At 66.0% G+C, this 56213-nt stretch carries 52 protein-coding genes and 1 tRNA gene (1 of these 53 cut by a window edge); 26 read left to right on the forward strand and 27 right to left on the reverse strand.

Features of this window, described 5'->3' with window-relative positions:
* Nucleotides 1-525: 525 nt before the first annotated feature.
* Nucleotides 526-1035, reverse strand: coding sequence for a DUF6789 family protein (locus QX128_RS14655; RefSeq protein WP_315804899.1), 510 nt, complete (start codon nucleotides 1033-1035; stop codon nucleotides 526-528).
* 112 nt (nucleotides 1036-1147) lie between these two features.
* On the opposite strand from QX128_RS14655, the gene QX128_RS14660 reads away from it, so the two are divergent.
* The 3 genes from QX128_RS14660 (at nucleotide 1148) to QX128_RS14670 (ending at nucleotide 4212) form a co-directional block, all read left to right on the forward strand.
* Nucleotides 1148-1654, forward strand: coding sequence for a Spy/CpxP family protein refolding chaperone (locus QX128_RS14660; protein ID WP_315804900.1), 507 nt, complete (start codon nucleotides 1148-1150; stop codon nucleotides 1652-1654).
* Between the two features lie 109 nt (nucleotides 1655-1763).
* A complete protein-coding gene (locus QX128_RS14665) occupies nucleotides 1764-3752 on the forward strand; it encodes a DEAD/DEAH box helicase (RefSeq protein WP_316237772.1) in 1989 nt (662 codons plus the stop codon).
* A gap of 58 nt (nucleotides 3753-3810) precedes the next feature.
* The gene (locus QX128_RS14670; protein ID WP_316237773.1) at nucleotides 3811-4212 is read left to right on the forward strand and encodes a DUF2177 family protein; all 402 of its coding nucleotides are present in this window, start codon (nucleotides 3811-3813) and stop codon (nucleotides 4210-4212) included.
* Nucleotides 4213-4320: 108 nt separating this feature from the next.
* Here the strand turns inward: QX128_RS14670 and QX128_RS14675 are convergent, their stop codons facing one another.
* Nucleotides 4321-4980, reverse strand: a complete 660-nt coding sequence (locus QX128_RS14675; RefSeq protein WP_315804903.1) for a peroxiredoxin — start codon at nucleotides 4978-4980, stop codon at nucleotides 4321-4323.
* A 365-nt stretch (nucleotides 4981-5345) separates the two neighbouring features.
* On the opposite strand from QX128_RS14675, the gene QX128_RS14680 reads away from it, so the two are divergent.
* Nucleotides 5346-5915, forward strand: coding sequence for a hypothetical protein (locus QX128_RS14680; protein ID WP_315804904.1), 570 nt, complete (start codon nucleotides 5346-5348; stop codon nucleotides 5913-5915).
* Between the two features lie 172 nt (nucleotides 5916-6087).
* Nucleotides 6088-7212 carry a S1C family serine protease gene (locus tag QX128_RS14685; protein WP_316237774.1) on the forward strand — a complete coding sequence of 375 codons (1125 nt, stop codon included), beginning with the start codon at nucleotides 6088-6090 and terminating at the stop codon, nucleotides 7210-7212.
* 188 nt (nucleotides 7213-7400) lie between these two features.
* Here the strand turns inward: QX128_RS14685 and QX128_RS14690 are convergent, their stop codons facing one another.
* A complete protein-coding gene (locus QX128_RS14690) occupies nucleotides 7401-9257 on the reverse strand; it encodes an alkaline phosphatase family protein (protein WP_316237775.1) in 1857 nt (618 codons plus the stop codon).
* 204 nt (nucleotides 9258-9461) lie between these two features.
* On the opposite strand from QX128_RS14690, the gene QX128_RS14695 reads away from it, so the two are divergent.
* Nucleotides 9462-9956: a ferritin-like domain-containing protein gene (locus QX128_RS14695; protein WP_315776574.1), complete on the forward strand. Its 495-nt coding sequence runs from the start codon at nucleotides 9462-9464 to the stop codon at nucleotides 9954-9956.
* A 13-nt stretch (nucleotides 9957-9969) separates the two neighbouring features.
* Here the strand turns inward: QX128_RS14695 and QX128_RS14700 are convergent, their stop codons facing one another.
* The 7 genes from QX128_RS14700 to QX128_RS14730 form a co-directional block, all read right to left on the reverse strand.
* Nucleotides 9970-11223, reverse strand: a complete 1254-nt coding sequence (locus QX128_RS14700) for an arsenic transporter (RefSeq protein ID WP_316237776.1) — start codon at nucleotides 11221-11223, stop codon at nucleotides 9970-9972.
* A 22-nt stretch (nucleotides 11224-11245) separates the two neighbouring features.
* Nucleotides 11246-12520 (reverse strand): MFS transporter, encoded by a 1275-nt coding sequence (locus QX128_RS14705; protein ID WP_316237777.1) that lies wholly within the window; start codon nucleotides 12518-12520, stop codon nucleotides 11246-11248.
* A 40-nt stretch (nucleotides 12521-12560) separates the two neighbouring features.
* Complete coding sequence (locus tag QX128_RS14710; RefSeq protein ID WP_316237778.1) at nucleotides 12561-13214, reverse strand: hypothetical protein; 654 nt, start codon at nucleotides 13212-13214, stop codon at nucleotides 12561-12563.
* A 45-nt stretch (nucleotides 13215-13259) separates the two neighbouring features.
* Nucleotides 13260-13961, reverse strand: a complete 702-nt coding sequence (locus tag QX128_RS14715; RefSeq protein WP_316182202.1) for a hypothetical protein — start codon at nucleotides 13959-13961, stop codon at nucleotides 13260-13262.
* A 111-nt stretch (nucleotides 13962-14072) separates the two neighbouring features.
* Nucleotides 14073-15431, reverse strand: coding sequence for a sigma-54 dependent transcriptional regulator (locus QX128_RS14720; protein ID WP_316237779.1), 1359 nt, complete (start codon nucleotides 15429-15431; stop codon nucleotides 14073-14075).
* Nucleotides 15416-16861: a HAMP domain-containing sensor histidine kinase gene (locus QX128_RS14725; RefSeq protein ID WP_316237780.1), complete on the reverse strand. Its 1446-nt coding sequence runs from the start codon at nucleotides 16859-16861 to the stop codon at nucleotides 15416-15418. The genes QX128_RS14720 and QX128_RS14725 overlap by 16 nt, the downstream gene beginning before the upstream one ends.
* Before the next feature lie 115 nt (nucleotides 16862-16976).
* Entirely contained in the window at nucleotides 16977-19442 is a 2466-nt protein-coding gene (locus QX128_RS14730) for a PAS domain S-box protein (RefSeq protein ID WP_315804913.1), read from the reverse strand.
* Nucleotides 19443-19668: 226 nt separating this feature from the next.
* Between QX128_RS14730 and QX128_RS14735 the strand changes: the two genes are divergently transcribed.
* The 5 genes from QX128_RS14735 to QX128_RS14755 all read left to right on the forward strand — a co-directional run bounded on the left by QX128_RS14735 (nucleotide 19669) and on the right by QX128_RS14755 (nucleotide 24543).
* On the forward strand, nucleotides 19669-20796 hold the full coding sequence (locus QX128_RS14735; RefSeq protein ID WP_316237781.1) for a putative zinc-binding peptidase: 1128 nt from the start codon (nucleotides 19669-19671) through the stop codon (nucleotides 20794-20796).
* Between the two features lie 68 nt (nucleotides 20797-20864).
* Complete coding sequence (locus tag QX128_RS14740; RefSeq protein WP_316237782.1) at nucleotides 20865-21092, forward strand: hypothetical protein; 228 nt, start codon at nucleotides 20865-20867, stop codon at nucleotides 21090-21092.
* Between the two features lie 157 nt (nucleotides 21093-21249).
* Nucleotides 21250-23265 (forward strand): acetyl/propionyl/methylcrotonyl-CoA carboxylase subunit alpha, encoded by a 2016-nt coding sequence (locus tag QX128_RS14745; RefSeq protein ID WP_316237783.1) that lies wholly within the window; start codon nucleotides 21250-21252, stop codon nucleotides 23263-23265.
* Between the two features lie 112 nt (nucleotides 23266-23377).
* Nucleotides 23378-24244: an isocitrate lyase/PEP mutase family protein gene (locus tag QX128_RS14750; protein WP_316237784.1), complete on the forward strand. Its 867-nt coding sequence runs from the start codon at nucleotides 23378-23380 to the stop codon at nucleotides 24242-24244.
* Nucleotides 24241-24543 carry an acylphosphatase gene (locus QX128_RS14755; RefSeq protein ID WP_316237785.1) on the forward strand — a complete coding sequence of 101 codons (303 nt, stop codon included), beginning with the start codon at nucleotides 24241-24243 and terminating at the stop codon, nucleotides 24541-24543. The genes QX128_RS14750 and QX128_RS14755 overlap by 4 nt, the downstream gene beginning before the upstream one ends.
* 24 nt (nucleotides 24544-24567) lie before the next feature.
* Here QX128_RS14755 and QX128_RS14760 read toward each other — a convergent pair whose 3' ends face one another.
* Nucleotides 24568-25377, reverse strand: a complete 810-nt coding sequence (locus QX128_RS14760; protein ID WP_316237786.1) for a class I SAM-dependent methyltransferase — start codon at nucleotides 25375-25377, stop codon at nucleotides 24568-24570.
* A 149-nt stretch (nucleotides 25378-25526) separates the two neighbouring features.
* On the opposite strand from QX128_RS14760, the gene QX128_RS14765 reads away from it, so the two are divergent.
* Genes QX128_RS14765 through QX128_RS14775 form a run of 3 tightly spaced genes read left to right on the forward strand, consistent with a single transcriptional unit; the run spans nucleotide 25527 to nucleotide 28206 of the window.
* Entirely contained in the window at nucleotides 25527-26096 is a 570-nt protein-coding gene (locus tag QX128_RS14765) for a GbsR/MarR family transcriptional regulator (RefSeq protein ID WP_315804920.1), read from the forward strand.
* 17 nt (nucleotides 26097-26113) lie between these two features.
* Nucleotides 26114-26773 carry a DUF4166 domain-containing protein gene (locus tag QX128_RS14770; RefSeq protein ID WP_316216094.1) on the forward strand — a complete coding sequence of 220 codons (660 nt, stop codon included), beginning with the start codon at nucleotides 26114-26116 and terminating at the stop codon, nucleotides 26771-26773.
* A complete protein-coding gene (locus QX128_RS14775; RefSeq protein ID WP_316237787.1) occupies nucleotides 26770-28206 on the forward strand; it encodes a TIGR01777 family oxidoreductase in 1437 nt (478 codons plus the stop codon). The genes QX128_RS14770 and QX128_RS14775 overlap by 4 nt, the downstream gene beginning before the upstream one ends.
* A 13-nt stretch (nucleotides 28207-28219) precedes the next feature.
* On the opposite strand, the gene QX128_RS14780 is transcribed toward QX128_RS14775, so the two are convergent.
* Nucleotides 28220-29266 (reverse strand): AraC family transcriptional regulator, encoded by a 1047-nt coding sequence (locus tag QX128_RS14780; RefSeq protein WP_316237788.1) that lies wholly within the window; start codon nucleotides 29264-29266, stop codon nucleotides 28220-28222.
* A 59-nt stretch (nucleotides 29267-29325) separates the two neighbouring features.
* Entirely contained in the window at nucleotides 29326-30183 is an 858-nt protein-coding gene (locus QX128_RS14785) for a LysR family transcriptional regulator (protein ID WP_316237789.1), read from the reverse strand.
* A 108-nt stretch (nucleotides 30184-30291) separates the two neighbouring features.
* Here QX128_RS14785 and QX128_RS14790 point away from each other — a divergent pair, with 108 nt between their 5' ends.
* Nucleotides 30292-30720 (forward strand): 4-oxalocrotonate tautomerase family protein, encoded by a 429-nt coding sequence (locus QX128_RS14790; RefSeq protein WP_316237790.1) that lies wholly within the window; start codon nucleotides 30292-30294, stop codon nucleotides 30718-30720.
* A gap of 2 nt (nucleotides 30721-30722) precedes the next feature.
* Here the strand turns inward: QX128_RS14790 and lipB are convergent, their stop codons facing one another.
* Nucleotides 30723-31445, reverse strand: a complete 723-nt coding sequence (lipB, locus tag QX128_RS14795; RefSeq protein ID WP_316237792.1) for a lipoyl(octanoyl) transferase LipB — start codon at nucleotides 31443-31445, stop codon at nucleotides 30723-30725.
* A gap of 20 nt (nucleotides 31446-31465) precedes the next feature.
* Between lipB and QX128_RS14800 the strand changes: the two genes are divergently transcribed.
* Nucleotides 31466-31759, forward strand: coding sequence for a FliM/FliN family flagellar motor switch protein (locus QX128_RS14800; protein ID WP_409997983.1), 294 nt, complete (start codon nucleotides 31466-31468; stop codon nucleotides 31757-31759).
* A gap of 136 nt (nucleotides 31760-31895) precedes the next feature.
* Nucleotides 31896-31980: transfer RNA gene (locus QX128_RS14805), tRNA-Leu, on the forward strand.
* A 786-nt stretch (nucleotides 31981-32766) separates the two neighbouring features.
* Here QX128_RS14805 and QX128_RS14810 read toward each other — a convergent pair.
* Genes QX128_RS14810 through QX128_RS14820 form a run of 3 tightly spaced genes read right to left on the reverse strand, consistent with a single transcriptional unit; the run spans nucleotide 32767 to nucleotide 34900 of the window.
* Complete coding sequence (locus tag QX128_RS14810; RefSeq protein ID WP_316237793.1) at nucleotides 32767-33264, reverse strand: nuclear transport factor 2 family protein; 498 nt, start codon at nucleotides 33262-33264, stop codon at nucleotides 32767-32769.
* Nucleotides 33261-34115 carry an SDR family NAD(P)-dependent oxidoreductase gene (locus tag QX128_RS14815; RefSeq protein ID WP_316237794.1) on the reverse strand — a complete coding sequence of 285 codons (855 nt, stop codon included), beginning with the start codon at nucleotides 34113-34115 and terminating at the stop codon, nucleotides 33261-33263. The genes QX128_RS14810 and QX128_RS14815 overlap by 4 nt, the downstream gene beginning before the upstream one ends.
* Nucleotides 34112-34900 carry an SDR family NAD(P)-dependent oxidoreductase gene (locus tag QX128_RS14820; RefSeq protein WP_316237795.1) on the reverse strand — a complete coding sequence of 263 codons (789 nt, stop codon included), beginning with the start codon at nucleotides 34898-34900 and terminating at the stop codon, nucleotides 34112-34114. Before QX128_RS14820 ends, QX128_RS14815 begins: the two co-directional genes overlap by 4 nt.
* A 348-nt stretch (nucleotides 34901-35248) precedes the next feature.
* On the opposite strand from QX128_RS14820, the gene QX128_RS14825 reads away from it, so the two are divergent.
* The 6 genes from QX128_RS14825 (at nucleotide 35249) to QX128_RS14850 (ending at nucleotide 41620) form a co-directional block, all read left to right on the forward strand.
* Nucleotides 35249-35545 (forward strand): putative quinol monooxygenase, encoded by a 297-nt coding sequence (locus QX128_RS14825; RefSeq protein WP_316237796.1) that lies wholly within the window; start codon nucleotides 35249-35251, stop codon nucleotides 35543-35545.
* A 169-nt stretch (nucleotides 35546-35714) separates the two neighbouring features.
* The gene (locus QX128_RS14830) at nucleotides 35715-36419 is read left to right on the forward strand and encodes a Crp/Fnr family transcriptional regulator (RefSeq protein WP_316216098.1); all 705 of its coding nucleotides are present in this window, start codon (nucleotides 35715-35717) and stop codon (nucleotides 36417-36419) included.
* A 451-nt stretch (nucleotides 36420-36870) separates the two neighbouring features.
* Entirely contained in the window at nucleotides 36871-38562 is a 1692-nt protein-coding gene (locus QX128_RS14835) for a PQQ-dependent methanol/ethanol family dehydrogenase (protein WP_316237797.1), read from the forward strand.
* A 226-nt stretch (nucleotides 38563-38788) separates the two neighbouring features.
* Nucleotides 38789-39916: a c-type cytochrome gene (locus QX128_RS14840; protein ID WP_316237798.1), complete on the forward strand. Its 1128-nt coding sequence runs from the start codon at nucleotides 38789-38791 to the stop codon at nucleotides 39914-39916.
* A gap of 69 nt (nucleotides 39917-39985) precedes the next feature.
* Nucleotides 39986-40675 carry a response regulator transcription factor gene (locus tag QX128_RS14845; protein ID WP_315804942.1) on the forward strand — a complete coding sequence of 230 codons (690 nt, stop codon included), beginning with the start codon at nucleotides 39986-39988 and terminating at the stop codon, nucleotides 40673-40675.
* 210 nt (nucleotides 40676-40885) lie between these two features.
* A complete protein-coding gene (locus QX128_RS14850) occupies nucleotides 40886-41620 on the forward strand; it encodes a response regulator transcription factor (RefSeq protein ID WP_315804943.1) in 735 nt (244 codons plus the stop codon).
* Here QX128_RS14850 and QX128_RS14855 read toward each other — a convergent pair.
* Both QX128_RS14855 and QX128_RS14860 read right to left on the reverse strand, forming a co-directional pair.
* Complete coding sequence (locus QX128_RS14855) at nucleotides 41574-42926, reverse strand: ATP-binding protein (protein WP_316237799.1); 1353 nt, start codon at nucleotides 42924-42926, stop codon at nucleotides 41574-41576. The two genes, QX128_RS14850 and QX128_RS14855, sit on opposite strands and share 47 nt — an antisense overlap.
* Nucleotides 42923-44095, reverse strand: a complete 1173-nt coding sequence (locus QX128_RS14860) for an FIST N-terminal domain-containing protein (protein WP_316237800.1) — start codon at nucleotides 44093-44095, stop codon at nucleotides 42923-42925. The genes QX128_RS14855 and QX128_RS14860 overlap by 4 nt, the downstream gene beginning before the upstream one ends.
* A gap of 93 nt (nucleotides 44096-44188) precedes the next feature.
* On the opposite strand from QX128_RS14860, the gene QX128_RS14865 reads away from it, so the two are divergent.
* Complete coding sequence (locus QX128_RS14865; protein WP_316237801.1) at nucleotides 44189-44680, forward strand: c-type cytochrome; 492 nt, start codon at nucleotides 44189-44191, stop codon at nucleotides 44678-44680.
* A gap of 182 nt (nucleotides 44681-44862) precedes the next feature.
* On the opposite strand, the gene QX128_RS14870 is transcribed toward QX128_RS14865, so the two are convergent.
* The 8 genes from QX128_RS14870 to QX128_RS14905 form a co-directional block, all read right to left on the reverse strand.
* The gene (locus QX128_RS14870) at nucleotides 44863-46239 is read right to left on the reverse strand and encodes a HAMP domain-containing sensor histidine kinase (RefSeq protein ID WP_316237802.1); all 1377 of its coding nucleotides are present in this window, start codon (nucleotides 46237-46239) and stop codon (nucleotides 44863-44865) included.
* 4 nt (nucleotides 46240-46243) lie between these two features.
* The gene (locus tag QX128_RS14875) at nucleotides 46244-46897 is read right to left on the reverse strand and encodes a response regulator transcription factor (RefSeq protein WP_315804948.1); all 654 of its coding nucleotides are present in this window, start codon (nucleotides 46895-46897) and stop codon (nucleotides 46244-46246) included.
* Nucleotides 46898-46961: 64 nt separating this feature from the next.
* Nucleotides 46962-48281 carry a c-type cytochrome biogenesis protein CcmI gene (gene ccmI / locus QX128_RS14880; protein ID WP_316237803.1) on the reverse strand — a complete coding sequence of 440 codons (1320 nt, stop codon included), beginning with the start codon at nucleotides 48279-48281 and terminating at the stop codon, nucleotides 46962-46964.
* Nucleotides 48278-48790 (reverse strand): cytochrome c-type biogenesis protein, encoded by a 513-nt coding sequence (locus QX128_RS14885; protein ID WP_315804950.1) that lies wholly within the window; start codon nucleotides 48788-48790, stop codon nucleotides 48278-48280. Before QX128_RS14885 ends, ccmI begins: the two co-directional genes overlap by 4 nt.
* Complete coding sequence (locus QX128_RS14890) at nucleotides 48787-49323, reverse strand: DsbE family thiol:disulfide interchange protein (protein WP_315804951.1); 537 nt, start codon at nucleotides 49321-49323, stop codon at nucleotides 48787-48789. The genes QX128_RS14885 and QX128_RS14890 overlap by 4 nt, the downstream gene beginning before the upstream one ends.
* 8 nt (nucleotides 49324-49331) lie before the next feature.
* The gene (locus QX128_RS14895; protein WP_316237804.1) at nucleotides 49332-51320 is read right to left on the reverse strand and encodes a heme lyase CcmF/NrfE family subunit; all 1989 of its coding nucleotides are present in this window, start codon (nucleotides 51318-51320) and stop codon (nucleotides 49332-49334) included.
* A 306-nt stretch (nucleotides 51321-51626) separates the two neighbouring features.
* Nucleotides 51627-53129, reverse strand: a complete 1503-nt coding sequence (locus tag QX128_RS14900; RefSeq protein WP_316237805.1) for an ankyrin repeat domain-containing protein — start codon at nucleotides 53127-53129, stop codon at nucleotides 51627-51629.
* Nucleotides 53116-54417 (reverse strand): NAD(P)-binding domain-containing protein, encoded by a 1302-nt coding sequence (locus QX128_RS14905; RefSeq protein WP_316237806.1) that lies wholly within the window; start codon nucleotides 54415-54417, stop codon nucleotides 53116-53118. Before QX128_RS14905 ends, QX128_RS14900 begins: the two co-directional genes overlap by 14 nt.
* A 357-nt stretch (nucleotides 54418-54774) precedes the next feature.
* On the opposite strand from QX128_RS14905, the gene QX128_RS14910 reads away from it, so the two are divergent.
* Entirely contained in the window at nucleotides 54775-55653 is an 879-nt protein-coding gene (locus tag QX128_RS14910; RefSeq protein ID WP_316237807.1) for a pyridine nucleotide-disulfide oxidoreductase, read from the forward strand.
* A gap of 12 nt (nucleotides 55654-55665) precedes the next feature.
* On the forward strand, nucleotides 55666-56213 hold the 5' end (the start) of the coding sequence (locus QX128_RS14915; protein WP_316237808.1) for a cytochrome c3 family protein. Its footprint extends 811 nt past the window's final position; 548 of the gene's 1359 nt are visible here — the first part of the coding sequence; the start codon lies at nucleotides 55666-55668; the stop codon falls past the right edge of the window.

The following is a 56213-nucleotide window of genomic DNA, read 5'->3' on the forward strand; positions in this document are numbered from 1 at the left end:
TGTCTTGAACGAGCTTGGCAGACGCGCGTTCGCATTCCCGCGGCATGATCAGCCCGAGTTCTGCGGCCTGTTTACCCTCTGCAAAACGAGAGGGCGCAGGGAATGCCGGGTGAAGGCCTCACCCATGGCCCGCCTGCGAAAAAAATGCAGGCGGCAGGTACCACAGGCAAAGCCGAACACTCCGGCATTCCCTGCGCGGTGGTCTTCACGCTTATACGCAGTCTCCCTGGTGCGCCGGCTTGTTGGCCACCATTGTCCGCGCGATGCGCAAGCATCGTCACGAGCGTGATACCAGCTTCGGGGTATCGGGACGCTGCGACTTCACGTCCGCAATCATGCCGGTCGTCTGCGCGAAATGCGCGTCCGGCATGAATCGCGGCCACCGCATCCCGCACCGACGTTCGTGACGACGCGTACGTCCCTCTGCATGGGCAGGACGACGCGGATCATACATGAGTTACGAGAAAACGAAAGAAAAAAATTCGGTCTTTTCGAAATGACGCCAGGGGTCCCTCCCGGCGGCGCTCAGACGTGACCGCCGTCTCCGCGGCCGACCTCGATCTTCTGATCCGGTCCCTGCAGAGCCGCATACACGGCGCCCAGCACAACGCTATACGCCTCGACCATCGCCAGCGAGAACAGCGCCGGGCCGGCGCCCAGCCCGAGCGACGTTGCGAACGGTCCAAGGCCGATGGCGGGAAACAACACGATTCCGAGCAGCAGCCAGCCGGCGAGCCCGAGCAGGAAGCCTTTGGCGACACCGCTGCCGCCGGGCAGGCGGTGGAAGAAGCGCCCGAACAGCAGGCCGATCAGGAAGGCTCCGTTGAGCTGCGAGAGCAGCCACAGCGGCGCCCCGTCCTGCATCGCTCGGGCGAACAGGGGCTGGAGCGTATCGAGCAGCGCCGAGGCGGGATCGAACTGCGGCAACAGGTGAAGCCCGCTCTTGAGCTCCATCAGGCCTATATGAGCCAACGTCCCGCAGCCCGATGCGACCGCCGACGTCCATATCCAGCGATAGCTGCGTATCGTTGTCATCTCCTCAATTTGGCCGTCGCCCATCATTGGTCCGTTGATCTTGCTCAAAAGGCAAGTTCGCCGTGCGCTTAGTTTGCGCGAACTCATTGGTGCCACGTCGAGGAGTTCTGCCATGCGATTAGATCCACGCGCGCTGGTGTTCGCAGCCGCAATCGTGACCGTCACCGCCGCCCCGGGCCTTGCCCAGCCGGGCGCAGGCGGACCAGGTTGGGGGCCGGGCATGATGATGGGGCCGGGGATGATGGGCGGCCGGGGGTTCGGCTTCCTCTGCAATCCCCGCATGGCCGGATTTGCCGAATGGCGGATGTCGCAGATCGAGGCGGCCATCAAGCCGAACGACACGCAGCGGGCGCGGCTCGATGATCTCAAGGCGGCATCGGCCAAAGCTGCGGAGCTGATCACGAAGGACTGCCCGGCGACGCCGCCGGCCAAGGCGACCGACCGCCTCGCGCTGGCGGAGCAGCGCCTCGACACGATGCAGCAGGCGATCAAGATCGTCCGGCCAGCGTTCCAGGCGCTCTACGACTCGCTCGACGACAAGCAGAAGGCGGCGATGGACAGCAGCGGGCCCCGCAACTGGGGCTGGCGTCACTGGCACTGGCCGTGGAGCGACGAGTAGCGGCGTAGCGGGGGGCCGGGGAGCGCCGCGTTGATTGGGTGCGGGCGGGCATGGCGATTTCGCTCCGCATGGCGTAAAGCCATCGGAATCAAACGAGGTTTTCCGTCAATTGCCCTTTCCCGCGACCCATCCGCCGCTCGCCCGCGCCCTGGCCGAGCGCAACTATGAGACTCCCACGCCCGTCCAGCTCGCGGTGCTCGCGGACGACGCCGTCGATCGCGACCTCCTGGTGTCGGCCCAAACGGGGTCTGGCAAGACCGTCGCCTATGGGCTGGCGATGGCGGCGAATCTGTTGGGTGACGCCGAACGGTTCGCGCCGGCGGCGGCGCCGCTGGCGCTGATCGTGGCGCCGACGCGCGAGCTGGCGCTGCAGGTCCAGCGCGAGCTCGGCTGGCTCTATCAGCACGCCGGTGCGCGCGTCGTCTCCTGCGTCGGCGGCATGGATCCACGCCGCGAGCAGCGCGAGCTCGAGGCGGGCGCCCATATCGTGGTCGGCACGCCCGGGCGGCTGTGCGACCATCTGCGGCGCGGGCGTCTCGACATCTCGGAATTGAAGGCCGTGGTGCTCGACGAGGCCGACGAGATGCTCAATCTCGGCTTTCGCGAGGACATGGAGTTCATTCTCGAGACCACGCCGGAGACGCGCCGGACCTTGCTGTTCTCGGCGACCTTTCCGCGCGGCATCGTGGCGCTGGCGAAGCAGTATCAGGACGACGCGTTCCGGATCGAGGTCGAGGGCGATGAAGGCGGGCATGCCGACATCGAGTACCGCGCCATCCGCATCGCCGCCGACGATGTCGAGCATGCGGTCGTCAACGTGCTGCGCTTCTACGAGTCGCCGAGCGCAATCGTGTTCTGCAACACGCGCGAGGCGGTGCGGCATCTGCAGGCGGCGCTGCTGGAGCGCGGCTTTTCCGTCGTCGCGCTGTCGGGTGAGCTGACGCAGAACGAGCGCACGATGGCGCTGCAGTCGCTTCGCGACGGCCGCTCGCGGGTGTGCGTGGCGACCGACGTCGCGGCGCGCGGCATCGATCTCGCCAATCTCGATCTCGTCATCCATGCCGAGCTGCCGAACGATCCCGAGGTGATGCAGCATCGCTCGGGTCGCACCGGCCGCGCCGGCCGCAAGGGCGTCAGCGTGCTGCTGGTGCCGCCGGCGCGGCGGCGGCGGGCGGAAACGCTGCTGAACCTCGCCGGCATCGAGGCCGCGTGGGGCGCAGCGCCGCAAGCTGATGAGATCCGCAAGCTCGATCAGGAGCGCATGCTGCACGACCAGGTGTTCACCGAGGAGACGACGGCGGAGGATCTGGCGCTCGCGCAGGCGCTGCTGGCGGAGCGGTCGGCCGAGGACATCGCCGCTGCATTGGCGCGGCTCTATCGCGCGCGGCTGCCGTCGCCGGAGGACATTCTGGATCCGGGCCAGGACCGCGGCCGCCCGCGCCAGGATCGTGGTCGCGACACCGCCCGGCCGGCGCGCGGCGAGGAGCGGCCACCGTCGCCCCGAACGAAGACCGGGAAGCCGTCGGCGCGCCACGGCATGGGCGAGCCGAGCGTCTGGTTCCGGGCGGCGATCGGGCGCAGGAAGAATGCGGAAGCGCGCTGGCTGCTGCCGATGATCTGCCGTCGCGGCGGCATCGACAAGAACGACATCGGCACCATCAAGATCTCGGATACCACGACGGAGTTCGAGATCGCCGCGCGGGTCGCGGACGCCTTCGCCGCCAACATCCGCCGTCCCGACAAGGAGGATACGATCCGCATCGAGCCGCTGGCGGCTGCGCCGTCGGGGCAGGGGGCCGTCGACAAACCGCGTCCGGAGAAGCGGGCGGCGCGGCGCGAGGCCGAGCCACGGCGCCAGGCAGAGGAAAGCGCCTACCATCCGCTGCATCGCGATCAGCCTCGCCGGGACAAGGAAACTCCGCCGCGGAGCAGGGCGCATCACGACGCTCCGCCGTCGAAGTCCGGCCATGCCCAGGCGTTCACGAAGAAAAAGAAGCACGGCGACAAGTCCAGCCGTGGCGGACCGGCGTTTCCGTCTCATAGCCCACGGTCGAAGGCGCCTGGTGGAAAGAAGCCCAAGACCAAGCGTCGCGGCTGACGGCACCGGCCGATCCCGCGCCGACGGCAGTGCGTGAAACGTGAAGGAGGAGCCGTCCTTGAGCCGCTACGCCGTCCTGTATTTTGCAACCCTGGCCGTGCTGCTCGGCTTCGACATCCCGTTCCTGAGCATCGTCGCCAAGGGCTTCTTCCAGTCGCAGGTCGGCGAGATGCTCGGCGAGATTCGTCCCGTGCCGGCGGTGCTGTTCTATCTGCTCTATGTCGTGGGCGTGCTGATCTTCGTCAGCGGCCCGCTTGATGCGACCTGGCGCTCGACCTTGCTCTATGGCGCGCTGTTCGGGCTGTTCTGCTACGCGACCTTCGAGCTGACGTCGCTGGCGATGCTCAAGCAGTGGACCTGGACGGTGGTGGCGGTCGATATCAGCTGGGGCGTGTTCGTCACGGCGGTGTCGGCGACAGCGGGGCTGCTGATCGCGGACTGGGTCACGCCGCGGGGATGAAGGGGCATCGGCCCGAAGCGCTCGGACTGCAATTCCAGTCGACAAAGATCCCGGGGCCGCCTCTGCGAGGCGTCCCGGGATGACGTCGTCAAACGTCGGTTGCCGACCTCACTTCGGCTGCGGCACCACGCGCAGATAGGGCTTCGGCGCCTTCCAGCCGTTCGGATAGATCGTCTTGGCCTCGTCGTCGGACACCGAGCCGGCGATGATGACGTCCTCGCCCTGCTTCCAGTCGGCGGGGGTGGCGACGCGGTGCTTCGACGTGAGCTGCAGCGAGTCGATGACGCGGAGAATTTCCTGGAAGTTGCGCCCGGTGGTCATCGGGTAGACCAGGATCAGCTTGATCTTCTTGTCGGGCCCGATGATGAAGACGTTGCGGACGGTCTGGTTGTCGGCCGCGCTGCGCTTGGACGGGTCCCCGGAGATCGCCGCCGGCAGCATGTCGTAGAGCTTGGAGACGTTGTAGTCGGTGTCGCCGATCATCGGATAGTTCGGCGCCGCGCCCTGCGTCTCGCGGATGTCCTCCGACCATTTGGCGTGGTTGTCGACCGGGTCGACCGACAGGCCCATCAGCTTGACGCCGCGCTTGTCGAACTCCGGCTTCAGCCGCGCCAGCGCGCCAAGCTCGGTGGTGCACACCGGGGTGAAATCCTTCGGATGCGAGAACAGGAGCGCCCAGCTGTCGCCGATCCAGTCGTGGAATTTGATCTTGCCTTCGGTGGTGTCTGCCTCGAAGTCGGGGGCAGTGGAGCCGATCTGGAGAGCCATGGCAGTCCTCAATTCATTGCAGGTGGTAGGAATAAATCTTCCAAACACTATAGGAAATACCGCCGCGAAAGGGAACCGGCTGACGGAAAAGAGAAGATAATTGCCCCAAAGCTCACGAGGCCAACAACTTCTTTTGAGTTCCCGGGCTGCGGCGAAACATCCGTCAGACGACCGCTTGCCCAGATTTCGCCATCTGCTGGTCGCAACACGCCGCCCCCGGACGCCCCACGGCTTTGAACCGTGATCGAGGTCACTGCGGCAAATCGGCAACCGATACAAAAACCCACAGCACCGTTTCGAACCGTTAACCACTCGTTCAGACGGGCGCCGACAAGGTGGGTCAACACAGCAACTGAGAAGAGAACATGGCTACCTCTGCACCAAAAACCATCGGCATCGATGGTCTCGAACCGTCCTCCTGTGAGACCGCTGCTCTCGCGCTCGGCATCGTGCGCGACGGCGTGATCACCGGCGAGGGGCCGACCACCGCGGGACGCGTGCATTTCTCCCGCGTGCTCGATGCCGATGACGCGGCCTGGTGCGCGCGCATTCTGAGCGCCGCCGCGATCAACGACGCGCCGGTCAGCCGCGCCGAGGCCGAGGCGCTGTTCGCGATCGATGCCGCCGCGACCGAGCGCAAGGACGACGGCCGTTTCGAGGATCTGCTCGCCAAGGCGGTGGCGCATCACACCGCGGCCGCCTCCGGCCTGCCGGTGCCGCCGCGCAGCGTGGCGCTGTCGCCGGAGACCGCGATCGAGAGCTGGGCTCCGATCAATGCGCGGGGCATCCGCACCGATGCGCTGGAATGGGTCGCCAAGCAGATGCGCGGCAAGCGCCAGGGCAACCGCGCGCTGATGGCGATGGTCGCGACCCTGGTCGGCGTCACCGTGCTGCCGCTGGCGCAACTGCCGTCGATGATCGACATCGGGATGTAGGCGCGTCGCGTTCATCCAGCCGCATGAGTTCGACGAGCGCGATGATCTCATCGCGCTCTTTTCGTTTTGACCGGTCTTTTTGACCGGCGGCGATCGCATCACGGCTCTTGATGGCGCCGCCCGGCCGGTGAATCAATCGGCGGTGATGCGACCGAACACGGAGAATGTCGAGATGAGCCGATGGAGCTTCGCCGCGCGTCTGATCGCGGTGGCGGCGACGGCGCTGCTGCTCATGATGGCCTGGCAGACCTTTCCGCTGATCCAGGCCGAGCTGCTCGGGATGCGCGCCAAGCCCCGCGAGATCACGCCGCGCGGCGATCTCGCCGCCGACGAGAAGAGCACGATCGCGCTGTTCGAGAGCCGCAGCGGCTCGGTCGTCTTCATCACGACCGTTCAACAATCGGTCAACCCGTGGACCGGCAATTCGCAGCAGGAGCGCTCCGGCACCGGCTCGGGCTTCGTGTGGGACGACCTCGGCCACGTCGTCACCAACTATCACGTCATCGAAGGAGCGACCGAGGCGCTGGTCAGCCTGACCGACGGACGCTCGTTCCGCGCCGCGCTGGTCGGCGCCAGTCCGGAGAACGATCTGGCGGTGCTCGTGATCGGCGTCGGCGTCGACCGGCCGAAGCCGCTGCCGCTCGGCACCAGCGCCGACCTCAAGGTCGGGCAGAAGGTGTTCGCGATCGGCAATCCGTTCGGTCTCAGCAGCACGCTCACCACCGGCATCGTCTCGGCGCTCAACCGCAACCTGCAGGTCACGCAGGACCGCACCCTGAGCGGACTGATCCAGACCGATGCCGCGATCAATCCGGGCAATTCCGGCGGCCCGCTGCTCGACAGCGCGGGACGGCTGATCGGCGTCAACACCGCGATCTACAGCCCCTCGGGCGCCTCTGCCGGTATCGGCTTCGCCGTGCCCGTCGACAGGGTCAACCGGGTCGTGCCGCGCCTGATCGCGAGCGGCCGCTACGTCACCCCGAGCCTTGGCATCCGCACCGATCCAAAGGCCAACGAGGCGCTGTCGGCGCGGCTCGGCCTGTCAGGCGTGTTCGTGCTCGATGTCGAGCAGGATTCGGCGGCCGAGAAAGCCGGACTGATCCCGGCGCGGCTGACCCGCGACGGCGGCTTCGCGCTCGGCGATGTCGTGCTGGCGGTCGACGGGCAGGCGGTGGAGTCGCCCGAGGATATGACGCGGGCGCTGGAGAACAAGAACCCGGGCGATCGGGTGGTGCTGCGCGTGCTCCGCGGTGGCAAGACCGTTGAGGTTCGGGTGACGCTGGACGTCGCGCGGTGAGTAAGTGGACCACACTCCGTCGGCGAGGAGATAGCCGTAGCCCGCATGAGCGAAGCGACATGCGGGAAAAGTGTCCCCGGGTGTCGCTGCGCTCACCCGGGCTACGGCATCGCGTTTGATCGAAACAGGAGTGTCCCGCTTTCGCGGGGCACTCCGGTGATCGCATGGAAGTACTGGCGATCGACTGACTACTTCGCCGCGGCCTTCTGCTTCGGCGCCTCGTCGTCCAGGCCGACCGTGCGGCCGGGGAAGCCGGCGGCGTCGAAATAGCGCTGCTGGCCGACGCGCTGCAGCTTCAGCACGGTGCGCAGGCCGCCGGCGGCCGGATCGGACTTGACGACGTCCGACACAGCCTTGGGCGTCGCGCCGTTCGGCATCGCTTCGGTCATGACGCGGCCGATCAGTCTGCCCTTCGGAGCGACCTTGAGGTCGAGCAGCCTGGCGGCGGTGGTGCCGACATCGGCGTTGCTGACGGGCAGCGGATCGACGAAGCCCGCCTTGAAGTCCGGACCGATGGCCGCCATGAAGTTGTAGGTATCGCCCCGGCCGAACGAGCCGTGCATGCCCTGGCCTTGGCGCAGCACGGTGTCGGCGACCTCGACCTGGCAGTTGGACGGCTGGTCGCAACCCGGCGCGACATAGGTGCGGAAGTTGACCACGATCGCCGGATGCGGCGTCACCGCCTTGCCCTGCAGGTTGATCTGCGATAGCGGCAAGGTGCCCGGAATCTCGCCGAGCTTGTCGTCGACGAAGATGCCGGAGACGTAGTCCTGCGCCAGCAGCGCCTTGACGGTGCGGCGGGCGAGCTTCCTGTCGTTGTTGGGCAAATAGATCAAGTCGGAGCCGCCGTTGGTGGCGACGACGAGATCGGGCTTGGCCGGGTCCTTGCCGAGCACGCCATTGCCGGCCTTGGGGTGCTTGCCTTCGGGCACCGCCGCGTTCTTGTCGTTCGGGTCGAACAGCGGCAGGTCGAGCGCCTTGGCGAGGTCGAGCGCCAGAAAGCCCATCGGCAGGAACTCCTTCGGCGTGTCGTCATAGCTGACCTTGGCGGAGGGACTCGTTTTGCTCTCCTTGGAGATGGTCGAGAAGCCGTGGTCAGCCTGGACCATGATGTTGGTCGAGTCGGCCAGGCCGAGATCGTCGAGCGCCTTGCGCAGCGCTGCCAGATTGTCGTCGGCGTTCTTGATGCCGGCCATCGAGGTCGGGCCATTGATGCCCGGCGTGATGGTGTTCAAGCTGTCGCCGTGATTGTGCTGGCTGCCGTCCGGGTCGCGCGACCAGAACACCAGCACGAACGGCTTGTTGCGGGCCTTGAACATCGGCAGCACCGCCTTGGTGGCGACGTCGACCATATAGGCCTGCTGGGCGACGTTGGCTGTGGTCGTGCCCGGCGTCTTGGCGTCGCCCGCCTTGCCGTTGTCGCCGCGTGACGGCGTCGCCAGCGCCAGGCCGGCCTTGGTCAGGGCGTCCTTGATCTCGTCGGTGATCGGCACGCCGTTCTTGTTGCCGGTGGAGTCATCGATCACGATCGAGGAGCTCGCGCCCGGCTTGCAGGGGCAGCCGGTGTGGTCGAACAGATAGGTCGGGCCGAGCTTGCCGATCGCGGCGGTCGAATAGCCGGCCTTGCGGGCGAGCTTCAGGATCGTGTCCTCGTTGAGGTAGTCACCGTTGAAATGCTCGTCGATGTCGCCGAGCACGGCGTCGTTCTCGATGAAGGGTACGACGGTGTCGCCCGCTGGTGCGGAGGTGTAGCCGGTGAAGATCGTATTCGAGAACGTGCCGGTGTCGCCGAGATAATGGCCGGTCGCCATGGCCGAGCCATTGGCCATGGTGAAGGTCGGAAACAGCGAGTGCGAATTCTTGAAGTTGACGCCCTTGTCGCGAACGGCGGCCATGGCCGGCGCCGTCTCCGGCGTCACCTTCAGCGCGCGCAGGCCGTCGGGAATGAACAGGATCAGGTTATGGGGCTTGGCGTTCTGCGCAAAAGCGGCACTGGACGACAGCAGGGTCAGTCCGGCGCACAGCAGCACGAGCGGGCGGCGCATTGAAAACTCCTGAAAAGCAATCGGCGGAATCGCGGCGTCTCGCCGCAGGGAAGAGCTTTAGTTTTGCCGGGTGACAGTTTTGTTACAAGGGGCTCGCGCCCGATCGGCACCGCTCCGGACAGGATTTTCGTGAAGCGGTAGTCCGCGGCAGGAACCAGGGTGTGGCTTTCCGGTTGTCGGCTCACACAATTCAGGGAGCACACCATGCCTGCCGACAAAGACCTCAACGAGCTCTTCCTCGATACCCTCAAGGACATCTACTACGCCGAGAAGCAGATCCTGAAGACGCTGCCGAAAATGGCCAAGGCGGCGCAGTCGGAGAAGCTGGCGGCGGCGTTCGAGAAGCACCAGGAGGAGACCGAAGGCCAGATCGAGCGGCTCGAGCAGATTTTCGAGCTGATCGGCAAGCCCGCCCGCGGCAAGAAGTGCGATGCGATCGAGGGCATCATCGACGAGGGCAAGGAGATCATGGACGAGTACAAGGGGACGCAGGCGCTCGACGCCGGCCTTCTTGCTGCAGCGCAGGCGGTCGAGCACTACGAGATGTCGCGCTATGGCACGCTGAAGGCCTGGGCGCTCAAGCTCAACCTGCCGAAGGCCGCCAAGCTGCTCGACCAGACGCTGAACGAAGAGCGGAAGACCGACGAGACGCTGACCAAGATCGCTGAGACCGCGGTCAACTACGAGGCGGCCGCCTAAGCCTCGGTCGTCTTTACCACATGGCCGCCGCCAGCGCTGCGATCAGCGCGGGCGGCGTTACCACGAGTCCGATCTTCAGGAATTGCCAGGCCGTCACCTCGATCTTCTCACGCCGCAATGCGGTCAGCCACAGGATGGTGGCAAGCGAGCCCGTGACCGAGATGTTCGGGCCGAGATCGACCCCGATCAGGATGGCCCGGATGACCTCATGCGGCAGGTGATCGCTGGTGGCGACGGAGCCTGCGACCAGGCCGACCGGGAGATTGTTGGCGATGTTGTCGGCGACCGCGGTGATCAGGCCCGCGGCCCACGCCGTGCCGTGCGGCGACGACGTCACGCCCTGGTGCAGCCAGGCGCTGAGCTGGCCGATCGCGCCGGCGCGGCTCAGACCTTCCACCATCACGAACAGGCCGCCGACCAGCGGCAGCACGCCCCATGAGATGCCGCGAATTACGGGCCATGGCGATTGCCGGCCGATGAGCAGGATCGCGGCCGCGGTGACCACGCCGCAGACGAACGTCGGCAGGCCGAGTTGAACGTCGAGCGCCGAGGCGGTCAGCAGCACGGCTGCGATGGCGCCGATCCCGAACGCGGCGAGCCGGCCTTCGCGGCTGAGATGCGGCTTCTCGACATCGGTGCGCAGCGTCTCCTCGCGCAACGCGCGGCGCTGGGTCAGCCACAGCGCGACGTAGGTCAGCGCGATCGCGGCCATCGAGGGCAGGGTGAACTGGCGCAGCCATTCGGTCAGATGCGGCATGCGTTCGCCAAACACGACGAGATTGGCCGGGTTGGAGATCGGCAGCACGAAGCTCGCGGCATTGGCGATGAAGGCGCAGACGTACAGATAAGGCAGAGGCGAGGCGCCGGCGGCGCGGGTGGCGGCATAGACCGCCGGCGTCAGCACGATCGCCGTGGCATCGTTGGAGAGCAGCACCGTGACCAGGGTGCCGACCGCATAGACCAGCAGGAACAGCAGTTGCGGCGAGCCGCGCGCATGCTCCACCGCATAGGCCGCGAGATAGTCGAACAGGCCCTCGCGGCGCGCCAGCTCGGCGATCAGCATCATGCCGATCAGGAACAGATAGACGTCGACGCCCTTGCGGATGCCGGTGAGCGCATCGGCTGGTGGCAGCAGGCCGAGCGCGACCAGCAGGATCGCGCCGGCGGCGGCCCACACGGCCTCGGGCAGCCGAAAGGGGCGGATGATGACGCCGGCGATGGCGGGAATGATGATGGCGTAGGCGAGCCAGGTATCGTGCAGGGACATGATCGGGGATCGATAGAGCAAATCATTCGGCGGGGATAGCGGGCGAGGGCGCCGCGTTCGGGTGGGCGGCCTCTGCTCCACCGGTCTCGGGGAGCAGCAGCCAGCACACGATCACGGCGAGGGCGGCAGCCGCGCCGAGCGCCAGGAATGCGGCGCTGTAGCCGCCATGGACCACGACCAGGCCGGCGAGCGCGGTCGACAGCGCTCCGCCAATGCTCTGCGCCGTGATGACCGCGCCCTGGGCGACGTTGAAGCGGCCGGTGCCGCGCATCAGGTCGGCGACGATGACCGGCATGATCGCGCCGAAGATGCCGGCGCCGACGCCGTCCAGCAACTGCACGCCGACCAGCCAGGCCTTGTCGTCGGACAGCGTGTAGAGCACCGCGCGCAGCGGCAGGATGAGCAACGCCGCCAGGAAGAAGCGCTTGTGGCCCCAGCGGTCGGCGCGGGCGCCGACCAGCAGCGCCATCGGCACCATCACGAGCTGGGCGGCGGCAATGCAGGCCGACATCAGGCTGGTGCCGAGATTCTTGTCCTGCAGCGCCAGCTTCTGGCCGACGAGCGGCAGCATGGCGGCGTTGGCGAGGTGAAACAGCGCGACACAGACCGCGAAGATCAGCAGCGGACGGCAGGTCAGGAGAATGTCCAGGCCCGACGGCTGCTCGCCTTGGCCCGCTCGGTTGCCCTCCGCCTGATGCGCCAGCCCGCGCGCGACGTCATGGTCGATGGCGCGCTCGGGGATGGCGAGCACGCTGATGAGGCTGCCGGCCGACGTGACCGCCATCAGGTAGAACACCGCCGATGGTCCGAGCGCATAGGCGGCGGCCCCGGCGATCACCGCGCCGACGGCATTGCCGGCATGGTTGAAGGTCTCGTTGCGGCCGACGCGCGCCGTGAAGGCCTTGGCGCCGACGATCCCGAGCGACACAGCCGCAATCGCCGGGGCGAAGATCACGCCGGCGGCATTGGCGATGCTCTGCGAGATCGCGACCGGCCAGAAGCTCGTCATCAGCGGCAGCAGCAGGGACGCCGCCGTGACGATGATCGCGGCAACGATCATGACCAGCGGTTTCGCCCTGGTCGCGTCGACCAGCGCGCCGGCCGGCGTCTGCGCGGCGATGCCGGCGATCGTCGCCAGCGACATCACCACGCCGATCGAGGCCTCGTCCCATTTCTGCTCGGTCAGGAGATAGATCGCAAGATAGGGCCCGAGGCCATCGCGCACGTCGGCCAGGAAGAAATTGGCGGCGTCGAGCGCGCGGCGCGCCCGGCGCGTGGTAGTCTCATCCTGTGACATGCTCTCAGGCCTCGGTCCCTCGTTGCGTCAGTGCAGGCGATCACGCGTGCGCGTGATCGTGCTTGGGCCCATGCTTGTGCTTCGGTCCGTGCTTCGGTCCGTTCTTGGGACCATGCTCAGGGCCCTTCTTGGGGCCATGCTTGAGCGGCTTGAGGCTCTTCAGGTCCGGGCCCGCCTCGCGGGCGTGGATGACCCGGCCAAAGCGCGTGTCGATGCCGTCGCCACGAACCGCCAGCGTCGCTTTCGGCGCGAGCAGCTCGGCAATCTCCTTGGCTTCCTTCGGCCCGATGCGCACGACGGTGCCGTCGGTCAGCAGCGCGCCGCGCAGCTCGCCCTTGGGGCCGAACAGCGACAGCCGCACCTTGCCTTCGACGTCCATCCGGTGATGGTCGTGCTTGGGGTGCTCGCGCTCCTCGTCCGGGCCGTGGTCGATGATCTGCCGGCCATCTTCAGCCGACACGGCGACCGCCGCGAGCAGTTGCGCCCCGCGCGGCTTGACGCCCCGCGCGCCGACCGTATCGCCCGCCTTGATGTAGCGCGTCAGCTCCGCCTCCATATGCGGCGGCGTATGGACGAGGATGTCCTTGTCGCCCGCCCGCATGACGAAGCCGTCGACCTCGCCGTGCGGATTGAGCACGAAGCGTTCGAGCACCCCGTTCACGAGCGGCAGGCTTTCGGGGTCGATCCAATGCATGTTCGTCTCCTGTGTTGCGTTCGTTTTTGATCGAAAGGAAAGAGATCAGCCGCGCGGCGGAGGCGGCGGCGGGCCGAGCCGGTCGGGGCCGCCCCTCGGGCCGCGTGGCGGGCGCGGACCGTCGATCTCCGTCATCTGATCCGGCGAGGTGCCGATGGCCTTGACGTCGACGAGCTTGCCGAGGGCGGTCTCGAGCAGGTCGCCGCGCACCGAGATCGTCTGTCCGGGATGCAGCCAGTCGGCCAGCCGTTCGGCTTCGGGCGGCGGCAGGCGGAGCGACGTGCCGTCATCGAGCACCGCGCCGTTGACCTCGCCGCGCTTGCCGTGCAGCACCGTGGCGATCCGTCCGCTGACCGTCTGGTCGGCGCCGTGCCGGCCGGGGCGGTCGGGCGGACCGTCGTCCACGACGGTCTTGCCGGTCGCGATGTTGGTGATCGAGGCCGCGTCGACCAGCGGCAGCGCGCGGGCGCGCAGGCCGCGGATCGAGACGCCATCGCCCGGCCGGATCGTGAACACGACCTGAGCCGTCAGATGCGGCGGCAGCTTCACCTCGGTGCCGTCGTTGAGAATCAGTCCGTCGACATCGCCGCGCGGCGTCAGCGTGTATTGCTTGACGATCCCGCGTGTCTCCGGAAGCTGCGATGCATCCCACGTCGCATCCGGCGGGGACAGTGGTGCCTGGGCGCTGGCCGCAGTCATGCCGCAGCCCGCTGCGGCGAGCATCAGCGCGGCCATGATCGGCGTCATCTTTCGCGTCATCCTGGAACTCCTTTGGCAGGGGTGACGCAAGATGGTTCGCAACGGCCGTGCCAAGTGCCGGACGACGACAAATCAATGGGTTGCATGAAGGCTAGGGCGCTAGGCGTCGTCTTTCCCGACGGCGCGCGTCGGATTTCCTGACGCCTGCTCGTCACCCAGACCGTAGCGCTGCATCTTGGTGTAGAGCAGTTGCCGGTTGATCTTGAGCTGTCGCGCCGCTTCGGTGCGGTTGCCGCCGCACGCCGCCAGCGCGCGGCGGATCAGGCGCTCTTCCAGCCGCGCCACCGCCGCCGGCAGGTCCGTCGAAGTCTCCGTCTCCTCGTCATGCGGCGCGTCGGTGATGTCGAGATCGTCGGCATCGATCAGGGTGCCTTGCGTCAGCACGCAGGCGCGTTCGATCACGTTGCGCAACTCGCGGACATTGCCGGGCCAGGGCGCATGAGCGAGCTTGTCGATGGCCGCGTCGGTCAGTTGCGGGCGCGGCCGTCCCTCCGACGCCAGCGCCAGGAAATGGCTGGCCAGCGGCACGATGTCCTGGGCGCGCTCGCGCAGCGGCGGCAGCTCGATCGGGATCACGTTGAGGCGGTAGTACAGATCCTCGCGGAAGGCGCCGCTCGCGACCAGCCTGGCGAGATCGCGATGCGTGGCCGCGACGACGCGGGCCGACACCTTCACCGGCTTGCCGCCGACCGGCGTTATGACGCGCTCCTGCAGGGCGCGGAGGATCTTGGCCTGCATCGGCAGCGGAATGTCGCCGATCTCGTCGAGGAAGAGGGTACCCGACCCGGCATCGCGGAAGGCGCCGGCGCGGTCGGAGCTGGCGCCGGTGAACGATCCCTTGAGGTGGCCGAACAATTCGCTCTCGAGCAGATCCCGCGGGATTGCGGCGCAGTTCACGGCGATGAAGGGAGACGCGCCACGCCGGCTGTGGACATGAAGCGCGCGCGCGACCAGCTCCTTGCCGGTGCCGGTCTCGCCGCGGATCAGCACCGTGGCGTCGGCATCGGCGGCGCGGCCGATCGTCTTCTGCACCCGGCGCATCGCCTCGCTGGTGCCGATCAGTCCGCTGTCGTCGGCGCTGGCCGTGTCCTGCTGCTGAGACCGGCGCGGCGGCAGCCGCGCGATCAGCTCGCGCAGCGCCTCGCGGCCGATCGGCTTCACCAGGTGATCGAATGCGCCGAGTCGCATCGCCTCGATCGTGTTCTCAGGGCTGGCATAGGCCGTCAGCACGATCACCGGAGGCGCATCGCCGTCGGCGCGGATGCGGCGCAGGGTCTCGATGCCGTCGAGCCCCGGCATGCGCAGGTCGAGCAGCACGGCGTCGGTCGCGGGAGACACCATGCCGATCGCTTCGCGGCCGGAGGCGGCCGTGGTCGCCTCGTGGCCGAGATCGGTCAGCGTCTCCGCGAGCCCGTCGCGTAGCGCCGCATCGTCGTCGACGATCAGGATGGTTGCCATGGCAGGGAGATCTCGAAGCTGGTGCCGGTGCTGACAGGGGCGAGCTGCGCATCGCCATGATGGGCGCGCGCGATCTCGCGCACGATGGCAAGTCCAAGCCCGGTGCCGTCGGCGCGGGTGCTGACGAAGGGCTCGAACAGGCGATCCCTGATGCCGGGGGCGATGCCCGGGCCGCTGTCGGTGACACGAAACAGCAGGCGTCCGTCGGCGATCTCGGCTGCGACGACGATCTCGCCGCCCTCGGGCGTGTTCTGGATCGCATTGAGGATCAGATTGTCGAGGGCGCGCTGAAGCTGCGCGGGATCGAAGCAGCACCGCGCGGAGGAGGGCGCGACGGCGCGGAGCGACTGGCCGTGGCGCGCGGCAACATCGCGGTGCGCTTCGATCGTGGCCTGCAGGAAGTCGTCGAGCTCGACGGGACGGGTCTTCGGCTGGCTCGCCTGGGTCATCGCCAGGAGATCGCGCAGCAGCGCGTCGAGCCGCGCCACCTGCTGCAGGATCGCTTCGAGCGCGCCGGCCTTGCGCGCAGGGTCGGGAGAGGCGAGCGCGTTCTCCGCCTTCAGGCGCATCGCCGCGATCGGATTGCGGATCTCGTGGGCGAGCGTGGCCGACAGCCGGCCGACGGCTGCGAGGCGCTCGGCGGCGGTTGCGCGCATGCGCTCCGCCGAGAGGCGATGGCCGGCATCGTTGACGGCGTCGACGAGGCGGTCGAGCTCGCGGGCGCCGGTGTGCGGCAGTTGCGGCAGGTCGGCATTGTCCGTCGGCTCGCCCAGCGCCGTCTCGATCATGCCGATGCGGCGTGACCACGACACCAGGATCCAGGCCAGCCAGATCGCCGAGCCGAGCAGCGTCGCCGCCAGCACGATCAGTCCGATCAGAAGATGCATGTAGGCCGGACCTTCGGCCGCGGCGGCGCGGGTCATGGTCCAGGCGGTGACGTTCTGGAGCGGACCGCGCAACGGGCAGGCATGAACGATCAGGGTCTGCGACCGTCCGGCATTCTTTGTCGTGAAGGGGCGGCCGCTGCGCTGCGCGTCGCTGTTGATCTGCTTGATCACGCTGAGCTCGGCGGCCGGCAGGTCGGTCTTGGGTCCGGTGCCTTCGTAGGTCGGATAGGCGTAGGCCAGCGACCCGGTCTCCGTCTGCCAGATGCCGCCTTCGACGCCGGGCGTCGCGGCCAAGGCGGACTGCAGCAGCGGGATGAGGTCCTGCTTCAGGCTGTCGTCGACCGGCGCGCCGCGCCAGCCCGAGACGAAGAACTGATAGCGGTCGGCGATGTCGCGGCAGCCGCGCGTGACCAGGTCCTGCGCGCGCGCCACGCGGGCGTCGTTCGACTGCTGGAACGACTCGACAAGAAGATACGCCGTCGCCGCGCCGGAAACTGCCAGCATGAGCCAGAGCGCCGACAGCCGCGAGCGAAGGGAGCGCATCAAATGGTCCGCAATGACATCGGATGACCGAGTGCGGCGCGACGCGCGGACGCGGTTCACGGCACCTCATTGCGGAACAGAACGTCCGATCGGCAATGTTGGTTCCGATGCCGGCTCAGCGCGGCAGCGGCGCCTTCTCGGCCATCGCCTTGCGCAGGATGCGCGACAGCGATTCCACCGAATAGGGCTTCTTGATCAGCTCGAAGCCGTGATGGGCATTTTCCGCCAGCACGTGGCTGTAGCCGGATGTCAGCACCACCGGCAGGCCGGGATAGCGGTCGCGGATGATGCCGGCAAGCTCGAGGCCGTTGATGCCGGGCATGATGACGTCGGAGAACACGAGATCGACGGCGAACTCATCGTTTGCCAGGATCGCCAGCGCATCGGCGCCGTTGGCGACGCGGCGCGTCACATAGCCGAGATCCTCGAGCAGCTCGGTCGAGAACTGCCCCACCTCGTCATTGTCCTCGACCACGAGCACGCGGTAGCCGCGCCCGATGGTCGCCGGCTCGATGCGCGCGGCACCCGCTTCCGTGCCGGATTCCGTTGCCGTGGCTTGTGGCAGATAGATCGTGAAGGTCGCGCCGTGGCCGATGCGGCTGTCGACCGCGATGTCGCCTTCGGACTGCTTGGCGAAGCCGAACGCCTGGCTGAGGCCGAGACCCGTGCCCTTGCCGACCTCCTTGGTGGTGAAGAACGGTTCGAAGATCGCGTTGAGATGTTGAGGCGCGATGCCGCCGCCGGTGTCGGTGACCGAGATCGCGATGAAGGCCCCGGGGCGGGGGCTCTGGCCGCGCAAGGCCGGAATGCTCTCGGTTCGCTGCACGCCGATCTGCAGATGACCTTCACCGTTCATGGCGTCGCGCGCATTGACGGCGAGATTGATCAGCGCAGTCTGGAATTGCGCGACGTCGGCGAGGGTGAACAGCCCGCTGTCCGTGACCGCGAGCTCGATCTGGATGCGGCTGCCGACGAGAGGACGGATCAGTTGCACGACGTTCTCGACCTGCTCGCCGACATTGAACACCTGCGGCGTCAAGGGTTGCCGCCGGGCGAAGGCCAGGAGCTGCGCGGTCAGCTTCGAGGCGCGCTCCACCGTCTCCGAGATCGCGTCGACATAGCGCCGGCGCCGCTCCTCGGGAAGATCGCGGCGGCGCAGGAAGTCGGTGGCCGAGCGGATGATGGTGAGCAGGTTGTTGAAGTCGTGGGCGACGCCGCCGGTGAGCTGGCCGACCGCCTCCATCTTCTGCGACTGCCGCAGCAGCTCCTCGCCCTGGATGCGCTCGGTGACGTCGACGGCCTCGGCGACCGCGCCGGTGACCACGTCATGCTGGTCGAACAGCGGCCGCATCGACAGCTCGAAATGTCGCTGGCCGCTGGCGAAGTCGAGCCGCATCTCGGTCCGGAAGCTTTCGCCGGCGAGAACGCGGGCGAACGCCTTGCGCAGCATCTCGGTCACGCCCGGCGTATGGGTGAACCAGGGCGCATCCCAGAGCGGCTGGCCGATGACGTTCACTTCACCGGCGCGCATGCCGGCGACCGCGATGCGGTTGGCATGCATCACGCGGCCCTCGACGTCGAGGATGGCCTGATACTGATTGCTGGTGTCGAAGATCGCGCGCATGCGCGCTTCATTGGCCTCGAGTTGGGCGGTGCGCTCCCTGATACGCTCTTCGAGGGTCTCGTTGACGCGGCGCAGCTCGATCTCGGCCTGCTTGGCGGCGGTGACGTCGTGAGCGACGCCGATGAAGCCGACATGTTTGCCGTTCGCATCCCAGCGTGGCTGCGATTCCGATCGCAGCCAGCGCCATTCCCCGTCGGCGCGCCGGTAGCGCGCCTCGAGGAAGAACGGCTTCAGCGAGCACTCTCCCGACTGCTGCTGCGCGAGGATGCGCGGAAGGTCCTCGGGATGCAGCACCTTGCGCCAGTCGAAGGCCAGCGCCTCGTCAGGGGGCAGGCCGAGGAAATCGATATAGGCGCGATTGACGAAGGAGCGGGTGCGGTCGAGCTTCGTCACCCAGATCGGCACCGGCGCGCTGTCGGCGATCAGCCGGAAGCGTTCCTCGCTCTCGCGCAGCTCGGCCTGCGCCAGCATCTGGTCGGTGACATCGATATGCGCGCCGACCAGACGGATCGCACGGCCGTTCCAGTCACGCTCGATGCGGGCGATGACGCGGACCCAGCGGATCTCGCCGTCGCTGGGACGGATGATGCGGTATTCGGTGGTGTAGTCCTCCTGCTCGCTCTTGACCGCGGCAATGAAGTCCTGCTCGGCCTTGACGCGGTCATCGGGATGGACGCGCCTGACCCAGTCCTCGTGAGTCTCGTGGACGGCCTCCGGCGGCAGGCCGTGAATGATCAGGTATTCGGGGGAGCGGCGGTTGCGGTAGCCCTCGCGCAGGTCGACCTCGACGCCGCCGACCCGGGCGATGCGCTGGATGCGCGCGAGCTCCGCCTCGCGTTCCTGCAGCGCGCGATAGGCCTGATCGCGATCGCGGGCGATCTCCTCGATATGCTGGCGCAACGCGTCGGCGGCAGCCTCCGGCCTTACTTCGTCTCTAGGCGCATCCGCGCTGTTCATGCTGACCTGTACTGGTGTGGCGAGCAGTCGTCCGAGAATTCCACCGCGGGTGTTCGGAAGCGTGGCGACATTGGGTTCAAGGAAAGCAAACTGGGCAGAGATTAAGGCGGGCAAACGACCGCATGACGTGAACGTCGGGGCAGATAAAAAGTTCCGCGCTCCCGGAACGGACTGTTACTGTCGTGCGTCGTCAGGCCCTGAACTCCGCAACACGTAGGTCCATACCGTGAAGCTCTTTGTCTGTCAGGCCTGCAAGAACATCCTGTATTTCGAGAATCGCAGCTGCGGTCGCTGCGGCCATCAGCTCGCCTTCATGCCGGAGCGCCAGACGCTGTCGGCGATCGAGCCGGCGGAGGAGGGGTTTCGGACGCTCGCCGACCACGGGACGGGGCGCTTCTTCTGCGCCAATGCCGAGCACGACGCGTGCAACTGGCTGCTCGAGATCGGAGAGACCGCAGGCTTCTGCCGCGCCTGCCGGCATAACGGCACGATTCCCAATCTGTCTGATCCCGCGCAACTCGCCGGATGGCGAGAGCTGGAGGTGGCCAAGCACCGGCTGTTCTACTCGCTGATCCGCTGGAAACTCCCTGTGAAGAAACGCATCGAGGATCCCGAGCACGGGCTGATCTTCAACTTCCTCGCCGACGACCCCGCCGGCCAGCAGAAGGTCATGACCGGCCACGACAACGGCCTTATCACCATCGCGCTGGCCGAGGCCGACGATTTCGAGCGCGAGCGGCGCCGGCTGGAAATGGGCGAGCCGTACCGGACCTTGCTCGGTCATTTCCGCCACGAGGTCGGGCACTATTTCTGGGACGTGCTGGTGCGCGATGCCGGCCGGCTTGACGAATGCCGGGCGGTGTTCGGCGACGATGCCCAGGACTACGGCGAGGCACTGAAGCGGCACTACGAGCAGGGGCCGCCGGTGAACTGGCAGGACAATTTCGTCTCCGCCTACGCCACCACGCATCCGTGGGAGGATTTTGCCGAGACCTGGGCGCACTACCTCCACATCGTGGATACGCTGGAGATGGCCTCCGAGTTCGGTATCGAGATCGATCCGCCCGCCGACCAGATCGGCGGACTGACGGCGCGCGTCACCTTCGATCCGTATGTCGCGGAGGACTTCGACACCATCGTCAACGCCTGGCTGCCGTTCACCTTCGCCATGAACAGTGTCGCCCGGGCGATGGGCGCGCGCGATCTCTATCCCTTCATCCTGACGCCGCCGGTCATCGGCAAGCTGGGCTTCATCCACCGCCTGGTGCGGCAGGGCGGCCGGGAGACGTCCGTCACCCTGGCGCCCGAAAAGCCGCAGGCCGAGTCGCAGCATCAAGAGATCGGGGCGGCGTGATCCGCCTTGACTCCAGAGAACATAAAGTGAACATGGCGGCGTGACCGGAGCGAGGACCGCCATCGCGCATGCAGCCCAGATCGCAATCCAACACCGATGCTCAAGCCGCGGACGCTGAACACCTCGCGCTGGAGGCCGCCGTGGACCAGGCCATTGCTGCCTGCGGCGGCGATCTGCGCGCGGCCATTCGGGCCCTGATTGTTGCGAACGATTTTCTCGAGACCGAGGTCGGTGAGCTCATGAAGGCGGTGTCCCACGCCTATGCCCGCGGACGTTTCCACAGCTATTCCGGGTGACGGCAATGCCTGCGGCTGGCATGCCTCGCCGGACGGCACGGTCGGAACGAGAGGCGGGTTGCGCGCGGGCGATTTTGGTATAGACGAACCGGTCAAGCTCGCGGTGTGACGCCTGTGCCACGAGCGGGGAGCCCGCCCAAAGGTATCAAGCAAGAACATGTTCAAAACCATTCTGATTGCGAACCGCGGCGAGATCGCCTGCCGGGTCATCAAGACTGCCCGCCGCATGGGAATCCGAACCGTTGCGGTCTATTCGGAAGCCGACCGCGATGCGCTGCATGTCGAGATGGCAGATGATGCCGTGCTGATCGGCCCGCCCGCCGCCGCCGAGAGCTATCTCCTCATCGACCGCATCGTCGAGGCCTGCAAGAAGACCGGCGCCGAGGCGGTGCATCCGGGCTACGGCTTCCTGTCCGAGCGCGAGGCTTTCCCGCGGGCATTGGCCGAGGCCGGCATCGTCTTCATCGGCCCGAACCCAGGCGCGATCGCCGCGATGGGCGACAAGATCGAATCGAAGAAGGCGGCCGCCAAGGCCAAGGTCTCGACCGTGCCCGGCTTCCTCGGCGTCATCGAGGACGACAAGCACGCGGTGCGCATCGCCGACGAGATCGGCTACCCCGTGATGATCAAGGCCTCCGCCGGCGGCGGCGGCAAGGGCATGCGCATCGCGCATTCGACCGCCGAGGTCGCCGAGGGCTTCAATCTCGCCAAGGCCGAGGCCAAGGCCTCGTTCGGCGACGATCGCGTCTTCATCGAGAAGTTCATCACAGATCCGCGCCACATCGAGATCCAGGTGCTCGGCGACAAGCATGGCAACGTGATCTATCTCGGCGAGCGCGAATGCTCGATCCAGCGCCGCAACCAGAAGGTCATCGAGGAGGCGCCGTCGCCGCTGCTCGACGAGGAGACGCGGCGCAAGATGGGCGAGCAGGCCGTGGCGCTCGCCAAGGCCGTGAACTACGACTCCGCCGGCACCGTCGAGTTCGTCGCCGGCCAGGACAAGAGCTTCTACTTCCTTGAGATGAACACGCGCCTGCAGGTCGAGCATCCCGTGACCGAGCTCGTCACCGGCATCGATCTCGTCGAGCAGATGATCCGCGTCGCCGCCGGCGAGAAGCTTTCGCTTGCGCAGAAGGACGTGACGATGACCGGCTGGGCGGTGGAATCCCGCGTCTATGCGGAAGATCCGTTCCGCAGCTTCCTGCCGTCGATCGGCCGCCTCGTGAAGTATCGCCCGCCGGCGGAGAGCAAGGCTGACGGCATCACCGTGCGCAACGACACCGGCGTGCAGGAGGGCGGCGAGATCTCGATCTATTACGATCCGATGATCGCCAAGCTCGTCACCCATGCGGAGTCGCGGGCTGCCGCGATCGAGGCGCAGTCGACCGCGCTTGATGCGTTCTATGTCGACGGCATCCGCCACAACATCCCGTTCCTGTCGGCGCTGATGAACCATCCGCGCTGGCGCGAGGGCCGGCTGTCGACCGGCTTCATCGCCGAGGAGTTTCCCAAGGGCTTTGCCGCGCGCGCGCCGGAAGGCGAGATCGCGCGCCGGCTGGCGGCGGTGGGTGCTGCGATCGACCACGTGCTCGGCGAGCGCAAGCGGCAGATCTCGCAGCAGATGATCGGCCGGCCTGTGAAGCGGCAGGGCCGCCGCGCGGTGTGGCTCGGGCGTGACGAGATCCTGCTCGACATCACCAGGGAGAACGGCGCGATCACGGTCCGCTTCGTCGGGGGCGACGGCAAGGTCGGCCCGGCGCATCAGCTGGTGTCGGATTGGAAACCGGGCGATGCCGTGTGGCACGGCACCATCGATGGTGCGGCCATCGCAGTGCAGACGCGTCTCATTGCGAACGGCGTGCGGCTCGCGCATCAGGGCGTCGAAGCGCCGGTCTACGTCTACACGGAGGCCGAGGCGACCGCGGCGCGGCTGATGCCGGTTGTCACCGCCGGCGACAGCGGCAAGAAGCTGCTGTGCCCGATGCCCGGCCTCGTGGTCTCGATCGCCGTGACCGAAGGGCAGGAGGTCAAGGCGGGCGAGACGCTGGCCGTGATCGAAGCCATGAAGATGCAGAACGTGCTGCGCGCCGAGCAGGACGGCACGGTGAAGAAGATCCACGCGACAGCAGGGGCCACGCTCGCGGTCGATGCGCTGATCCTGGAGTTTGCGTAGTAAGTCTAACCGCCGTCATTGCGAGCGAAGCGAAGCAATCCAGGGCCGAGCAAGAGACTCTGGATTGCTTCGTCGCTTCGCTCCTCGCAATGACGGAGAGAGGTAGGGCGTGATGACGTTCCGTACTCGCCGAGAAGCGTTGCGCACAATCCTCGCCAGCGATCGCTGCGTCCATCCCGGCTCCGTTTACGACGCGATTTCGATCCGCGTTGCCGAGGACGTCGGCTTCGAACTCGGCATGTTCGGCGGCTCGGCGGCTTCGCTCGCCGTCCTCGGCGATCCCGACATTGCCTTGATCACCTTGACCGAGCTCGCCGAGCAGATGCGGCGGATGTCGCGCGCGGCAGCGCTGCCGGTGCTGGTCGATGCCGATCACGGCTACGGCAATGCGATGAACGTGCGCCGAACGGTGCAGGAGCTGGAAGCGGCCGGGGCCGCGGGTCTCACCATCGAGGATACGCTGCTGCCGCAGGGCTATGGCGAGGCGAAGCCGCAGCTGATCCCGTTAGCCGAGGGTGTCGGCAAGGTGAAGGCAGCGCTCGACGGCCGAGGCGATCCCGCGCTGGTCATCCTGGGGCGGACGGGCGCCGTTTCCATCACCTCACTCGACCACGCGATCGCGCGGGCCAGGGCGTATGAGGCCTGCGGCGTCGACGGGCTGTTCTTCACCGGCATCACCTCGCGCGATCAGCTCGACGCGATCGCGGCCGCCACCACGCTGCCGATCGTGCTCGGCGGTGCGCCGGAGGAGATGTCCGATCTCGGCTATCTCGCCTCGCGCCGTGTCCGCGTCGCGCTGCAGGGCCATGCGCCGATCGCCGCCGCGACGCAGGCGGTGCATGAGACGCTGAAGGCGCTGCGTGACGGCGTCTCGCCGAAGCAGCTCAAGGGGCTGCCGTCGGCCGAGCTGACGGCACGCGTGATGCGCGACGCCGATGTGAAGAAGCGCCTGCGCGATTTTCTGGGGCTCGGATCATGACCGATCGCGCCATCGTCCACGTCATGGTTCGCGGCCGCGTCCAGGGCGTCGGCTACCGCGCATGGGTCGAGGACCAGGCCATCCTCAACGGCCTCGAAGGCTGGGTGCGCAACCGCACCGATGGCAGTGTCGAGGCGTTGTTCGTCGGCCCCTCGGACGACGTCGCCGCCGTGTTGGCAGCCTGCCGCGAGGGACCGCCTGCAGCGCGCGTCGATGTCGTGACGGAAAACCCGGCGACGGCCGATCAGCTCAAACCGCGCCGGCCGGGCGAGGCGTTCTCCGTGTTGCCGACGCTCTAACGACACGGCGCGCGAGTCCGTCGCTCACCCCGCTGAGATCACCAGCGCCTGTATCCGGCCTTCGATAGGACCCTCGCCGAACCGGCGCGCCAGCGCGTCCGCGGTCGCCTGCGTGACGGCCGCGAGACCGGGCGTGCCGCGCGCTTCGATCTCGCCGCGCATCGGCGTGCCCTGGCAAAGTGCCATGGCCGGGTCCTGAGGCGAAGCCGCGCGGCTGCGATGCGTCACCGTCTCGATCGCGATGTCGGTGAAGCCTGCGGCGGTCAGATCGGCCTCGATCCGTCCGGAATCGTAGTAGCCGTGCGGAGTCCGGGTGAAGAACTGCGGCGGGCTTTCGGGGAAGACCTGCTGCAGCGTCTCGTGAACGACGTGAGGAATTTCATTCTCCTCGATCCGGTCCCAGACGTTGAAGACGAAACGTCCGCCGGGCCGGAGCACGCGGCGGGCCTCCGCATAGCCCTTGACGCGATCGGGGAAGAACATCGCGCCGAACTGACAGGCGACGGCATCGAAGCTCGCATCGGCAAAGGGCAGGGCCAGCGCATCGGCTTGATGAAATGCGATGCGGTCCGCAGCGGCGAGATGGGTCCTCGCCTGCGCGAGCATCGGCTCGTTGAGATCGGTGGCGGTGATCCGGACCTCCGGCGGCAGTTGAGCGTGCAGGGCCCGCGTCACCACGCCGGTGCCTGCCGCCGTCTCCAGTACGTCGCGCGGCAGGTACGCCGCGATGCGCCGCGCGAGGTCCAGCGCGTAGGGCGCGAAGATCAAGGGAACCATCAGTTGATCGTAGATCTGCGGGATCGATCCAGTGAACGCCTTGTCGGATGCCGTCATGGCTTGCTCCTGTTGCAGAGGGGGGCAGGCGGGGAACCGGGCGGTCGGCAGGCGCAAAATGTGCGCCGTAACATCCGTCTGGCCGGCCGCCAGTCCGGTTCAAAGCCGCGCCTCTTGACATTCACTCTCTTCAGTCAGATATTTCTGTCATGACAGAAATTGCAGGTCATCGAAAACTTCCTCCCGCCGTCGAGCGCTTCATCCTCAACTGGGGCGACATGGGCGACCAGTGGGGCGTGAACCGCTCGGTGAGCCAGATCCACGGGCTGCTGTACCTCGCCGAGAAGCCGATGACGGCGGAGGACATCGCCGACACGCTCGGCATGGCCCGCTCCAACGTCTCGAACTCGCTGAAGGAGCTGCTCGCCTGGGGCTTGATCCGGCGCGTGCCGATCCTCGGCGACCGCCGCGATCATTTCGAGGCCGAGACCGACATCTGGGAGGTGGCGCAGCGGATCGCGGCCGGCCGCAAGGAACGCGAGATCGATCCCGCCATCGCGGCGCTGCGCGCCTGCGTCGCGGAGGCGACCGGCGATCCCGCGATCAGCGCGGTCGCAGCCAAGCGGCTGAAGGACATGCTGGCGTTCACCGAGCTGGTCGACCGTTGGTACGTGCAGATGCTGAAGGTGCCGCGGCCGCGCCTCGTCACGCTGATCAAGCTCGGCGAGAAGATCGTCAACCTGCTGCCGTCGGGAAGGTCCAGGTCCGGCAGCGTTTGAAGAGAGTGGAGGGCGTCATGGTGACCATGCGACATCCCGGACTTTCAACGCCCGCCAGCGCCAGGCTTCATGATGATCACAGGTTTCGTGCGCTGCTGTCGGCCGAGGATTGGGGACGGCTGCCGGTGTCGATCTGGCGCCGCTTCTCCAAGCGCCTCGCCGATGGCGCCACCGTCGTCTATGTCGGCGAGGTCGATCAGGCCGAGATCAGCCGTGCCGGCTTCTGGTTCGCGCATCTGGCGCGGCTGATCGGCGGGCCGCTGCCGACGCGCGCGAACATCGGCGTGCCGATGATCGTCGCGGTGACCGAGGACGCGGCGAGTGGCGGCCAGATCTGGACGCGCATCTGCGGGCGCCCGCATGGCTTCCCGCAGGTGATCCATTCCGCCAAGCGCTTCGCCGGTCCGACGGGGCTCGAGGAATATCTCGGCTGGGGCCTCAGCATGAGCCTGCGCGTCGGCGTCGCCGATGGCGCGCTTCATTTCCATAGCGCCGGCTACACGTTCGACTTCGCCGGCCGGCGCTGGGTGCTGCCGGCATGGCTCACGCCCGGCGACCTCACCGTCACCCATTCCGATCTCGGCAGCGGCGTCTTTCGCTTCTCGCTCGAGATCGTCCATCCGCGCTTCGGGCGCATCATGCGCCAGAGCGCCGTGTTCCGGGAGTCCGCACCATGACGCCGCTGCTCTGGTCCCTGATCGCGCTTCAGATCGTGATGGGCGTGTTCGACACCTTCTATCATCATGAGTTCACCGAGCGCCTGGCCTGGCGCCCGTCACAGCGGGGCGAGCTCAAGCTGCACGGCGTCCGCAATGGGCTCTATGCGCTGCTGTTCGCCGTCCTCGGCTGGTGCGAGGTGCATGGATTGTTCGCGATCCTCGTGCTCGCGGTGCTTCTGGCCGAGATCGCTATCACCCTCACCGATTTCGTCGAGGAGGATCTGACGCGCAAGCTGCCGCCGAGCGAACGCGTCAATCACACACTGCTCGCCATCAACTACGGCGCGATCCTCATGCTGCTGGTGCCGCTGCTGATCGGCTGGGCGATGCGGCCTTCGGTGATCGTGCCGGCCTATGCCGGCGTGCTGAGCTGGATTGCGGCTGTCGCCACGGTTGGCGCTGCGCTGTGCGGCCTGCGGGACTTCGCCGCGGCCCGGCGCCTTGCGCGAATGTCGCAGCCGGATGCGGCCGGGCTGGTCGCGGCGCTGCCGCCGGCGCAGACCATCCTCATCACCGGTGCGACCGGCTTCATCGGCGCGCGGCTGGCGGCCGGTCTCGCCGCGGCTGGCCACCACGTCGTCGCCCTGGTCCGCGACCCGGCCAAGGCCGCCGTGCTGCCGGCGCCTCTTACCTTGATTACCAGCCTCGATCAGCTCGCCTCCGGCACCCGTATCGACGCGATCGTCAATCTGGCCGGCGAGCCGATCGGCAACGCGCCGTGGACCGCGGCCAGGCGCGTGACGATCCTGCAGTCCCGGCTTGCTACGACGGAAGCGGTCGTATCCCTGATCGCGCGGCTCGACCGCAAGCCGAAGGTGTTGGTCAACGGTTCGGCGATCGGCTGGTACGGCCTGTGGCAGGACCAGCCTCTGACCGAATCGGCCAAGTCGCATGCCTGCTTCAGCCATGACCTCTGCGACGCCTGGGAACAGGCGGCGCGCGGTGCCGAAGCGCACGGTGTCCGCGTCGCATTGCTGCGGATCGGGCTCGTCGTCGGCCGCGACGGCGGCTTCCTGGCGCGGATGCTGACGCCGTTCGAGTTCGGCCTGGGCGGGCCGTTCGGCTCCGGCCTGCAATGGATGTCCTGGATCGAGCGCGACGATCTCGTTCGGCTGATCGCGCATGTGATCGCGACGGATGCCATCACCGGGCCGGTCAATGCGACGGCGCCGCTGCCGGTGCGCAATCTCGCCTTCGCCGCCGAGCTCGCGCGCTGCCTGCGGCGTCCGGCGCTGCTGCGTGTTCCCGCCGGCCTCTTGCGCCGGATCGGCGGCGACTTCGCCGAGGAGCTCTTGCTCGGCGGCCAGCGCGTGGTGCCGAACAAGGCGCTGTCGAGCGGCTTCGTGTTCCGGCATCAGAGCCTGCGCAGCGCGCTCGAATCCATCCTGTGAGCGGCCGAATGCGTCACGACCGCTCGCCCCGCGCCATCGTCGCCGATGGCAGCTCGCCGAACGTGGCGCGATAGTAGCGGGCGAAGTGTCCGGCATTGGCGAAGTTGCAGGCGGCGGCGGCCGCCGCCACCGTGATGGCGGGATCGCCGGAGCGCAGCATCTCGTGGGCGCGCCGTAGGCGCACCGATTTGGCAAAGGCCATCGGCGAATAGCCGCGCACACGCTCGAACAGGCGGAAGATCGACCGGACGCTGACGCCGGCCTCGCGCGCCAGCCGCTCGATCGTGATCGGCTCGCGCCAGTTGGCCTCGATATAGTCCTCTAGCCGCTTGACCAGGCCGAAATCCGGCATCGGAGAGGGATCCAGGAGCGTGTCGCGGAAACGATGACGGCTGGCGCAGAGGAAGGCGACATGTACCGCATCCTCCAGCTCGCGATAGACTGCGGCGGGGAACGCCGTATCCTGCTCGTTGAGCTGGGTCGTCAGGAAGTCCAGCAGCCGCATCAGGCTGCGGGCCTGCGGATCGGCGGCCGGAATGGCAGGGTCGATCACGAAGTCGGTGCGCGGCTGCACGCCGACCAGCGCCGTGAGGCGCCGTCGCAGCGCCTGCGGATCGAGCCGCAGGGTCAGTCGCCGATGGCCGCCCTGGCACGCCATCTGCCATGGCACGCCGGCCGGCGCGACCGCGAACTGATGCTCATTGACGTCGGTCGCCTCGCCGGGAGTGCAACTGACCGCGCGTCCCTTCAGGGCGATCTGCACTCTGATGAAGTCGGCGGCGCGATGGTCGCAGACCATGTCGCAGGTCGTGGTGCCGAAGGCGAGACCGATGGTCTCGAGTTCGATCAGGTTGACGATCGCCTCGAAGCGCTCGGCGTTCCTGAAGTCGACGCGCTCGGCGCCGAGCCGGCGCCCCGCGAGGTCGCGCAGCACGTCGGCGTTCGAGGTCCGGATCAGCGCGTGGCGATGCAATGGTTCGAGGCCGGTCGCGCCGGTCGAGGCCGGGCTCGGCTTTGCTGAGGCGCTGACGAGGTCAGCTGCGGTCAAGAGACGGTTCAAGCCGCTGCTCCTGAACTCCGATTATTAACCTATGCTACATCAGGTCCTGTCGGCGTCAATTACTTCGACATCGCGGCGCTTCGGAATGCCGCGGCCAGCGTGCGCAAGGCCGCGCGCTTGGCCGCATCTCCCGCCTTTGCATGCAGCATCACCTTGGAGCGGCCGAGCTTGGGCAGGCCGAGATCCGTTCCGATATCGATCAGTCCGCTGGGTGCGATTCGGCGGGCCAGCGGCGCAATCGCAAGACCGGCGCGCGCGGCGGCCGCAACGGCCGTCACCCCGCCGCCGACGAACGTCTCGCTGAAGCTGATTCGCGCGCGCTCGAGCGCGCGGACCGCGATGCTGCGCACGCCACAGGGCGGTGCGAGCGTGGCGAGCGGCAGCGTGCCGCCGGCCGGCAGACGAAATCTGGACGCTGCGAACCAGCCGAACTCGTCCGTGATCAACGCCTCGCCACCGCGGCGGCTCGCCTCCTGGCGGACGATCACGGCGTCGAGCTTGCCGGCATCGTAGCGGTCGAGCAGGTCGCGCGAGAAGCCGATGCTGACCGACAGGACGAGGTCCGCCATGGCAGCATGCAACTGCTCGAGCATCGGCACCAGCTCGGGGCCGGCGACGTGATCGCTGATGCCCAGCGACAGCAGCGGCCGGATGCGGGGGGCCCCGGTGAGCGCGAGGTCATGCGCGGCAACCAGCGCGCGGGCGTTCTCGGCGAAGGCCGCGCCGTCGGCGGTGAGCCGGACCGCGCGCGGCGAACGCTCGACCAGCCGCTTTCCGAGCAGCGCTTCGAGCCGCTGCAGCTTGAGACTGACCGCGGCCTGGGTGGTGCCGAGCGTCTCGGCCGCCCGGGTGAAGCTGTGCAGGTCGCTCACCAGCAGAAAGGCGCGGACGGTCGCGATGTCGAGCGTGGCGGTCATATGTACTCGTTATCATTGATATCCATATCGATAAGATACCAAAATGAGCGGCGCGCGGCTAGCTTTGCTCCCGAAGCGCAGTCACGCGCTGGATACCGGGAGCCAACCATGCCGTTGATCAACATCGTCTATGCCAGCCAGCGCCGCTCGCCCGGGCTGAAGAAAGACATCGCGGAGGCCGTCACCGAACTGACCGCGCGCATCCTGCGCAAGGATCCCAAGGTCACCGCCGTCATCGTCTCGGAAGCGGATGCCACGAACTGGTTCGCCGGCGGCGCCTCGCTGGCGGAGCAGGGGCTCGCCAGCTACTGGATCGACGTTCACGTCAGCGAGGGCACCAACACCAAGGACGAGAAGGCCGCCTATCTCGCCGCGGTGTTCGCGCGCATGGCCGAGCTGATCGGCCCGCTGCATCACGAGACCTATCTGCATGTCGACGAGGTCAAGGCGGATGCCTACGGCTTCGGCGGCCTGAGCCAGGAGCGCCGCTATGTTGCGGCGAAGCTCGACGTCCCGCCGCAGCAGGGCGCCGCGTGAGCTCATGCCGTCTCCGGCTGCGCGACGCTGACGGCGCCGAACACGCTCTCGAACGCCTGTCGGAACGCGACGTCGACATCGGCGAGCGTCACCGGCAGGCCGAGATCGACCAGGCTGGTGACGCCGTAGCGCGGATCGGTCACGCCGCAGGGCACGATAGCCTGGAAGTGCGACAGGTCCGGCTCGACATTGATGGCGATGCCGTGGAAGGTCACCCAGCGCTTCAGCCGCACGCCGATGGCGGCGATCTTGTCCTCGTGGCCCTCGCCCTTGTCGGGCCGCTTGACCCAGACGCCGACGCGATCCTCGCGCCGCTCGCCGCGCACGTTGAAGGTGTCGAGGGTGCGGATGATGGTCTCCTCGAGCGCGGCGACATAGGCGCGCACGTCGGGGCGCCGCCGCTTGAGGTCGAGCATGACATAGGCCACGCGCTGGCCGGGGCCATGATAGGTGACCTGGCCGCCGCGGCCGGTCGGCACCAGCGGAAAGCGCGGATCGCGCAGGTCTTCGGCCTTGCCCGACGTGCCGGCGGTGTAGACCGGCGGATGCTCCAGCAGCCAGACCATCTCCGCGGCCTCATGGGCGGCGATCGCGGCCGCCCGTGCCTCCATGAATTCGGTCGCCCGGGCGTAGTCGACCGGCGAATCGGAGATGCGCCAATCCACGGCGTTGCCGGGAGGGCCCGCAAAGGTGGTCAGGTCGAGTGTTTCGCGGCTGTTAACCATTGGCTAACCACAACATGGTGATGTCTGGGCAATCAAAATCCAGTCGTGACTTCGGTGGTCCTGCAGTGTCAACCCTCGATAAAGTGACAGTCGACCTGATGGTCGTTCTCGGCACCTGCTCCATGCCCATCCACCAGGTTCTGCGCCTGTCCCGCGGCGCCATCATCGAGCTGGATGCCACCGAGGCCGACGACGTCAAGGTGCTCGCCAACAATCTGCCGATCGCAAATGGGGTGGTGCTGGTCGACCGCAACCGCATCGCGGTCGAGGTCAAGCAGATGCTGCCGCGCTCGCCGACGCCGACGTCGCGATAGCGCGCCACGGCCCACGCCAAAACCGTCCACAATCCGGTATTTTAGGGCAGGGCGGGCCTTGTCCCCCTGACATCGATTTGATACACGGGCGCCACTGATCCGGTGCCGCCCTTCCTCTGGCTCCGGCTTCTTCTTCGCGCTCGTGGCGGAATTGGTAGACGCGCTGCCTTGAGGTGGCAGTGGGTAACACCGTGGGGGTTCGAGTCCCTCCGAGCGCACCATCTCTCTCTCCTCAAATTCAAATCTGTTTGCGGTTTGTTCCAGCCTCGCGCCTTTCGTTCGGGCGAGGGACTGCGGTCCCGCGGCGCGATGGCGTCCGAGTTCTGCCGGTCGTTCCGCCCTCGAGAATGAGAGGGCGCGGGGAATGCCGGGCGCTGGCCGCACCCATGGCCCGCCTGCGAAAAAAAGCAGGCGGCAGGAACCACAGGTTCAGCCGAGACATCCCGGCATTCCCCGCGCGATGGTTTTCACGCTTATGTCGCGATCTCCCCGGTGTCCGGCTCTTTAGCCACCGTCGCCCTCGGGATCATCGCCCGACGACTTGGCGCCAGCATCGGGGCGCCAGGACCACGCGTCTTCACGTCCGCAAGCCTGCCGTTCGTCGGCGAGCCCGTAAGCCCGCTGCAGCACGCCTGCGGCCACCGCATCCCCAGACCCCACGTCTCGTGACGATCGCGAAGCGCCCCTCTCGGCGGGTCCAAGATGGCGATACATAAACATGGTTTCTGAAAAAAAGCAACAGAGTTAATTTATTCAGAAGTTGTGGACAGGGCCAAATCAGCTTGATTCCGTCTGATGGAACCCGTCGCGCCGGGCGCCCCGACTCCGCCGCAGTGACGTTGCTAGGGTAAGTGACCCCGCAGCGACGCGTGCCCAGCGTTGGCGCCAGTCGGGGCCGGCCGGGGCACGGCCCGTGAAAGATCGTGCATGACGCCGTCCTTGTCGGCGCCGCTATCCACGTCTGACGGAGCTCGGCCGTCAAATCAGCAGGCCTGAGTTCGTGCAGCTCAGGTCTGGGCCGGCCTGGTCGCTGCCGCGGCTTCCCAGCCGGGCTCGACCGGGACCATGTACCAGATCGTCAACACGACTTTCGAAAACAGCCAACGGCCGTTTTCCCTGACATATTCGTCATCGAACCGGCCGCCGACCATGAGGCTCTTGCCGTTGAGAACGGGGCGCCCGTCGAGATGGCTGTAGCCTCTGCCGTGGTCGCCATCGATTTCGACGACGTGCGCGTGGATGAATTGACGCGCCCATTTGATCGGGAAGTTGAGGAAGAAGTCGCGGATGGCCTCGCGGCCGGTCACCGACGGCCGACCGCCATAGGAGACGGTGGCGTTCTCCGCAAAGAGATCGGCCAGTTCGGCGACGCGCTCCTGGTTGACGTATTCGTGGTACGTGCAGCGCAGTGTCCGGATCGCCTCGCGATCGTCATGCTCGGCAACGCGTTTCTCGAGCGCCTCGATCCTGGCTCTGAGGTCGGCGGTCTCGTTTGAATTGCTCATGGTTCATCCGTCGACGCAAGGAGGCCGTCTGGCTGGTGGTGATGTTGATCACCGATGATGTTGCGGAGCCGCTCCTCGACCCGGAGCCGCACCGAGGGATGCGGAAGGATGTAGAATTCGTCGTCGTGGATGGCCTGGATCGTCATGCTGGCCACATCGGCGGCGCTGACCTCGGATGCCTCCATTCCCGCTCTGACGCGCTGATCATATGCTGCAGTGTCGGGGTTTGTCGAAGCCAGATGTGCGGGCCGATGTCGGCCTGAGTCGGCGATGGCGGTCTTGACCAGCGAGGGGCACAGCACGTTGACCTTGAGAGGAGAGCCGGCGAGCTGAAGGTCCTTCAAGAGGCACTCGGACAAGGCTACGACCGCGTGCTTGCTGGCGCAGTAGGCGCCGGAGCCCGCAACGGCGGTCAACCCCGCGGCTGACGCCGTGTTGACGATGTGGCCCTCGTCGCCTGCAGCCATCATGCGCGGCACGAAGCTGCGAATGCCGTTGACGACGCCCAGGAGGTTGACTCCGAGCACCCACGTCCAGTCCTCGGGAGTTGCGGACCAGACCGGGCCAAGCGCCGCGACACCGGCGTTGTTGAAGAGCAGGTGAACGTTGCCGAACTCTTCAAAGGCAAGGTCGGCGAGGCGTTGAACCGCTTCGACGCTGGACACGTCGCACTGCGCGGTGCGCACGGCGATGCCGCTCGGCATCAGCTCCTTCGTGGCGGAAAGCCCGTCGACATCGACGTCGGCGAGAACCAGCTTCATTCCTTGCGCAGCGCAGGCAGCGGCCAGCTCGCGCCCGATGCCGCTGGCAGCTCCCGTGATCACCGCGACCTTGCCTTCGAGGTGCTTCATGCCGCGCTGATTCCGCCGTCCACGGTGAACACCGATCCGGTGATATAGCTCGCGGCCGGCGAGGCCAGCAGCAGGCTGACGCCGGCAATCTCGTCGGGGATCCCAAGCCGGTTCATCGGCACCATGGCGTGGAGCGGCGCTGTCGCGGCCTCGTCCAGCAGGCGGCCTCCGCCGAGCCCCGTCCGGAAGAAGCCGGGTGCAATGGCATTGACCTTGACGTCGAACGTGGCGAGCTCGAGCGCGGCCTGCCTGACCAGGTTCACCACCGCGGCCTTGGCGGCCGCATACGCGTAGGCGGTCGCTGCCGAGCCTCTTAATCCTCCGACCGACGCCGTGACCACGATCCGACCGCCGCGCTGCGCCTTCATGTGACGGGCCGCAGCCTGGATGGTCGCGAACGCGCCGGTCTGGTTGATGGCAATAACGTCATTCCAGGCTGCGAAATCGACGTTCTCGATGTGGCCCTGCGGCAATCGAATTCCGGCTCCCCCGCTGATGCCGGCGTTCGCGAACATGACGTCGAGCCGGCCCTTGCGCGCGATGACGTCATCGACCGTCCGCCGGATGGCGTCTGGATCTGCGACATCGACCGTCGCGATCTCTGCCCCGGGGATGATCTCCTGGCCGATCCGCCTCAGTTCGGTCTCGTTCCTGTCAACCAGGATCAAATCGGCACCGTTGGCTGCCATGGTCCGGGAAATGGCCAGGCCAAGTCCGCTCGCCGCGCCGGTCACGATGGTGACCAAGCCCTCGACTGCGAAGAGGCGTTCGGCCGTCAGCAACATCGGGTCTCCTCGTTTCGACATGGTTGCCCGTTGCGCCTCCGGCCGTGCCGCGTCGTGACGCCGCCAAGAGACAAGCACAGATCATGGCCGAGACTGTCGCAATCGCGACAATCGATGCACAAAATCACCTTAGCTTGAGCGGGCGAGGGCGCCGGGACGCAGGTCGCCGCGTGCAAGAAAATCAACTTCGCGGGGAAACGACGGTCAGCATGACAACCGAGGCAACCAATGTTCTGGCGTCCATCCCAGGCGCCGAGGTCTCGACGTCCGCACGATCCCGCTCATGCCATTCGCCGAGTAAAGCGATCCGGCGCTTTCTGAGGAACACAAGAGTGAGGATGTGAGCCGATGATCATCGTTGTGGGGTCTGTGGACGGGCTTGGCGAAAACTTTGATCGTCTGATGAAGGTCAGCCTGGAGCATGTGCGTCGTTCGCGTATGGAAGACGGCTGCGTGGAGCACACCGTGCAGGTCGATTGTGAAAACTCGCTCCGTCTGCGCTTCTTCGAGCGCTGGCGTGACGCCATCGCGCTCGAGGCGCATTTCGCCCGACCCGGGTCACGGGCGTTCGCGCAGGAGGTCGCCAAGCTGTGCGCGAGACCGCCCGTCATGACCATCCATGAGGCCGAGGAAAAATCGTTCTAGCGCTGGCGGGCCGCCGGTGTGACGCGCCTCATTTTACCCCATCCGGCGACTCGCGCTGGGGTGGGCCTACACCGCTGGGAGCCCGGCCACCTCGATTGATCTCCGCTACACTGATATGGGATGACAGATGTCGCGACAGCGACCATCCCGTCTTCATGTGTGGCGACGAATGAACAAAGCGGTCCTCAAGGCTGTTCTGCGCAGGAACAAGTGGTTTGCTGGCCTTTCTCCGTCATTGGCGGACAACATTCTTCGTCTGGGTCGCGTTCGAAACGCGGACAACTCCCTGATCTATTCCGCGAGCGACTCCCGCGACGGATTGATTGCCCTGGTGTCGGGGCAGGTGCGCTTGACCAGCTTTTCGCTGTCCGGCAATCCCTCCTTCCTGCTGATCTCTTCGCCTGGGTCGTGGATCGGCGTCACCTCTGCCCTCGACGGGCGCCCATATGGTTATGACGCATTCGCCATTGGCAAGGCGGTGCTGTTTCACGTGAGCCAGGAGCGGTTCGAGGCGCTCATCAACGAGAGCAACGAGTATTATTCTGCGTTTGTTCGAATGGTCTGCGATCACCTGCGCGTGTCGATGCAGAACCTGATCATTCTCCGCAATCGGCGTCCACTTCACCGGCTTGCGCAGGAATTGCAGAGGCTCGCAGAGAGTCACGGGCGACAGACCAAGAAAGGGTTGGTCATCGATTTGCGATTGTCGCAGGAGGACCTTGCGGTGATGATCGGGGTCGGCCGGCAGACGATCAATCGTCTGCTCAAGAGTCTCGAGCAGGATGGGATTGCGACGGCAAAGTACGCGTCGGTCACGATTCACGACCTGGAGGCGATCGAACGCCTCAGCTCGAGCGACCCCGTGGAGAGCTAGACGTCACCAGGCCAAGGCAAGCTTTGCGCTCGGGTTTCCCTGTCTGGCACCGAGCCCCGCGTATTCCAGCGGCGGCCGCGCCTGAACTAAAAGATGCCGCTCTTCGGTCCGGTTTGTTCAAGGCGTCATCTCGAGAGAGGGCTTCCCTCGGTGTGGCGACCGCGAGGACGCCAAGCTTCCACGAGATCGCGCAGTGGAAGCGCGATAACGATCCTTCCGCTCGCAGGTCACAGAATTTCGATAAGCCGCTGAAAGGACGCCGTAATCGGCCTTCAACCCTGATCCCCGCCGCCTACTACCTTCCGCCTATGAGAGCCGGGCCGCGCTGATGCTGTAATCGCCCCGGTGCTTGCACCGCGACTGCTCATCTGGGGCCTCGCGCGCACGCGTCATACGAACACAACAAAGACATAGGCGGAGGGAACTGATGAATTTCACGAGCAGGAGATTCTTGGCTGGCATCTCGACGGTTGCCTTCCTTGTCGCCGGCACGTTGGGCGTCCGCGCCAACGACTCGGCGCTGAAGGCCGCCAGCGAGCCCGGCGCCTGGGCGATGGCCGGACATGACTACGGCAACACCCGGTTCAGCCCGCTCAAGGAGATCAACACCGAGAACGCCGGTAAGCTGTCGCTGGTCTATTCGTTCTCGCTGGCCTCGCTGCGCTCGAACGAGGCCTCGCCGATCGTGATCGGCAACACGCTCTACGTCTCGACGTCGTGGGGCCCGAAATACGTCTACGCGCTGGATGCCGCGACCGGCGCGCGCAAATGGACCTATGAGCCGGAGATTCCGGACGATACGCTGCAATATGCCTGCTGCGACGTGAACAACCGCGGCATCGCCTATGCCGACGGCAAGCTGTTCGTCGGCCGGCTCGACGGCAAGCTGAGCGCGCTCGATGCCGCCACCGGCAAGGAGCTGTGGACCTCGAAGGTGGTCGACTACAAGCAGGGCTCGGTGATCACCTCGCCGCCGCTGGTCGTGCGCGACAAGGTCATCACCGGCTTCGGCGGCGGCGAGTACGGCGTGCGCGGCTCGCTGCAGGCCTACGACATCAACTCCGGCAAGCTGGTCTGGCAGACCTACACGGTGCCTGCGCCCGGCGAGCCCGGGAGCGAGACCTGGAAGGGCGACACCGGCTTGCACGGCGGCGGCGCGGCCTGGCTGGTCGGCTCCTACGATCCGAAGAGCGACACGGTCTATTGGGGCACCAGCAACCCCGGTCCCTGGAACACCGCCGTGCGCTCAACCGGCAATGGCGATTTCGGCAAGCTGACCAATCTGTATACGGCGTCCACGCTGGCGCTCGATCCGAACACCGGCAAAATCAAGTGGCACATCCAGACCACGCCTGCCGATGCCTGGGACTATGACGGCGTCAACGAAGCCATCCTCGCCGATCTCAAGGTCGGCGGCGCAGCCGTTCCGACCTTGATGAAGGCCGATCGCAACGGCTTCTTCTTCGTGGCCAATCGAGAGACCGGCAAGGTGATCTCGGCCGAAAAGTACGTCTTCGCCAACTGGGCGCAGAAATGGGACATTTCGACCCTGCGCGCGGTCGAGGACCCGGACAAGCGGCCGGGCCCTGGACATCCCGTCAAGGACGTCTGCCCGAACCTGATCGGCGGCAAGAACTGGCAGCCGATGTCGTACAATCCGGACACCGGCCTGGTCTACATCCCGACCAACAATGTCTGCATGGACTGGGCGGTCAGCGACGTCTCGTACAAGCGCGGCGTGTTCTATCTCGGTGCGGAATTCCCGACCAAGGAAGGCCCCGGCGGATTCCTCGGTGAGCTCATCGCCTGGGATCCCGTGAACAACAAGAAAGTCTGGTCGATCCAGGAAGACCTTCCGTTCAACGGCGGTACGCTCAGCACCGCCGGCGGTCTGGTCTTTTCCGGTAATCTGCACGGCGATTTCCGCGCCATCGACGCCAAGACCGGCAAGATCCTGTGGAAGAAGAATCTCGGCTCCGGCATCGGGGCCGGTCCGGTGACCTATTCGGTCGACGGCAAGCAATACGTCGCCGTCGTCGTTGGTCGCACCGCCTCGATCCCGGCGTTCCTGGGCGAGATCGGCAAGAAGATGACAAACGCGGCTCCCGAGGGCGGCGCCCTGTTCGTCTTCGCCGTCCAATAGCCGCAACGGTCACGACGGGTGCGCGTGTCCCGCAAGCGGGATACGCGCACCGCTAAGCCAATCCGCATCAAGCGGACGAAGACGGCCCGGCCGCGAGACCGAGCCGTACCATATAAACAGATAAACAAGACCTGAGGGATCGAGGATGCGCCTGAATCGCCGTCAGACTGGCTCGAATAGGCGGGCCGCCGAACTGTCAGCAAGCGCGACGGCTCTCGTCGCCTTGATGGCCTCCACCCTGCTGGCCTCGTCGGCGGCGGGTCAGGCCAACGAGGCCGAGCCGCTGCGACTCTGCGCGGATCCGACCAATCTTCCATTCTCGAGCAACAATCCAACGCAGCCGGGATTCTATCTCGAGGTCGGTCAGGCGCTGTCACAGCAACTCGGCCGCCCCGTGGCCTATGACTGGTACAAATCCTATTTCGGCAAGCGAACCGTGCGCGTGACGCTGCTGGGCAAGCAGTGCGACGCGATGATCGGCCTGCCGCTGTCAGCGGACTTCATGGGACCGGCCGTGATCTTCTCGAAGAAGATCGCGACCGAAACCTACGCACTCGTCAGCCGCGGGACGCTCATCGTCCACAGCATCGACGATCTCCGAGGCAAGCGTGTCGCCGTGCAATACCAGACCACGCCGCAAAACCTGCTGGCCCAGCGCGACGACATCAAGAAGGTGACGGTGCTGACGCCGGACGAGGGCCTTGCGGCGCTGGCCCAGGGCAGGGCCGATGTCGCCTTCGTTTGGGGGCCGGTTGCAGGCTGGCTGAACAAGACGACGTACCAGAGCGGCTTCCGGATCCAGCCGGTCGAGGGCGACGGGCTGTCCTGGGATGCCGCGATCGGCCTTGCCAAGAGCTCCGGCCAACTGCGCGATCAGATCGACGCCGCATTGCCGCAGCTCGCGCCGCGGATCGCCGAGCTCGCGGTCAAATACGGGCTGCCGAGCGAGCCGTCGATCAGGCTCGGCGCCGTGCCGCGCCCGATCAAGCTGGCGTCGACAACTGACCCTGCTCAGCTTCTCCGTCAGCCGGTCGCCGAGGCCGTCGTGACCAGCGTTTCGGACTCGACTGCGAGCGAGTCGAAGACCGAGGCGGTGACGCTAGGCAAAGAGATCTTCAATGGCACCTGCGCCCACTGTCACGGACCCGACGCCGTGCAGGCGGAACGCCGGATCGACCTGCGACGGCTGCAGACCCGCTACGGTGAGGACATGCGCGACAAATTTTGGACCACCGTGCATGAAGGCCGTCCTTCCAAGGGCATGCCCGCCTGGAAGGAGGTCTTTACCGACGACCAGTTCGAGAGCATCTATACATTCCTGCTGACCGTGCAGTCGTCAGAGACGGCAAATTGAGGGAGGGACACCGGCCGACACGGTCTGCCGGATCCCCCGGCACGTGCTGGCAGCGAGTGAAGGTCGGACATGACGCGTTTTCTGATCATCGACGATCATCCCCTGTTTCGCGAAGCTCTCGGCAATGCGGTGCGTCTGGCGCATCCTGACGCCGAGATCTTCGAGGCGCTGTCGATTGCCGATGCCCTCAGCACCCTTGCGCTCGAACCCGACATCGACCTGGCGCTGCTCGATCTGACGCTGCCCGATGCCATGGGCTTCTCGGGATTCCAGCGGCTTCGCGCCGCCCATCCGCGGCTTCCGGTCGCGATCGTCTCGAGTGACGAGGACCAGAACGTGGTGCGCGAGGCGCTTTCGCTCGGCGCGGCCGGCTATCTGCCGAAGTCGACCTCGAAGCGCGAGCTGACGTCCGCGATCGAGCGCGTGCTCAGCGGCTCGATCTCGGTCCCGAAAGACTTCGTGCCCGCGGTCGAGCGCCACGGGAAGGGCTCATCTCGCGCGCTGCAGGCGCGTCTCGAGGAGCTGACGCCGCAACAGCTTCGCGTCCTCGACCTGATCAGGCGTGGCTATCAGAACCGGGAAATCGCCGGCGAGCTTCAGCTTGCGGAGTCGACCGTCAAGGCGCACATCACCGAGATCCTGAGAAAACTCCGCCTGTTCAGCCGCAACAAGGCCATCATCGAGATCGGCAAGATCGCGCTGAACGCGCCGGCCGACCGTCAGGGATCGCGCACCGCTTCGGGCAGAAAACACCTGTAGCGGAATTGTTGCGCCGCAAGACTTCACGGCCACCGCAGGCGTGGCGACGTCGATGGCGTCTTGGTCGTTGATTGATGCCAGCCAACGCGATATCGCTGATGCTCCGGTTCTGACGTTCCTTCGAAGACGCGGCGCGCACGCTGGTTGAATGTCGGATCCGCGACACTGAATAAGCCGGACCTTCGATCTGGCCGGGGAGGGGACAGGCACGTGGCTCGATTGCTCATCGTCGAGGACCATCCGCTGTTTCGCGAGGCGCTGGAGAGCGCGATCCGCGCCGCTCTGGCTGACGCCGAGATGCGCGAGGCGACGTCCGTCGACATGGCCGTTGGGCTTCTTTCATCTCCGCCGAGATTCGACCTGATCCTGCTCGACCTCTCGACGCCCGGAACGACCGGACTCTCCGGCGTCATCCGCATCCGCAAGACCGCGCCGCGCACGCCGATCCTGGTCGTTTCCGCGCATCGGGACCCGGACCTCGTCGCCCACGTGCTCGCGCTGGGTGTCTCCGGCTACATCTCGAAATCGACTTCGAAGCAGCAGCTTGCCGAGGCAATCAACGCCGTGCTGCGCGGCGAGGTCCATGTTGAAGGCGGCTCCCTCTGCGCCGGCGCGCGCCGTGGCCGGCTTCCTGCTCAGGACCTCCTGAAGCGTCTTCACGAGCTGACGCCGCAGCAGCTGCGCGTGCTCGACCTTATCCGCCGTGGACTGCAGAACAAGCAGATCGCCTATGAGCTCGGGATCTGCGAGACGACAGTGAAGGTCCACGTCTCGGAGATCCTGCGCAAGCTTCGCGTCATGAGCAGGACCAAGGCCATCATCGAGATGGAAAAGATCGACTTCGTGAACCTCATCAGCGAGCCGCGCACGCCGGCTCGGGCAAACGGCGCTGAAGCGCTCATGACAGCAAGAACGACAACAGCGCGCGAAGCTCCGCAGGCCTGACCGGCTTGGTCAAGATCTCGAGCCCGTATCGGCTTGCTTCCCTGGCTGCGTCTTCGGAATAGTCGGCGGTCACGATCATGGCCGCAACATCTCGGCCAAGGAATTGCCTGATGTCCCGGATGGCGGCAAGCCCGCTCTCGTCGCCATCCAGGTGCAGATCCGCGATGATCGTCTCAGGGATTGCGCCGAGCGCACTCAAACGCTGCAAGGCGTCATTCAACGACGCCGTAGCTACGACGTCGCAGCCCCATTTTTCCAGCAGACTGACCATGGCCTCGGCGGTGGCCAGGTCGTTTTCGATCAGCAGGATCTTGGCGCCTTCGAGCCCGCCATAGTCGTGGTCGACGTGATCCGCGGGATGTGGATCCGGCAGTACGGCTGCCGGGTCTGCGCGGTCGAGCTCGAGCTTGAATGTGGACCCATGTCCAACCCGCGAAGCCAGCCTGACCTCATGGTCCAATGCCTTGGCGAAGCGACGAACGATCGACAGGCCCAGCCCAAAACCGGCCTGATCCTCGGCGCTCGGCCGACCGCGCTGGAATTCGAGAAAGATCGCTTCTTGTTGCGGCTTGGGAATCCCCGGGCCGGTGTCGTGGACCTCGATGCGAACCCGGCCCGCTCCCGGCCCCGGCCGGCATCCCATGACGACGCCGCCCTGCCGTGTGTAGCGCAGGGAGTTGGCGAGGAGGTTCTGCAAGATGCGCCGCAGCATCATGGCATCCGAGACCACGGCGATCGAGCACGGACAAATGCGCAGGGACAACCCGCGTTTGGCCGCGATCGGGGCGAATTCGCGTTCGAGCGGCTCGAACAGGGTCGAGAGCAGAACGGGCCTGACATCGGGGCGCAGGGCTCCGGCATCGAGCTTGGCAATCTCCAGCAGGGATCGCAGCAGATCCTCGAGCATGGCCAGCGAATGGTCGACCTGGCCGACCATGGCCGTTCCGCGATCGGACGAGACCTCGTCCGCCAAGGTCGAGAGCGTGAGCCGCGCGGCGTTGAGCGGCTGAAGCAGATCATGCGTGACGGAGATGAGAACCGAGGATTTCAGGGAGCTCGCCGCTTCAGCCTGCTGCTTGGCCCGAAAGAGGTCCTTGTTGGCGGTTTCGATCGAACGCAGCGCATCACGCAGCTGGCGCGTTCGCTCGCGCACCTGCTGATCGAGCGCAATCGCCGTTTCGAACAGTGAGAACGCGTTGAACTGCTGGTCCATCGAGCGTTCGACCCGGGACATCAGCGCGGCGTTGATCTTCCTGAGCTTGGCCGCTTCGCGCTGCAGGTCTTCCGGAGACGCCGCGGCGGTCATTGCTGCGTCGCTCCACGTTTGCCGATCGCGACCCCGGTCAGCGTCTGATTGACATGCATTGAACCGTACTGCTCGCCATAGGTATGGAATCCGACGATCCGGTTGTCGCGATAGAGCTCGGACATTTCCCGCGCAAACTGATGCTGCTCCGCGTCAAGACGCCTGAGGATGCACTCGAAACCGATGAAGATCGAGACCTCGCCGATCTCGTCGCGGACCTCGGCCAGCATCTCGCGGGCGGCCGCCACGGAATTGCGTGACCTCGCCGCCGTCAGCACCATGCCTTCGTCGATCGCGCAGAAGAACCGGAGTGAGCCGTCAGGGCTGACGCGCTGAATCGAGCGCGCGAAATAGGAGCCGCCGACTCGCACCAGGACCGGATGGGCTGCAAACAGGAACGGGTCGAGCTCGGAATCGGCGATTCCGATCGCGCGGCAATATTCCTCCGCCGCCGGCTCGGCATTGAGCTGCTTGACGATGCGCTGCTCGAGATCGGCCTCCGTCACCACCATCTTGGTCGAGGTCGGCTCGAAATTGTCGCATTTGAACAGCCGGAACGGCAATGACGTCCTGATCAGGATCAGCACAGCCATGTCCGTATGGGCCTTGCCGTCGTGAAAGACCCAGGTGCGCTCGAACCGAAGACCGTCGCCGGCCGACCCGCCAACCAGGGGAATATTGTCGAGCGAGGCGTAGATCGCCGACATGATCGCCTCTTCGCGCTGGCACATGCCGTCGATCAGGACGAGCCCGAACACGCCGTCGTCGTCGCGACCACCGTGCCGCGACAGATCCTGCCTCAGCTGGTTGCCGAGGCGACGTCCTTCATCGACGCGAAAGCCCGACAACCCGAAGATGGGCTGTGCGAATACCGTGAAATCCTCGGCGGCAAATCCGAGAGCGACGACACTGTTGTCGTCCCAGCCATCGGGCGACAGCTCTCCGGCCGTCGTACAGCCGTATACGGGGATGTCCGCAAGACGGGTCGTCACCTCCACCATGAACTCGTTTGGATCGTAGTGGGGCGACAGGAAGATCAGCACCATCGCCAACCCGTCGGCCGGCAACTGGCCGCAGATGTCGGCCGCCGCAGCGGCCTCCGTTGCAGCCTTGGACTTTGCAGCAGTCACGCCAGACGGACGCGGGGGCCGAGGATCGGCGTCTCCCATCGGGCACCTCCCGGAACGACACTTTGGGTTGTTGGTGATCGTTCGTTTTTTTAGAAGATTAGGCCAATTGAGCAGCAACGGCAACTGCGCGGCTTGATCCAGAACAAGGACTTGGGCCGGGCTGTCGTCCGATCATCTGCCCGGATCTGCTCACCGCGCCTGGCCGGGGGGCTGGCCCGCGCCCGCTCCGGATCGAAAAGGGAAAGATCTCGCATGCTCCGCCGCATCGTTCTTGTCGCCGTTCTCGTCAGCCTGGCACCGAGCGCCCGCGCGCTCGACGGCAATCCGGTCGCCGGGAAAAGCATCTTCCAGCGCATCTGCCATAACTGCCACTCTGCCGAGATCGGCGTCAACAAGGTCGGCCCGAGCCTCTGGAACATCGTTGGACGCCAGCCAGCGGCTGTGCCGGACTACGCCTATTCGGAGAGCATGAAAAAGAACAACGCGCCCTGGACCGCAACGGCACTGGATGCCTATATCGCCGATCCTCGCGGGGACGTTCACGGGGTCAAGATGTATTTCAAAGGATTGGCGGACGCGAAGGAGCGGGCCGATGTCGTCGCCTATCTCTCGACACTGAGATAGCGCGGCCGGGGAAGCTTGCGATTTTGCCGACGCTGCTGACCCGCGATGTTCGAAAGTAGCCTCTCACCGGCTACGGCTGGCGTCGTTGGCGCGCCGGCCCAGGGCATCTTGCCACGGTGATTTCCTGCTCCACTGGCTTCGTGCCGTATGCCGCTGCGGTCGCTTTGCGGGCACCAGTCATGTCACGATGAGCTTGGATCACCCTTCTTTCGAAGTGCGAGCTTCAGGGCGGCGCCCCCCATTCTCGAATCCTCGATCCACAGTCGGCCATCATAGAGGCTGGTCAGGTCGCGGGCGATCGCCAGACCGAGCCCAGTGCCCGGCTTCGCGTCGTCAAGTCTCGTGCCCACGTCGAACACGCGCATGCGATGTTCGGCCGGAATGCCGGGCCCGTCGTCCTCGACCGTGATCAAGACGGAGCTGTCGAGATCCTCGATCGAAACCACGACGAGGTCATGTGCCCATTTTGCCGCATTGTCGAGCAGGTTGCCGATGAGTTCGGTCAGATCGTTGGTATCGCAGGCAACGACGACGTCGGCCGCTCCTTCGACTTCGAACCGCCGGTCGTGCCCGGGGCTGAATCGCGAGTAGGTATTGATGACGCTCCTCAAGACGTCGGCGACGACCGCAAACGCACCGGCATTCGCGATCGTGGAGGCCTTTGCGCGCGCCGTCTGGTAGTCGATGAGCAGCGCCATGCGCGAGCACTGCTCCGACAGGATCTGCGCGTGGCTCTCCTGACCGGACGCTTTCAGCCGTGCGGCCTCCTCGTCGAGGATTGCCAGAGGCGTCTTCAGCGCGTGCGCAAAGCTTCCTGCGAGCACGCGAGCGCGATCGACCATGCTGAGGTTTGCCGTGATCATCCCGTTCAATTCGGTGACGAGCGGCATGATTTCCTCCGGCAGGTCCTCGGGCAGGCGTGTGGTCTTGCCGCTGCGCACGTCCACGATGGCGCGACTCATCCGCTGCAGCGGCCGCAGGCCGTAGGCGACCTGAGCGTAGGCGGTGCCAACCATGGCGAGGGCCAGCAGACCCAGCGTCGCCATCAGTGTCAGATTGAGGTGCTCCATCTCGTCACTGATCAGTCGCTCGTCGGCGCCGATTCGGATTTCGACGGGTTGCCCGAGACGAGACGGCTCGCTGATGTTTCGGACCATCCGCATCGGCCCGGTCGGTCCTTCCACATTCGCCAGCGCCGTGGAGGGAGGCAGTGAGCCCTCGCGGGCCTGGTCGGGCGTGACTGAAAGAGAGAGGTCATCCTGTAGCGAGGGCGAACGCACGGTCTCGCCGTTCTGCAGGATGACCTGCCAATACATTCCGGATCTGGCCGGAGAGAAACGCGGATCGCTCAGATTGCGGGCGATGAACAGCCGCTGCGCTGCGTCGAGTTCCACGAGATCGGCGAGCTCGCGGGCGTGATCCAGCAGGTCGTGATCGAAGTGGGCCTCGACGACACGGCGAATGACGATCGAGAGCCCGAGCCCGCTGGCGAACAAGACGATTGAAATCCAGATCGCGGCGACCGCGATCATCCGGGCTCGGAAGTTGCGGCTGAACATGGCTCTATCCGAAGCGATATCCCATGCCTCTGACGGTGCGAATGCAGTCACGCCCCAGCTTTCTCCTGAGCCGGGCAATGTAGACTTCGACCGTATTGGAGTCGCGATGGTCGCTGCTCGGATAGATGTGCTCCAGCAGCTCGGTCTGCGACACGATATGATCGGCGCGGCGCATGAGGAACTCGAGGACGCGCAACTCGAGTGCAGTCAGGTCGACGATCTCCCCGTCCTTCTTGACCAGGCCGGCCGCCGCGTTGAATTCGATCTGCCGGAGGCGGAGCACGGCCTCCGGTCTGCTCGAAACCCGACGGAGCAGCGATTTGACCCGCGCGACGAGCTCCTGTGCCTTGAAGGGCTTTTCGAGATAGTCGTCCGCGCCTGCGTTCAGGCCGTTGACACGCTCGACCCAGCCGCTGCGGGCGGACAGGATCAGCACCGGCAGCGTGTGGCCGGTATGACGCCAGCGTTGCAGCACGTCGAGGCCCGAAATGCACGGCAGGCCGAGGTCGAGGACCGCGGCATCATAGGGCTGGCTGTTGCCCAGCATCCAGCCCTGCCTGCCATCGGTGGCGAGATCCGCCTCGAAACCGGCGTCGGCCAGGCTTTCCCTGATGCGCTCCGCGTAGACGGGCTCGTCCTCTATGAGCAGAATCCGCATTGCCATTCCTCCGGTTGCCGAACGGGTTCCGACGATGCGGATACGCGGATCGGGCCCTCGAACGCTATGGATTGATCCCGAGCTCTTTGGCTGCGTCAGCTATGCGCGTGCGCTCCGGGACGTCCTCCGCAAAGACCGACAGTGCGCGTTGCAGCGACTGTTTCGCCGCCTCGACGTCACCCAGCACCACCCGCGAGCGGATCAACTTGATCCAGCCTTCTGCATCGCGCGGTGATTGTTCGAGTCGGCTCGCAAGGCCATCCACCATGCCCCGGATCATGAGGTTGCGATCCTGTGTGGACATGCCTTCGGCCTTGCGGATGTCCTCGGCGCGGGGGCCGCGCGGCTCCACCGGCTCGGTCGCCGCGGTCTTGCCGGAGCGCAGGAGTTCCTGCATGCGCTCGGCGGACAGGTTCGGCCGGGCAGGCGATGGCGAGCCGTCATCCTCCCCGAGCTCGCGACGAAGCGCGCCGAGCCGCTGCTTGAGATCAGGCAGCCACGGCTCGTTCGGATCGGCCTCCGATACGATCGCCGTCCAGTCGGCCATCGCACCCCGTTTGTCTCCATCCTGTTCTTTCACGACGCCGATGAAGAAACGGGCGCGCGCGTCCTTGGGATCCAGTTTGAGTGCTTCGTCGAAATCCGCGCGGGCTTCGGAGTTGACGGTGCCGTCCGCGGCCCGCACCAGCGCTTCGCCCCGCGCGCTGCGGTACTCTGCCGAGCTTGGCCGCAGCTCCATTGCGCGCGCATAGGCCTGCGCCGCCTCCGCAAAGCGCTCGATGTTGAACAAGGACCAGCCCAGCAGCCGCCATCCGTCCGCATCCCTGGGATTTCGCTCCAGTCGGGTCTGCACACGCTGGATCATCTCTTCGACCGGCGGCAGTCCGCTGCCCTGCTGCGGGCGGTCGCGACCGTCCTGGCCGGCCATCTGCTCCAACGACGCAATGGCCTGGGTGCCGGCGTCCGTTCGCGCTTCGCCAACCGACTTCAGCGTCGTGCCGCCGGCGGTCTGGACCGGCGCGGCCGCGGGGACATCCGGGTTTCCGATGACCGCGTACAGGACGACCGAGCCGAACACCACGGTCATCGTGACGACGGCGAGCGCAAATTTTCGTTCGGAGCTGGTGAGGGAGGGCGCCGGCGGCTGTTCGGCGGCGGCTGCGGCGAGAATGCGCCGCTTGATCTCGCTGGCCGCGTTCTCGCCATCCGACTTGTCGATCAGGCCGCGTGCGGTTTCGCTCTCGATCTCGCGGAGCTGGTCGTGGTGGACGGCAAGTCCCTGAGCCGAAGCCAACCGTCTCCGCTCGTAGCTGCGGATGAATGGCGTCGATATGAGCACGGCGGCCACGGAAATCATCGCCGTCAGGATCAGCCACAGCATCATGAAAGGCTCCGTCGATCGAGGATCGCCTCGAAGGCTTCGAGTTCGTCGGCGCTGAGCGGAGCGACGTGCTCCGCCTCGGGCGCACTCGCATTGGCTGCCGCCCGGCGCACGTAGCGGCCGAAGCCGACGGCGGCCGTGAGCAAAGCGAGCAGGGGACCGATCCACAGCGCGATGGTATTCCACTGTAAGGGAGGCTTGAGCAGGACGAAGTTGCCGTAGCGTGCGACCAGGAAGTCCACCGCCTGCCGGTCGCTGTCGCCGGCCTGCAGGCGATCGCGCAGCAGCACCCTCAGATCATGCGCCAATGGAGCGTTGGAGTCGTCAATGCTCTGATTTTGACAAACGACGCAGCGCAGCTCCTGGCCCAGCGCGCGCGCGCGGGCCTCCAGCCCCTCGTCGCGCAACATTTCGTCGGGAAGCACCGCACGAGATGGCGACCAGGTCGCCGTCAGCACGAGCGAGCTGACGAGCAGCGCTTCGGCCGCGCGCTTGATCCGCCGGCAGTTCATGACTCGCTCCTGAGTGCCTTCAGCAGAGGTTCGAAATCGTCCCGCCATACATCTTCGGTCAGCGGGCCGGGATAGCGGAAGCGGATGCGGCCGGCCCGATCGATCACAAAGGTTTCGGGAACGCCGGTCACGCCAAGATCGATGCCGGTCCGGCCGGACTCATCGGAGCCGACACGGGCATAGGGACTGCCATGCTTGGCAAGCCACCGTTTGCCGTCGTTCCGATCGTCCTTCCAGTTCAGCCCATAGATCGGGATCGCGGAGCTCTCCGCGAGCTTGAGCAGCATGGGATGCTCGACGCGACATCCGGGGCACCAGGATGCGAACACGTTGAGCAGGACCACGTCGCCCTGCAGGTCGGTACTGGCAAGACCGCCGCCCTTGCCGTCGAGCGACGCGAGCTGGAAACGCGGGGTCGGCTTGTCGATCAGGGTCGAGGGCATCCGCTGCGGATCGTTGGTCAGGCTGAAAGCCAGTCCAGCGGCCAGTGCGACGAAAGCCGCGAGCGGTATGAGATAGGGTAGGCGCGGCATATCTCGTCCTATTCAGCAGGAACGGCAGTCGGTACGGCCCGCATCGACCGTCGCGGAGCACCGACACGAAATCTCCGGTCGGCCAGCGAGACGAAGCCGCCGCACGCCATCATCAGCGCGCCGATCCAGACCAGCGGCACCAGAGGGTGATAGTAGCAACGCACCGCCCACGCGCCTTTGTCGTCGGGATCGCCGAGCGTCACGTAGACGTTCCAGAGCAGGTTGGTTCGAATGCCGGCGGCGGTCGTCTGCTGCTGTCTGACGGGATAGAAGCGGCGCTCGCTGGAAAGCTGCGTGAACGGTTTGCCGTTCCGCGTGATGTCGAACGTGCCACGCTCGGCTTCGTAGTTGGGGCCTGGAAATTTTCCGATCGAGCGCAACTTGATGTCGTAGCCCGCGAGCTGCAGGCTCTGGCCCGGCCGCAGCATCTGCACCTTCTCGCTGGCCCACGCGGTCATCCCGGTAATGCCTGCGACGGTGACGCCCATTCCCGCATGGGCCAGCACCAGGCCGTAGACCGCGAGCGGGGTGGTGCGCGCGAGGTTGAGCGAGGTCGCCAGGGGAGTCGTCATGCCGAGGCGGACGCGATGAGCCAGCACCATCAGCGAGCCGATCACGAGCCAGACGGCGATGCCGAAGAAGAACGCGACCAGGAAACGCTGTCCGAACATCGCGATGAGGATCGCGACGGCAATGAATGCCGCAAGTCCTCCGGCCAGGCGGAGTCGTTGCAGGGCCGCAACGAGGAGATCGCGCTTCCATTTCAGAACCGGGCCGATCACCATGGCAAGCAGCAGCGGAACCATGATCGGAACGAACGTCAGGTTGTAGTAGGGAGGACCGACGGAGATCTTGTCGTTTCCGAGCATGTCGACGAGGAGCGGGTAGAACGTGCCGAGAAACACGGTGGCCACGGCTGCCGTGAGCAGCACATTGTTGAGGACGAGGCCGCTCTCGCGGCTGACGGCCGCGAACAGCGCACCGTGCTTCAGGCTTGGGGCTCGGATCGCATACAGCGTCAACGCCCCGCCGGTCGCCACCAGGATGAGCGCCAGGATGAATGCGCCACGCGAGGGGTCCTGTGCGAAGGCATGAACACTGGTGAGCACGCCGGATCGCACCAGGAAGGTCCCGATCAGGCTCAATGAGAAGGTCACGATCCCCAGCAGGATCGTCCAGCTCTGGAGGGCGCTCCGACGTTCGACCACCAGGGCGGAATGCAGCAGCGCAGTCCCCGCAAGCCACGGCATGAAGGACGCGTTCTCGACGGGGTCCCAGAACCACCAGCCGCCCCAGCCGAGCGTGTAGTACGCCCATGCGCTGCCCAGCGTGATTCCAATCGTGAGAAAGCACCAGGCCGCGAGCACCCACGGTCGGACCCAGCGGGCCCAGCTGGCATCGACCTTTCCCTCGATCAGCGCGGCGACCGAGAACGAGAACGCCATCGAGAAGCCGACGTAGCCCAGATACAGAAACGGTGGATGAAAGGCGAGGCCGGGATCCTGCAAGATCGGATTCAGTCCGTTGCCTTCGAGGGGAGCATCGACCAGCCGCGCGAACGGATTCGATGTAGAGACGATGAACGCCAGAAAGCCGAGGCCGATCATGCCGTGCACGCCGAGGACGTTGCTCTGCAGTCGCTCCGGAAGGTTCGTTCCGAACAATGCAACGGCAGCACCGAACAATGAGAGGATCAGGACCCACAACAACATGGATCCCTCATGGTTTCCCCAGACTCCGGAGACCTTGTAGAGCAGCGGCTTGAGCGTGTGCGAATTGGCTGCGACGACCTGGACTGAAAAGTCGGAGTGGACAAACAGCGACGTCAGGCATGCGAATGCGATCGAGACGAACAGAAACTGAGTCAAGGCAGCGTGCCGAACGAAGCCGGCGATCATCTCGGATTGGCGGCGCAGCGCTGCGAACGGAACGATCGACTGCACCAGCGACACGAGGAGCGCGAGAATGAGCGCAAACGATCCGACCTCCGCTGTCATGTGGTATCTCCGACTGCAGCGGATATTCCTGCAGCTAACTATCAAGTGTCTGTGATGCGTCGACAATCAATGCGCCGAATGAGGCATCATTCGTACGGAATGATGATGATCCATCGACGTGCATCGTAGTGTAACTGCAACTCATTCGCACTCACGGCCGGAGAGCGGTATCATCGAGGCGTCTTGGTATGGAGCGTTATGTTCGTTGATAAATAACGCGCGAATCGTCTGCGGCGCCAGCGAGCAGCGAGCAGCGAACGCGACGTCGACCGCATGATAGGCAGGGAGACGAAACGGAATCGTCCGCTATTCCAGAAGCTTGGCGATATCGCTGTGACCGCTGGCAGCGGCGATGTCCGTGGCACGTTCGCGCCGCTTGTTCCTCAATTGCTTTTCGGCGCCGGCGGCGAGAAGGCTGTGCGCAATGCCGATGTTCCCCTCATGGGCCGCCATCATCAACGCGCTCATGCCCTGGCCATTGCGCACGTTCGGGTCGGCCTTGCGCCTGAGAAGCTCACTGACGACATCCGCAAGCCCGGCGCGCGCAGCGAGGATGAGGGCGGTATTTCCGCCTCTTGTCGCGCGTTTCGGGTCGGCCCCATGGTCCAACAGAAGCAGCGAGGCCGCGGCGCTGCGGCCTTCGATGGCATTCAGCAACGGCGTCTTGTCGTCGGCGTCAGCGCGGTTGACGTCCGCACCGGCGCGGATCAGTTGTCCGATCGCGTGCGTATTGCCATTGCCGGCCGCGTGCCAGAGTGCGGTGCGGCCCTGCCCATCGGCGGCGTTGAGGTCGGATCTCTGAACGAGTTGCCGATCGAGCGGGCCATTGGTGCACGACGCGACCGCGATCATGAGGGGGGTCCGGCCGTCCGCCGACGCGGGCAGACTGCCGGAGGCGCCGTCGAGGAGCGCAGCGATCGCGGCGCCGTTGCAGCGGCTGAGCGCCATCAATAGTGCGGTCGTGCCATCTGCACGCGCTGCAGATGGGTCGGCCGCCTTCGTCAGCAGCAGTTTGATGATGTCTCCATGATCCTTGTCCGCTGCCAGCATCAAAGGCGTGTCGCCGCGCCGGTTGCCGGTGTTCGGGTTGGCTCCCGAGGCGAGCAGGAGCTCCACCAGCCGAAGATGCCCGGCGGCCGCGGCGATCGCCAGAGGCGTATCGCCGTCCTCGTTGACCGCGTTGACGTCAGCCTTCGCAGCGATGAGCTGGCGCATCGGATCGAACTGGCCGCGCAGGGCGGCGTCGATGATGGCCGGATGGCCGTTTCGCATGGCGGCCTGCGCATCGAGCGTCGGTGGCGGCCTGCGCGCAGCTTCGCGCGCCGGCTCCCTGGCGCGGGGTCGCGCGTCTCGGCTGGCCATGTCGGCCATCAACTGCTCGGCGGGCTGATAGCCAGCCGCCGCCGACTTGCGCAGCCACTCCCGCGCCCGGTCGGGATCGGCCGGTGTTCCGCGGCCCGCGAGCCACATCGCTGCGACATTGTACTGCGCCTTGACGTGTCCCTTCCTTGCGCTTGCCTCCATCCATTTGAACGCCAGCGTATCGTCTGCTCTGGTGCCGAGACCGGCGCGGTAGAGCGACGCAAGCCGGTACTGCGCCTCCGGATCCCCGGCGTTGGCGGCGCGCTCGAGCAGCTTCAGTGCGTCCTCAGGATGTCCGGCGCGGATCGCGGCATCGGCCGCCTGGCTCGCGAATGCTTCGGAGCTCACGCCGGCCGGCGCGTCGCCGGCCGGGGCGACCGACGGCACGGTCGAGCCGACGAGACAGATCAGGGGGATGATGATGTGAGAGGACTTAAGCCGTGCCATATTTCGTCTCCACCTCGATACCCATGCTCTTCAGGAATGCGGTGGGCAGAATGCCGCCGACGCAGACGATGACGGCATCGTTTCGGATCGTGCTCGTGTTGCCGCCGGCATCGATGTCGACGTCGTCGCTGCCGATCCGTTTGACCGTGGAGTTGTAGATGACCCGGAGCCGCCCCGATCGAGCAGCTGTTTCAGTCCGTTGACGGTTCTTCAGCTTGGCGCGGCCGAACGACTCGCTGCGATGCGACAGGGTCACCGTCGTTCCGGGCTCGTCGGCGATGGAGCACGCGGCTTCCAGTGCGGCGTCGCCGCCACCGACGACGAGCACGTGCTGGCCGCGATACTGTTCGGGGTCGATCAGTCGATAGACGACCTTGTTCTGCTCTTCGCCAGGAGCTTCCAGCTTGCGTGGCGTTCCGCGGCGCCCGATCGCCAGGAGCACGGCATGCGTTCTGTAGCTGCCGCGGTTCGTCCTGACGTCGAAGCTTTCTCCCATTCGCGTGACGGCCTCGACGCGCTCGCCGACGTTCACCTTGAGGCGGGCCTTGCGCACGATCCCCATGAAGAAGGTGATCAACTGCTCCTTGCTGAGCTCTCTGAAGTTGAACTTGCCCGCGAGCGGCAGCGTGAAAGGTGCCGTCATCACCAGCTTGCCGCGGGGAAAGTGCGCGACGGTGCCGCCAAGCGAGTCCTGCTCCAGCGTCACGAAGCGCAGCCGATGCTGCAGGCAGGCGAGACTGGCGGAAAGTCCGGCCGGACCGCAGCCGACAATCACGACGTCGAGCATGTCGGACTTGCCGATGTTCTTGACCTTGCGGACGGAGTCGATCGCCTGGCGCCCCTGTTCGATGGCGTTGCGGACCAGCCCCATCCCGCCGAGCTCTCCGGCGATGAAGATGCCGGGTACGTTGGTCTGGAACGCCTCGTCCACGTTTGGAATGTCGATGCCGCGCGTTTCGGTGCCGAACACCAGCGTGATGGCGCTCACGGGGCACACCGCCTTGCAGGCGCCGTGTCCGATACAATGCGAAGGTTCGACCAGCGACGCCTTGCCGCCGATCAGGCCGAGAATGTCGCCCTCCGGGCACGCCCTGACGCATGACCCGCAGCCGATGCACAAGGCGGGATCGATGATAGGATGCAAGGATGCCGGCTCAAGCAGACCGGCTTCCTTGGCGGCCGAGAGCTTCGCGACGCTCTTTATTTCTCTTCTCTTGCGCACCGCCATGTAGGTGGCCCAGACGCCGAGCATCGGCGCGGCGTAGACGATCAGGAGATCGAGCGCCATGTCGTCTCGCTCCCTTGTCTTATGAACTAACAGCAGAAGAGAGCCGCTGGCCGCGAACTCCGCGTGAAGAGGTTCGATGCGGTGCTAGATGCAAATTCCTCTCAAGAGATGCCGACATAGAAATTCCAGAATGATCTGACGTCTTGGAGACAAGGATTGGATCATTCGTTGAACAGATGCCGTCGGCGGAAATATGGCTCGCACTGATTTCGGACTAATGACGTCGGTGTCGGAAGACGGATGGGGATGTTGCAAGTGGTTATCACTAAGTGGTCTCTCGACTGAGATCCGGAGATCCGCGAACGAGTCTGGCTTCCGCCAATCCGGCATTCGGGTTTCACAGGAAACGTCGAGGTCATGAGCAGAGCAGCGGTCGCTCGCGCGCGGGGCAATCCTCTTCGAGGAACCATTCCGGTCGTCATCACGGTCGTCGTTCTCGGAGCGATTACCGTGGGGTGGCTGCAGAAGGAGGAGGAGTATATTACGCCGGGCTCCGGCATCGGATACTGGCTCGGGATCTACGGCAGCGTCGCGATGCTGTCGCTGCTGGCCTATTCGATGCGCAAGCGCTTCAAGTCGCTGCGCGGGATCGGCTCGGTGCCGTTCTGGTTCAGGACGCACATGCTGCTCGGCGTCATCGGTCCCGTGCTCATCCTGTTCCATGCGAATTTCCAGCTGGGGGCGCTCAACAGCAATGTGGCGTTCTTCACCATGCTGATCGTGGCGATCAGCGGCGTGGTCGGCCGTTACATCTATGGCAAGATCCATATGGGCCTCCATGGTGGGAGAGCGCGGGTCAAGGAGCTGCTCGCCGAGGCCGAGGCAATGCGGACGGAGCTCGGTCAGGAAATGCAGGCCGTCTCGTTCGTGTCGCGGGAGTTGGCCGCCTTCAGCAAAGGGCTCGACAACAGGGTACCCCGAACCGCGCTGGGCAGCCTGCGGACCGGCGCGGTCATCGCAGCGCGCACGCGGCGGCTGCGCGCCAATGTGGTTGCGGAAGCGCGCCGGCTCATTCGCGCCGAAGCCAAGCGCGCGCGATGGTCGTGGTCCGAGCGGCGGCGTCGCGAGAAGCGAATCGAGGAGGTGGTGCGGCGCTACGCCGCTGCGGTGCGCAAGGCCGCTGAGCTGACGTTCTTCGAACGATTGTTTTCGCTGTGGCATGTGCTTCATCTGCCGCTGTTTTTTCTCATGCTGCTGGCGGGCGTCGTTCATGTCTGGGCCGTCCATCACTATTGACGGAGTTGCGTGATGCGGTGGCGTGTTGCGGTCGTCGTCGCCGTCCTGGCCGGCGTTGCGATGCTCTCGGCCGGGGGGCGGGCGCAGACGTTGCTGGAGAAGCTCGTCATGCCGGGCCCGTTGGTCGAGAAGCATGCCAAGCTCGAGAGCGAATGCGGAAAGTGCCACGAAGCCTATACGCGGAAAGCACAGTCGGGCCTCTGTCTCGATTGCCACAAGGAGATTGCCGTCGATCGCAGGCAGCGTGAGCGCCTGCACGGACGCGACCAGGCGGCGCTGAGCCAGGAGTGCAGGCAGTGTCACACCGACCACAAGGGGCGTGGAACCGACATCGTCCAGCTCGACAAGGAGACCTTCAACCACGACATGACGAACTACCGGCTTGTCGACGCGCACAAGACCGTGCCTTGTGCGGGATGTCACGTCGCGAAGGTGAAGTTCCGCAACGCGCCCTCGACCTGTTTCGAGTGTCACAAGGCGATTGATCCGCATCGCGGTCGACTCGGTGAACGCTGCGAGAACTGCCACACGGCGGTGAAATGGCGCGCGACCAAGGAGTT

Source organism: Bradyrhizobium sp. SZCCHNR1015, assembly GCF_032489875.1.
Taxonomy (GTDB): Bacteria; Pseudomonadota; Alphaproteobacteria; order Rhizobiales; family Xanthobacteraceae; genus Bradyrhizobium.

Bases quoted from the DNA above. Each gene is read 5' to 3' on its own strand.
- QX128_RS14730 (WP_315804913.1), bottom strand. From the start codon at position 19,442: ATGAACAGCGCGGATGCGCCTAGAGACGAAGTAAGGCCGGAGGCTGCC.
- QX128_RS14830 (WP_316216098.1), top strand. From the start codon at position 35,715: ATGAACAAAGCGGTCCTCAAGGCTGTTCTGCGCAGGAACAAGTGGTTT.
- QX128_RS14900 (WP_316237805.1), bottom strand. From the start codon at position 53,129: ATGGCACGGCTTAAGTCCTCTCACATCATCATCCCCCTGATCTGTCTC.
- QX128_RS14785 (WP_316237789.1), bottom strand. From the start codon at position 30,183: ATGACCGCCACGCTCGACATCGCGACCGTCCGCGCCTTTCTGCTGGTG.
- QX128_RS14910 (WP_316237807.1), top strand. From the start codon at position 54,775: ATGAGCAGAGCAGCGGTCGCTCGCGCGCGGGGCAATCCTCTTCGAGGA.
- QX128_RS14895 (WP_316237804.1), bottom strand. From the start codon at position 51,320: ATGACAGCGGAGGTCGGATCGTTTGCGCTCATTCTCGCGCTCCTCGTG.
- QX128_RS14890 (WP_315804951.1), bottom strand. From the start codon at position 49,323: ATGCCGCGCCTACCCTATCTCATACCGCTCGCGGCTTTCGTCGCACTG.
- QX128_RS14745 (WP_316237783.1), top strand. From the start codon at position 21,250: ATGTTCAAAACCATTCTGATTGCGAACCGCGGCGAGATCGCCTGCCGG.
- QX128_RS14760 (WP_316237786.1), bottom strand. From the start codon at position 25,377: ATGACGGCATCCGACAAGGCGTTCACTGGATCGATCCCGCAGATCTAC.
- QX128_RS14720 (WP_316237779.1), bottom strand. From the start codon at position 15,431: ATGGCAACCATCCTGATCGTCGACGACGATGCGGCGCTACGCGACGGG.
- QX128_RS14845 (WP_315804942.1), top strand. From the start codon at position 39,986: ATGACGCGTTTTCTGATCATCGACGATCATCCCCTGTTTCGCGAAGCT.
- QX128_RS14825 (WP_316237796.1), top strand. From the start codon at position 35,249: ATGATCATCGTTGTGGGGTCTGTGGACGGGCTTGGCGAAAACTTTGAT.
- QX128_RS14680 (WP_315804904.1), top strand. From the start codon at position 5,346: ATGGCTACCTCTGCACCAAAAACCATCGGCATCGATGGTCTCGAACCG.
- ccmI (WP_316237803.1), bottom strand. From the start codon at position 48,281: ATGATGCTGTGGCTGATCCTGACGGCGATGATTTCCGTGGCCGCCGTG.
- QX128_RS14775 (WP_316237787.1), top strand. From the start codon at position 26,770: ATGACGCCGCTGCTCTGGTCCCTGATCGCGCTTCAGATCGTGATGGGC.
- QX128_RS14810 (WP_316237793.1), bottom strand. From the start codon at position 33,264: ATGAGCAATTCAAACGAGACCGCCGACCTCAGAGCCAGGATCGAGGCG.
- QX128_RS14870 (WP_316237802.1), bottom strand. From the start codon at position 46,239: ATGTTCAGCCGCAACTTCCGAGCCCGGATGATCGCGGTCGCCGCGATC.
- QX128_RS14875 (WP_315804948.1), bottom strand. From the start codon at position 46,897: ATGCGGATTCTGCTCATAGAGGACGAGCCCGTCTACGCGGAGCGCATC.
- QX128_RS14770 (WP_316216094.1), top strand. From the start codon at position 26,114: ATGGTGACCATGCGACATCCCGGACTTTCAACGCCCGCCAGCGCCAGG.
- QX128_RS14710 (WP_316237778.1), bottom strand. From the start codon at position 13,214: ATGCATTGGATCGACCCCGAAAGCCTGCCGCTCGTGAACGGGGTGCTC.
- QX128_RS14725 (WP_316237780.1), bottom strand. From the start codon at position 16,861: ATGCGCTCCCTTCGCTCGCGGCTGTCGGCGCTCTGGCTCATGCTGGCA.
- QX128_RS14885 (WP_315804950.1), bottom strand. From the start codon at position 48,790: ATGAACTGCCGGCGGATCAAGCGCGCGGCCGAAGCGCTGCTCGTCAGC.
- QX128_RS14755 (WP_316237785.1), top strand. From the start codon at position 24,241: ATGACCGATCGCGCCATCGTCCACGTCATGGTTCGCGGCCGCGTCCAG.
- QX128_RS14840 (WP_316237798.1), top strand. From the start codon at position 38,789: ATGGCCTCCACCCTGCTGGCCTCGTCGGCGGCGGGTCAGGCCAACGAG.
- QX128_RS14655 (WP_315804899.1), bottom strand. From the start codon at position 1,035: ATGACAACGATACGCAGCTATCGCTGGATATGGACGTCGGCGGTCGCA.
- QX128_RS14695 (WP_315776574.1), top strand. From the start codon at position 9,462: ATGCCTGCCGACAAAGACCTCAACGAGCTCTTCCTCGATACCCTCAAG.
- QX128_RS14820 (WP_316237795.1), bottom strand. From the start codon at position 34,900: ATGTTGCTGACGGCCGAACGCCTCTTCGCAGTCGAGGGCTTGGTCACC.
- QX128_RS14800 (WP_409997983.1), top strand. From the start codon at position 31,466: ATGTCTGGGCAATCAAAATCCAGTCGTGACTTCGGTGGTCCTGCAGTG.
- QX128_RS14690 (WP_316237775.1), bottom strand. From the start codon at position 9,257: ATGCGCCGCCCGCTCGTGCTGCTGTGCGCCGGACTGACCCTGCTGTCG.
- lipB (WP_316237792.1), bottom strand. From the start codon at position 31,445: ATGGTTAACAGCCGCGAAACACTCGACCTGACCACCTTTGCGGGCCCT.
- QX128_RS14750 (WP_316237784.1), top strand. From the start codon at position 23,378: ATGACGTTCCGTACTCGCCGAGAAGCGTTGCGCACAATCCTCGCCAGC.
- QX128_RS14815 (WP_316237794.1), bottom strand. From the start codon at position 34,115: ATGAAGCACCTCGAAGGCAAGGTCGCGGTGATCACGGGAGCTGCCAGC.
- QX128_RS14765 (WP_315804920.1), top strand. From the start codon at position 25,527: ATGACAGAAATTGCAGGTCATCGAAAACTTCCTCCCGCCGTCGAGCGC.
- QX128_RS14790 (WP_316237790.1), top strand. From the start codon at position 30,292: ATGCCGTTGATCAACATCGTCTATGCCAGCCAGCGCCGCTCGCCCGGG.
- QX128_RS14675 (WP_315804903.1), bottom strand. From the start codon at position 4,980: ATGGCTCTCCAGATCGGCTCCACTGCCCCCGACTTCGAGGCAGACACC.
- QX128_RS14705 (WP_316237777.1), bottom strand. From the start codon at position 12,520: ATGTCACAGGATGAGACTACCACGCGCCGGGCGCGCCGCGCGCTCGAC.
- QX128_RS14855 (WP_316237799.1), bottom strand. From the start codon at position 42,926: ATGACCGCCGCGGCGTCTCCGGAAGACCTGCAGCGCGAAGCGGCCAAG.
- QX128_RS14860 (WP_316237800.1), bottom strand. From the start codon at position 44,095: ATGGGAGACGCCGATCCTCGGCCCCCGCGTCCGTCTGGCGTGACTGCT.
- QX128_RS14700 (WP_316237776.1), bottom strand. From the start codon at position 11,223: ATGTCCCTGCACGATACCTGGCTCGCCTACGCCATCATCATTCCCGCC.
- QX128_RS14905 (WP_316237806.1), bottom strand. From the start codon at position 54,417: ATGGCGCTCGATCTCCTGATCGTCTACGCCGCGCCGATGCTCGGCGTC.
- QX128_RS14740 (WP_316237782.1), top strand. From the start codon at position 20,865: ATGCAGCCCAGATCGCAATCCAACACCGATGCTCAAGCCGCGGACGCT.
- QX128_RS14660 (WP_315804900.1), top strand. From the start codon at position 1,148: ATGCGATTAGATCCACGCGCGCTGGTGTTCGCAGCCGCAATCGTGACC.
- QX128_RS14715 (WP_316182202.1), bottom strand. From the start codon at position 13,961: ATGACGCCGATCATGGCCGCGCTGATGCTCGCCGCAGCGGGCTGCGGC.
- QX128_RS14685 (WP_316237774.1), top strand. From the start codon at position 6,088: ATGAGCCGATGGAGCTTCGCCGCGCGTCTGATCGCGGTGGCGGCGACG.